Raw genomic sequence first — 55551 nt, forward strand, 5'->3', positions numbered from 1 at the left:
CCTGCTCGTCCTTCCAGTCGAGGATCGCCGCACCGAGGTCGGCGAGGTCCACGACGAGGTCGGGCGCCTGGCCGGACAGCTCGGTGGCGACGTACGTCGCGGCGTCGAGCGTGCGGCTCTGCGGCTTGGGGTTGCCGACGACCACCGCGACCTGCAGCCCGGTCACGACGCGGCCTTCGAGGAGCCGAACGGGACGGAGGCCGTCACCGAGTGCTGCGGCGTCGGGTGCTGCCAGAGCCCTCGGCGGGTCAGCTCGGGCAGCACGCCCTCGCCGAACCAGTAGGACTCCTCGAGGTGCGGGTAGCCCGAGAGCACGAACTCGGAGATGCCGACCGCCTGGTACTGCTCGATCAGGTCGGCGATCTCGGCGTGGCTGCCGACCATCGCGGTGCCGGCGCCGCCGCGGACCAGGCCGACACCGGCCCAGAGGTTGGGGTGGATCTCGAGGCCGTCCTTGGAGCCCTGGTTGAGCTGGAGCATCCGGGCCTGGCCGACGGACTCGCTCTTCCTCAGGCCGTCCTGGACCCGGGCGATCTCCTCATCGGAGATGTGGGCGAGCAGGCGGTCCGCCTCGGCCCATGCCTCGTCGGAGGTGTCACGGGCGATGGTGTGCAGCCGGATGCCGAACCGGATCTGTCCCTCGCGGCCCTCGTCGGCGGCCAGCTTGCGGATCCACTCGACCTTCTCGGCGACGGCGGCCGGCGGCTCGCCCCAGGTGAGGTAGACGTCGACGTGCTTGGCCGCGACCTTGCCGGCCGCCGGCGACGAGCCGCCGAAGTAGATCTGGGGCAACGGGTCCGGGATCTGGGTGAGCACCGCGTCCTCGACGTGCAGGTGCTTGCCCTCGAAGGTGACCGAGTCGCCGGTCCAGAGCCGCCGGACGATGGTGAGGAACTCGTCGCAGCGCTCGTAGCGACCGTCCTTGTCCAGGAAGTCGCCGAACATCCGCTGCTCCTTGCTCTCCCCGCCGGTGACGACGTTGAGGGCGACGCGGCCGCCGGTGAGGTTCTGGAAGGAGCCCGCCATCTGGGCGGCGATGAACGGCGAGGTGAGCCCGGGCCGGAACGCGACCAGGAACTTCAGCCGCTCCGAGACCTGGCTGATCATCGCGGTGGTCACCCAGGCGTCCTCGCACCAGGCACCCGTCGGGGTCAGCGCGGCCTCGAAGCCCAGCTGCTCGGCGCTCCGGGCGATCTGCCCGAGGTACGGCACGGACGCCGGGCGCCCGGCGGCGCCGGCCTCGACGCCGTGGCCGCCACCGACGACCTGCCGGCCGTCGCCGCCGTTGGTGGGCAGGAACCAGTGGAACTTGAGCTCTGACATGACGTCCTTCCGGCAGTGTGGTGACCGTGCTCGTCCATGTCTATGTCTATCAGAGTGCTTGAATTAAGGCCGGATGCAAGGCTGGCTGGGTCACCGCGCTCACAGCTCCGACGGAGGGGTGAGAGGCATGACCTGTCACCGATGCAGATCGACCAGCCGGAGTTCATCGCCGCGGGAACCGATCCTGTGGCGGCGCCGTCCGACCGGGCATGACCCAGACGCCCACTCGCCTCCTGCTCCCCGCGCTGCTCGTGACGGCGCTCGCTCTCACCGGCTGCTCCGGCGGCGGCGGTGAGGATGACTCCGGCGGTTCGAGCTCCGTCGCCGCCGACGCGCCCGCGGCCGAGCGCCAGGGCAACCAGCTCGTCGACGGCGACAACGTCGACAGCATCGCGTCGAAGCCGGACGAGGGGTCGCGCGCCGAGCCCGTGGTCGCGGAGCAGCAGGCGCTCATCCGCAAGGGCAGCATCGCGCTGCAGGCCGACGACGTGGGTCAGGCCCAGATCGACGTGCAGAAGGTCGTCGACCGCCACTCCGGGCAGGTCACCGACGAGAACAGCCAGTCCGACAAGGACGGCGAGCCGACCTACACCCGGATGGTGCTGCGGATCCCGTCCGACGAGTTCGACGAGGCCGTCGGCGAGCTCAAGGCCATCGGCAAGCTCGAGGACGCGAAGACCAAGCAGGAGGACGTCACCACCCAGGTGATCGACGTGCAGACCCGGTTGCGGGTGCAGAAGCGCAGCATCGCCCGGATCACCGTGCTCTTCCAGCAGGCGACCAGCATCCGCGACATCATGGCGATCGAGTCCGAGCTCTCGCAGCGGCAGGCCGACCTGGACGCCCTCGAGCAGCAGGCCGCCTACCTCGCGGACCAGACCTCGATGTCGACGATCGCCGTCAGCATCGACCGGACCCCGGACAAGAAGGCGGCGGCGGCCGAGGACGAGGACGACGCCGGCTTCGTCGCCGGGCTCAAGGCCGGCTGGGGCGCCCTGTCGACCTTCGCCGTCGGGCTCGCCACCGCCCTCGGCGCACTGCTGCCGTGGCTGGTCGTGGTCCTTATCGTGGGCATCCCGACGCTGCTGCTGGTCCGGGCCCTGCGACGGCGTACGCCTCAGTCGAGCGGGTAGCCCTGGACGAACTCGGTCAGCCGCTTGAGCTGGTCGGGGTCGGTGGACGGCAGGACGCCGTGGCCGAGGTTGAAGACGTGGCCACGGGCGGCCCGCCCGGCCTCGATCACCTCGGCGGCGCGCGAGGTCATCACCTCGGTGGGGGCGAAGACCAGGGTCGGGTCGAGGTTGCCCTGCACGGACCGGTCGCCGACCCGCGCGATGGCGTCGTCGAGCGGGGTGCGCCAGTCGACGCCGACCACGTCGGCGCCGGCCTCGCCCATCAGGCCGAGCAGGTTCGACGTACCGACGCCGAAGTGGATGCGCGGCACCCCGAGCGCACCGGCCCGCTGCAGCACCCAGGACGAGTGCGGCATCACGTGCTCGCGGTAGTCGCGCGGGGTGAGCGCGCCGGCCCACGAGTCGAAGAGTTGGACGGCGGAGGCACCGGCGGCGACCTGCACCTCGAGGTACGCCGCGGAGATGCCCCTGATCTTGCGCATCAGCGCGTCCCAGACGTCGGGGGCGCCGAACATCATGGCCTTGGTCTTGGCGTGGTCCTTCGACGGACCGCCCTCGACCAGGTACGACGCGACCGTGAACGGTGCGCCCGCGAACCCGATCAGCGGCGTACCGCCGAGCTCGGCGACCAGGCCGCGCACCGCCGCCGTGATGTACGGGACGTGCTCCGCGGTGAGGTCGGGGATCGCCGCGACGTCGGCCAGGCTGCGGACGGGCTTCGCGACCACCGGGCCGATGCCGGGCTTGATGTCGAGGTCGACCCCGATCGCCTTGAGCGGGAGCACGATGTCGGAGAAGAAGATGGCCGCGTCGACGCCGTACCGACGCACCGGCTGGAGCGTGATCTCGACGACCAGCTCCGGGTCCATGCAGGAGTCCAGCATGCCGACGCCCTCGCGGATGGCGAGGTACTCGGGCAGCGACCGGCCCGCCTGACGCATGAACCAGACCGGCGTGTGCGGGACGGGCTCGCCGCGGACCGCCTTGAGGAAAGCACTGTTGCGGAGGTCCTCGTGCGGGTCGGGCATGGACGAAGCCTCGCAGGTGAGTCGGCGTGTTCGCACATCGGCAGCGCACGGGCCGACTTACTGTGAGGACATGGTGGTCGGGCAGGAGACACACCCGGCAACGGGTGCGAGCACGGCTCCGGCCGAGTTCCGCGAGGCCGTGGCCACCATGCACGCTGCCCGGTTGCGGCCGGAGATCCTGTGCGAGGAGATGCCGGCGCCCCAGCGGATCGCCCCCTGGGCGTCCGCCCTCTCGGCCGACGTGACCGTCGACGGTGTCGACGTCGGGACCGGCCGGATCATCCTGCTCCACGACCCCGCAGGCAACGAGGCGTGGTCGGGCACCTTCCGCTGCGTCGCCTACGCCCGCGCCGAGGTCGACCTCGAGCTGATCACCGACCCGATGCTGGCGATGGTCGGCTGGACCTGGCTCACCGAGGCGCTCGACGAGCACGGTGCGTCGTACGTCGCCGCCTCGGGTACCGTCACCCGCGTGGCCACCGAGAGCTTTGGCGGGATGGCCGACGAGGGCGGCACCGCCCAGATCGAGATCCGGGCGTCCTGGACGCCCGTGGCTCCCGAGGACGCGCCCGACCTGGCGCCGCTCGACCTCGCCCCGCACGTCGAGGCGTGGGGCGAGCTCCTGTGCACCTCCGCCGGACTCCCGCCGGTCCCCGACGGCGTGGCCGTGATGCCCAGCCGGCGCGGCCAGCGCGGCGGCGGTCGCTGACCCGATGACCGAAGAAGAGACCACCGCGCCCGCTCCCCCTCCCCCGCCGCTGCTCACCCTGCGCGACGGCCTGCCGCCGGTCATCGAGACCCCGGAGGCCCTGGCCGAGATGTGCGAGCAGCTGGCGTCCGGCACCGGTCCGGTGGCGATCGACGCGGAGCGTGCGTCGGGCTACCGCTACTCGTCCCGCGCCTACCTGATCCAGCTGCGGCGGGAGGGCACGACGACGTTCCTCGTCGACCCGATCGCCTTCGAGTCGCTCGAGCCGCTCCAACGCACGCTCGAGGGCACCGAGTGGATCCTGCACGCGGCGACCCAGGACCTGCCGTGCCTCAACGAGGTCGGGCTCTACCCGACGGAGCTCTTCGACACCGAGCTCGCCGGCCGTCTCCTCGGCTATCCCCGGGTCGGGCTCGCGACGCTGGTCGAGACCCTGCTCGGCTTCCACCTCGCCAAGGAGCACTCCGCCGTCGACTGGTCGACCCGGCCGCTGCCGGTGCCGTGGCTGGAGTACGCCGCGCTCGACGTCGAGGTCCTCGTCGAGCTGCGCGACCTGCTCGCCGCCGAGCTCGTGGAGACGGGCAAGGACCAGTGGGCCCAGCAGGAGTTCGACTACCTGCGCAGCTTCGTCCCCGCCGTACGCGTCGACGCGTGGCGGCGTACGTCCGGCGTCCACCGGGTCCGCGGCCGACGCGCGCTCGGCGCCGTACGCGAGCTGTGGGAGACGCGCAACGAGATCGCCGAGCAGCGCGACGTGACGCCCGGCCGGATCCTGCCGGACGCCGCGATCATCGCCGCGGCGACGGCACTCCCGACCGACCGCGACGCGCTGCTGGCGACGAAGGGCTTCCACGGCCGCGGTGCCGACCGCTACGCCTCCCGCTGGGTCGCCGCCCTGACCCGCGCCGCCGAGCTCGACGAGGACGACCTGCCGACCCGCGCCCCGCGCGGCGACGGGCCCCCGCTGCCGCGCGCCTGGGCCGAGAAGGACCCCGTCGCCGCCCGCCGTCTCGTCCTGGCCCGCGAGGCGCTCGCCGAGCTCGCCCAGGAGCAGCACCTCCCCGTCGAGAACGTCCTCACGCCCGACTACCTCCGCCGCACGCTCTGGACACCGCCGTCCTCCCGCGACCCGGAGAAGCTCGCCGCCGCCGTCGCCGACCAGCTCGCCGGGTACGGCGCCCGTCCGTGGCAGATCGACCTCGCCGGCCCGGTCCTCGTCGACGCGATCCTCACCGCCGACGTCGAGCCCGAGGTCGTCGTGCCCGACTCCGACGCCGACTCCGACGCCTGACCTCGGCTGCTCTCACTGGCCGTAGGAGTACCGCAGGTCTGCGAACAGCAGCTCGCTGAGCCGGCGCCGTAGTCCGCGTGCTGTGATCTCGTCGGGCGGCTCGTCCGGCGTGAGCAAGCGGAATCGCACCCTTGTGTCCATCCCCCCGCCGTCGGCGAGGTCCAGGTGCACCTGGTCACGCGGCCTGGCTGGCCAGAGCGATGTCCACACGACCCGCACCGGATGCTCCGCCTCGACCAGCTCCGGCTCGACCTCATCGTCCAGCAGCCGCAGCCACGGCCGGGCACCCGGCTGGTGCGGTTCGGTCAGCGATCCCCAGACGATCGTGGGTGGCGGCGGCAGTCGGTTGCTCCGGGACGCGATCTCGATCACTCGAGCAGGCTAGGTCCGCAGCCGGACGCGGGCCACCGAGATATCGCGCCTCTGGACATGGCTGTGGCCCCGCCGGCGGTGCCGGCGGGGTGTGGTCAGCGGGTATGTCGGGTGTGGGTGGTGTCCCAGGCGTAGGAGTACCCGTACGGAGTGGTCCAGGTGAACGTCGTCGGGCTGGTGCGGGTGACGGTCCAGCCGCCGTGGGTCTTGTAGCGGTGATGACCCCGGCAGAGCGGGGCGAGGTTGACGGACTCGGTGTTGGTGCCGTCGAAGTTCTCGAGGTGGTCGAGGTCGGCGGGTCTTGCCGGTCGGGTGCAGTGCGGGAAGACGCAGGTCGCGTTGGTCAGCACCGCCTGCTCCCGCATCGCCTCGGTGGGCCGGTAGGCGTCCGCCGACAGGTGCTCGTTGAGGTCGATGACCGGGCGGACGATCACCTTGGTGTTGGTGCCGGCGCACCAGCCCCTGACCTGGTCGACCGAGATAGCGGACCGGGAGTTCTCGACACCGGCGACGCCTGCCTCCGACAGGTGGACGTAGATGACCAGCTCCCGCTTGCGCTGAGGCCGCGGCTCGTCGGACTGTTCGCCGGTCCCTAGGTCGAGGGTGAGCTCCCGGCGGGCGAGCGCCCCGGCGGCCATCGACCGGCGGACGTTCAACGACTCGGTGGAGCCGAGGTCGGCGAGCTCCTTGGCGCCGGCGGCGAGGGCGTCGTTGAAGTCGATCGCATCCGCCAGGTCGAGCTCCCCGTCGACGTGGACGGTGCCGTTGAAGGAGACCTGCTGAAGGTCGACGTCCAGGCAGCGTTCGTCGGCGGCCTCCCGGCGTCGCTTCTCGGCGAGCTCGGGGTCGAACCGGCGGATGGCGTCCTCGACGGCCCGGTCGATCTGCGCGAACGAGCACCGCCCGATGTGGTGCGCGAGGTGGGCGTCCACGTGACGCGCACCGTCACGGCACAGCGGCTTGGTGGCCTGGGCGATCTTGCGGGCCTTCCAGACCTGCACCCGACCCGTCGTGACGGCGGCCCAGATCTTCGGGAGCCGGTAGCGGATCTCCACCGCGTCACCCAGGTAGGTGCGGCCGGCGTCGGTCGACATCCCCAACGCGAGGGCGAGGTCACCGACGCAGAACTCCGCCACCAACGGGGCACCAGGTCCGGCGACCGCGAGCTCGCCCTGGGTGCCGTCCACGGTGGCGGCGTCGCCGATCGTGTCGGTGGGGTTCATGACCGCCCACTGCACGGCAAGGTGGAGCTTGTCGATCTCTGCTTGGTTCACCACCAGGTGGCGGTCGTGGAGCGCCGCCAGCACCTGGTCCGGCGAGTCGTACGACTCCCCGGTTCCGGTGGTGTTCTGGCCTTCGCTCATGGGTCTAGCCAAGCACTGGCCACCGACATTCAGACCCTGAAAACCGTTGTTTTGACCGGGATGTGGACACCCGCTTCAGATTTTTTTGGCAGGTCTTGCTGGGGTGGTCGAGTCTGTCGAGACCCCCGTGGGCCGACGTCGGCGGTCGGGTTGCGGGGGTCTCGACGACGCTCGCTGGCGCTCGCTGCTCGACCACCGGGGAAGCCGAAAAGCCGGGCGACGACCGCAACCCGCTGCCCGCCGCACCCGGCGTAGCTGCCTATCGGCGGCCCACCCGAACAGACCCGCAGCCAACGCACATCGCCCCGCCTACGCTGCGGAGGTCTCGACGACGCTCGCTGGCGCTCCCTGCTCGACCACCGGAAAGCCGGGCGACGACTGCAACCCGCCGCCCGCCGTACCCGGCGTAGCTGCCTATCGGCGACCGACCCGAACGCACCCGCAACCGACTGACAGTCGATCTACTCGCTGGGTGACTCCGACGGGCTGGCGGTGTCGGAGGCGGACTCGGGGTCGAGGACGGGCTTCGACTCGTCGTCGATCTGGGTGGTGAGGGCGTCGAGGTCGAGCACGCCGACGCCGTAGACCAGCTGCCGGAGGCTGGGCGCCACGGTCTCCTCGAGCTCGGGGAGGGTGTCGATCAGGGGCGGCACGGACATCGAGCGGACGCTGGAGTTGAAGAACGTGGAGTGCTCGGGGCGGCGGCCGGGCTGCAGGAAGTCGTCGGAGAGCGCGACCTCGACGTTGGCGGGCTGGAGGTAGCCGGTGCTCGCCACCAGGCCGACCCAGTCGGCGGAGACCTCGTGCACCATGAAGTCCGCCGCGAGGGAGGGGCTGGCGGTCTTCGCCGACATGCACAGCGACGTCACGTCGCCGACCGTCGACGCGCCGTCCAGCTTGGGCATCGGCATCACGTCGAAGTCGAGGTTGCTCTTCTGGCGCAGGACCGGCGTCAGCGAGCGGTCGCCGGCGATCATGCCGAGCTTGCCGCGCAGGAACCACCGGACGGCCGACGCCTCGTCGAGCTGGGTCTCGTCGAGGGTCACCTGCGGGTTGCGCAGCAACTCGAGGGTGCGTTCGAGGGCGTCCTTGCTGCTGTCGCTGGAGAAGGCGAGGGACGTGGGCTTGTCCTCGTCGTCGAAGACGGTGCCACCGCCGGACCGGATGAACGGGGCGAGCCCCTGGACCGTCGCCGCGATGTCGACGCCCTTCGAGCCCCGGGCGGGGCGGCTGGCGAACTCAGCTGCCGTCGTGAACTGGTCGAAGGACCAGCTGGTCGCGTCCTCGTCCGGTACGTCGAGGCCGCGGTTGCGCATGCGGTTGAAGTTGACCAGGCGCTTGTTGTAGTAGATGACGGTCGGCGTGACGCCGTACGGCATGCACTGCAGGTGGTCGTCGGCGCTGAGCGCCTCGAGCGCGTCGCGGGAGTAGGTGTCGCCGAACTCGACCCCCCGCTCGTCGAGCAGCTCGTCGACCGGCTGGTTGTACTGGTTCTCGAGCAGCCACGCGAGGTCCGACCGCGACGACATGAACACGTCCGGGACCGGGGTGCCCTGCTCGATGGCGGAGCGCATGGCGGCCTGCGTCGGCCAGCTCTGGATGGTCACGTCGATCGTGTCGGGGTTGAGGTTCCAGGCGTCGACGGTCGCGCGGAAGGCGCGCTGCACGTCGCGCGGACCGACGACACCGAAGGTGAGCTTGTCCGGCGGTGCCGTCGAGCTCGGGCTCGGCTCCGGCGGGGCGGGGTCCGACGAGTCGCCCGTGCACGCAGCGGTCGTCAGCACGGACGCAACCGCGACGCACGCCACGAGTCCCCGGGTAACCCTCACCAGACCTCCTCAGACCTGCGCTCGCACACAAGCCCGGGCAGGCCCGGGCCGGACCACCCTAGCGACCCAGTGGGTGGAACTGACGGGCGGCGGCGACCACCCGATCGAACGTCGCCCGGTCGAGCGCGGCACCCTCGCGACGTACGGCGGAACGCTCGAGCGTGATCAACCGGTCCAGCCGGACCTCGCTGGGCCGCCGCTGCCGGTCCCAGTCGCCGGTGCCGACGTCCATCCAGTGCCGGCCCCACCGCGCCTCCTGCTCGGCGTCGCGGTCGTGGTCCTTGCTGGTCAGCATCAGCCCGAGGAGGCTGCCGCCCTGGACCCCGATCAGGAGCACCGGCCGGTCCTTGCCCTGCTGCGGGTCCTCCTCGAACGGGACCCAGCCCCACACCACCTCACCGGGGTCGGGGCGGCCGTCGGCGCGCGGTGCGTACGAGACGGCCGCGGGCCCGGACCGAGCGGGACGGCTGAAGAGCCGCCGGAGGAGTCGCATCCTCGCACCTTAGAAGAAGGAGTACGCCGGACCGGGAGCGCCTCACGGCGCGTGGCCGCTCGTGGCGGCTAATTTTGGGACCCGGGGCTGCCGCGGTCCGGCGTACCCCTCGCAGAGTCTAACCGGGTCAGGCCAGCCCTTGTTCCAGCTCGAGGTGACCCGCCGTCTCGAGCTGCTCGGAGAGCACCAGCATCCGCTGCACCTCGGCGTCGGTGCGGTCGCTCAGCGACGCCCGGCCGGTCGCGACGACCCGGGCGAACGCGGCCGCGCGCAGCAGCACGTCGGCGAAGTCGCTGCCCGCGATCCCGCGGAGCACCTCGTCGACCATGGCCTTCAGCTGCTCCGGTCCGGGCGGGTCGGCTACGCCGGCGACGACGCGCGCGACCTGGGCGGTGCGGCCGGCCTCGAACTCGCGGGAGACGCGCACCGGCTCGGCGTACACCCACGAGCGCAGCAGGTAGAGCCGCCACAGACAGCCGGCCAGCGAGTCCGCCGGCGACCCCGACCAGACCTCGGCGATGGTCTCGATGCCCTCGGTGTCCGCCAGGTGGAGCAGCCGGTCGGCGACCTCCGCGTCGCCGACCTCGCGGGTGCCGCGCACCAGCAGCTGTGCCGCCCGGTCGGCGGCCTCGCTCACGAGCGCCGGGTCCGTGCCGCCGACGAGCGCCTCGAAGTAGTTGGCGCCGGGCGTCATGGGCCGGTGGTGGATCCTGTCAGTCACGACGAAAGGCTACGTCGGATGCGTTGGTCGCTGACCGGGTACGGCGTCCCGAGCTGCTGGGCCCACAGCGAGACCCGGTACTCCTCGAGCATCCACCGCACCTGCCGCAGGTGCGCGCCGGGCGGCCGGCCCGGAGGCAGCGCGTCGACCTGGTGCAGGTAGGCGTCCTGGAGGTCGGCGACCTGGTCCATCAGCTGCCGGTCGCGGTGGAGGTTGCCGTCGAGCCGCTCGCGGCGCTGCTCGAGCGCGGCGAGGTAGGTCGGGTAGCGGCGCAGCTGGGTCGCGCCGGCCTCGGCGACGAACCCGCCGTGCACCAGTCGCGCGAGCTGCGCCCGCATGTCGGTGAGGGCGGGCAGCATCAGCATCTCGGCGCGGCCGCTCAGCGCCTTCTCCGCCTGCCGCCATCCGGAGAGCACCCGGATCACGTCGGCCATCGTGGCGCGCAGGTGCGCCTCGTGCTCGCGCCTCGCCTCGACCAGCAGCGCGTCGTACGCCGCCCGGTCCCGCACCGTCGGACGCGCGTCGACGACCGCCTGCACGACGGCTGCCCGGCAGTCCTCGAGCAGCTCGGCGACGCTCGGGTACGGCGAGCCCGCGAGGCCGAGCTTCTCCACGTTGGTCAGGTCGCGCAGGATCGTCGGAACGGGTGACGGGATCGCCAGCAGGAGGAGCCTGCTCACGCCGAGGCGGTGCCGCGCCTCCTGCTCCTCCTCGGTGCCGAAGACCTGCAGCCCGACCGTCGCACCCTCGTCGACCAGGGCCGGGAAGACGCGCACCTGGTGGCCCGCCCGCACCTGGTCGAACGACGCCTCGATCGGGTCGAACACCCAGGACGTCTCGCCCGTGCGCGCCAGCCCGCTGTCGGTCGCGACCTCGGCGAGGGCAGCCGCGAACTGGGGCCGCAGCGGCTCCTTCAGCGCCTCCAGGTCCTTGCCCCGGGCCTGCTCCTGGCCGTTCTCGTCGACGACGCGGTACGTCGGTCGCAGGTGCTCGGGGACCTTCGACCAGTCCCATGCCTCGCGGGGGACGACGACGCCGGTCGTCGACCGGCACCAGCGCTCGAGGGCGTCGAGCAGCGGCTCCTCCCCCGGCGGCACGGCGGCCAGGAACTCCCGCGCCTTGTTGGGCGCCGGGACGAACGAGACCCGGAGGTTCTTGGGCAGGCTGCGGATCAGGCTGGTGACGAGCTCCTCGCGCAGGCCGGGGACGTTCCAGGAGAAGTCGTCGGCCTCCACCTGGTTGAGCGTGGCGACGGGCACCTCGATAGTCAGGCCGTCGTCGGCCGCACCGGGCTCGAAGTGGTAGCTGATCGGGAAGGTCAGCCCCCCGCCGTCCCAGAGCTCCGGGTAGTCGCCGGCGCTCACCTCGTCGGCGGTGTCGTGGGTCAGCATCGACAGGTCGAAGTCGAGCAGGTCCGGACGTCGACGCCGCTCCTGCTTCCACCACTGGTCGAAGTGCGCGCCGCCGACCACCTGGGGCCCGACCCGCGCGTCGTAGAAGTCGAAGAGCGTGTGCTCGTCGACGACGATGTCGCGGCGCCGGGCGCGGTGCTCGAGCTCCTCGGCCTCCTCGAGCAGGCGCCGGTTGGTCTCCATGAAGCGGTGGCGGGTGTTCCACTCGCCGTACACGAGCGCGTGGCGGATGAAGAGCTCCCGGGCGAGCGGGACGTCGACCTTGCCGTAGGAGATGAGGCGGTCGGCGACCAGAGGTACGCCGTACAGCGTGACCCGCTCGTGGGCCATCACGGCCGCGCGCTTCTTGCTCCAGTGGGGCTCGGAGTAGGTCCGCTTCGCCAGGTCACCGGCGAGCTTCTCGGCCCACTCGGGCTTGATGGCCGCGTTCTGCCGGGCCCACAGCCGGCTGGTCTCGACGAGCTCACCGGCCATCAGGAACTGCGGCTGCTTGCGGGCCAGCCCGCTGCCGGGGAAGATCGCGAACTTCGCGCCCCGGGCGCCGAGGTACTCGCGCATCGGCCGTCGGCCTCCGGACTTCTCCTTCTCCCTCTCCTCCAGCAGCCCGATGTGGGAGAGCAGGCCGGACAGGAGCGCCTGGTGGATGCCGTCCGCGTCCGGGAGATCGGCCGGCTGGCCGACCTCGATCTTCATCTCCTTGGCCACCTGGCGCAGCTGGGACTCGAAGTCCTGCCACTCGCGGACGCGCAGGTAGTTGAGGTACTCGCGCTTGCACATCCGGCGGAACGCCGAGGACGACAGCTCCCGCTGCTGCTCCTTGACGTAGCGCCACAGGTTGAGCCAGGTGAGGAAGTCGCTGCCCTCCGCCTTGAAGCGCGCGTGCAGCTGATCGGCCTGCGCCTGGAAGTCGGCCGGCCGCTCCCGCGGGTCCTGCAGGGACAGCGCCGCCGCGATCACGATCACCTCGCGGACACACCCGAGGCGCTCGGCCTCGAGGATCATCCGCGCCAGCCGCGGGTCGATCGGCAGGCGGGCGAGCCGGCGCCCGACCTGGGTCAGGCGGGCATCGCCCGTCGACAGCGCGCCGAGCTCCTCGAGCAGCTGCACCCCCGCCGAGACGTTGCGCTTGTCCGGCGGCTCGACGAACGGGAACTGCGCGATGTCACCGAGCCCGAGCGACGTCATCTGCAGGATGACGCTGGCCAGGTTGGTCCTCAGGATCTCCGGGTCGGTGAACTCCGGTCGGCCGTCGAAGTCCTCCTCCGAGTAGAGGCGTACGGCGATGCCGGCCTCGACCCGGCCGCACCGGCCCGAGCGCTGGTTGGCCGACGCCTGGCTGATCGGCTCGATCGGCAGGCGTTGCACCTTGGTGCGCACCGAGTAGCGGCTGATGCGCGCGACGCCGGTGTCCACGACGTACCGGATCCCGGGGACGGTCAGGGAGGTCTCGGCGACGTTGGTGGCGAGCACGACGCGGCGTACCGACGCCCCGTGCGAGGAGAACACCCGGTGCTGCTCGGCCGCCGAGAGCCGCGAGTAGAGCGGCACGATCTCCGTCCGCGGCAGGTCCTTCATCGCGTCGGCGGTGTCCCGGATCTCGCGCTCGCCAGGCAGGAAGACCAGGATGTCGCCAGGCCCCTCGGCCGAGAGCTCCTTGACCGCGTCGACGATCGCCTCGGTCTGGTCGCGCACGACGACCTCGCCGTCCTCGTCCTGGCCGTCGAGGTCCATGAGCGGCCGGTAGCGCACCTCGACCGGGTAGGTCCGCCCGGAGACCTCGATCACCGGGGCGTCGAAGTGCTGCGCGAAGCGGTCCACGTCGATCGTCGCCGACGTGATGATCAGCTTGAGGTCCGGCCGCCGCGGGAGCAGCCGCTTGAGGTAGCCGAGCAGGAAGTCGATGTTGAGGCTGCGCTCGTGCGCCTCGTCGATGATGATCGTGTCGTATTTCTTGAGCATCCGGTCGCGCTGGAGCTCGGCCAGCAGGATGCCGTCGGTCATCAGCTTGACCCGGCTCGCCTTCGAGGTCCGGTCGGTGAACCGGACCTGGTAGCCGACCAGGTCGCCGAGCTCGCTCCCCAGCTCGCTGGCGATCCGCTCCGCGACCGAGCGGGCCGCGATCCGCCGCGGCTGGGTGTGCCCGATCAGCCCGCCGCCGCCCTTGCCCCGGACGCCGCGGCCGAGCTCGAGGCAGATCTTCGGCAGCTGGGTCGTCTTCCCGGACCCGGTCTCGCCCGCGATGATCACGACCTGGTGGTCGCGGATCGCCTCGGCGATGTCGTCCTTGCGCTGGCTGACCGGCAGCTCCGGCGGATAGGAGATCTGGAGCTCGTCGGTCATGGCGGATCCATTGTGCCGGGGTCGTCCACGGGGTTTGCATCTAGAACGTGTTCTAGGATCCCGGCATGACCGAGGCACAGCAGTACGACGTCGTGGTGGTGGGCTCCGGAGGCGGGGCGATGACGGGGGCGTTCCTCGCCCAGAAGGCCGGTCTGTCCACCGTCGTGGTCGAGAAGACGCCGCTGATCGGCGGCACCTCTGCGTACTCCGGTGGTGCGTGCTGGCTCCCGGGCAGCCAGGTGCAGCAGCGCGCCGGGATCGGTGACTCCACCGAGGGCGCCCGCGACTACCTCGGCGCGATCCTCGAGGACCCCGACGCCGCGAAGGTGGAGGCGTTCCTCGCCCACTCCCCCGAGCTGGTCGCCGAGCTCGAGGAGGCGGGACTGCCCTTCGAGTGGCTGCCGTTCGCCGAGTACTACGACGCCCCCGGTCGCGTCACCATGGGCCGCTCCATCCAGCCCGTCAGCATCAAGCGCGGCGAGCTGCCGCCCGAGGTCGCCGAGCTGGTGCGCCCGCCGGTCGAGCGCGACCGCGCGGGCGAGGGCGGGCGCAACACCCTCAGCGGCGGCCAGGCCCTAATCGCCCGGCTGGCGGCGCTGTACGTCGCGGCCGGCGGCGAGATCCGGACCAACCTGCCCGTCACCGGGCTGGTCGTCGACGACCAACGCGTCGTCGGAGTCGCCGCCATGACCGCCGAGGGTCCGCTGGTGATCAGCGCCCGACGGGGCGTGCTGGTCGCCGCGGGCGGCTTCGAGGGCAGCGCCGCGCTGCGCGCCGAGCACGGCGTGCCCGGTGACGTGGCCTGGACGATGGCGCCCCGCGACACCAACACCGGCGAGCCGATCCAGGCCGGCATCTCGATCGGCGCGGCCACCGACTTCCGGGGCGTGGGCTGGTTCTGCCCGGGCCTGGAGCAGCCGGACGGCGGCGGCTCGTTCACGCTCGGCTTCCGGTCCGGGCTGATGGTCGACGCGACCGGCAAGCGCTACGCCAACGAGTGCCTGCCCTACGACCGGTTCGGGCGCGAGATGGCCAAGGCGCCGGAGCGGATCCCGTCCTGGTTCGTCTTCGACTCCCGCGAGGGCGGGCGACTGCCGGCGATCGCGATGCCCGAGGGCGAACCGGCCGAGCACCTCGCCGCCGGCACCTGGGTGCAGGCGGACACGCTCGCGGAGCTGGCCGAGCTGACCGGCGTACCCGCCGACGCGCTCGCCGCCAGCGTCGAGCGCTTCAACGGCTTCTGCGTAAGCGGCGTCGACGAGGACTTCGGGCGCGGCGAGGACGAGTACGACACGTTCTTCGCCGGCGGCACCGGGCCCAACAAGGCGCTGACGCCGTGCGACCAGCCGCCGTACCTCGCGGCCCGGTTCGTGCTCTCCGACCTCGGCACCAAGGGCGGCCTGGTCACCGACGCGGCCGGCCGGGTGCTCCGCGAGGACGGCTCGGCGATCGCCGGGCTCTACGCCTCGTCGAACTCGGTCGCCTCGGTCTTCGGCAGCGTCTACCCCGGCCCGGGGGCCCCGCTCGGCTCGGCGATGGTGTTCGCCTCCCTGGCCGTGCGGGACATCGCCGGCTAGCTAGCGGTTGCTGGGCGGCTGCGGCGGGTTGCCATGCTGACCCTGCTGCTGGCCGGGCCCGCCCTGCTGGAAGCGCTGGCCCGGGCCACCCTGCCGGAAGTCGGGCCGGCCGCCGTCGGAGTCGCCGTGCACGGCGTACCCGATGATGCCGCCGGCGAGGCCGCCGATCAGCAGGGTGGCGGCGGCGACGGCGCCGACCACGGGGAGGCCGAGGGTGTGGCGCACCTTCGGCGGCGCCGGCTCGGCCGGTGGAGTCTCGGGTGGAACGGTCACGGTCTGCTCGGTCATGGCCTGAGGGTGACGGGGCGACCTGTGCAGAACCTGTGGCCGAGCGGTGAGCATGTCCTGAGGTCAGCACAGGGCGCTCACAGGAAAGGCACAGGTACTGTCGGCAAGGTGTCCGGCATGGACCTGACCCGACCCGACGGCTCTCCCCTGCGCGTGCTCGTCGTCGACGACGAGGTGAACATCGCCGAGCTCGTGTCGATGGCGCTGCGCTACGAGGGCTGGGAGGTGCGCGCGGCGCACACCGGCGCGAAGGCGGTCGCCGCCGCCAAGGACCTCAAGCCCGACGCCGTGGTGCTCGACATGATGCTCCCGGACTTCGACGGCCTCGAGGTGCTGCGCCGCATGCGCGCCACCCAGCCCGACCTGCCGGTCGTCTTCCTCACCGCCCGCGACGCCGTCGAGGACCGCATCGCCGGCCTGACCGCCGGCGGCGACGACTACGTCACGAAGCCCTTCTCCCTGGAGGAGCTGGTCGCGCGGCTGCGCGCCCTGATGCGGCGGGCCGGAGCCCAGCAGGCCGTGACGTCGTCCGTCCTGACCGTCGGCGACCTCGAGCTCGACGAGGACAGCCACGAGGTACGCCGCGGCGGGCAGGACGTGACCCTGACCGCGACCGAGTTCGAGCTGCTGCGCTTCATGATGCGCAACCCGCGCCGGGTGCTCAGCAAGGCGCAGATCCTCGACCGGGTCTGGAACTACGACTTCGGCGGCCAGGCCAACGTCGTCGAGCTCTACATCTCCTACCTGCGCAAGAAGATCGACGCCGGGCACGAGCCGATGATCCACACCATGCGCGGCGCCGGGTACGTGCTCAAGCCGGCGTCATGACCAGGCTCCGCGACCGGTTCCGGTCGCTGACGTCGCGGCTGGTCGTCACGACCGTCCTGCTGGTCCTCGTCGTCTCCGTGCTCATCGGTGCATCGACGACGATCGCGATGCGCACCTATCTCTTCGACCAGCTCGACCGCCAGGTGCAGCAGGCCCTGAGCCGCACCATCGACGGGGCAGGTCGCGCTCCCGGCTTCGGGTCCGAGGTCGGCACCGTGGTCGTCGCCCTCCCGGACAGCGGCGAGCCGGCCGGCCAGATGATCAGCGACGACGGCACCGGTCCTCCTGCAAGGAAGACGCTCTCCACGTCGACGGCGCGATCGGTCGCCGACGTCCCGGTCGATGGACACACTCACAGCGTCGAGATCCCCGGGATGGGCACCTACCGCGTGGCTGCCAGCGACGCCTTCGCCGACGGCGACCTCGTGGTCGGCCTGCCGCAGGGTGAGGTCGACCAGACGCTGACCGACCTCATGTGGCTCGAGCTGGCGCTCGCCGTCCTCGCCGTCGTCGTCGCCGCCGGCGCCGCCCTGGTCGTCGTACGCCGCCAGCTGCGCCCGCTGCGCGAGGTGGCCGCGACCGCGCACTCGGTGTCCGAGCTGCCGCTCGCCGAGGGCGAGATCGACCTCACCGAGCGGGTGCCCGAGCACCTCACCGACGAGCGGACCGAGGTCGGCCAGGTCGGCTCCGCCCTCAACGCGCTGCTCGAGCACGTCGAGACGTCGCTGGCCGCCCGGCACCGCAGCGAGCAGCAGGTACGGCAGTTCGTCGCCGACGCCTCGCACGAGCTGCGGACGCCGCTGGCGACGATCGCCGGCTACACCGAGCTCGCCCGTCGACGTCCCGACGACGCCGCGATGCTCGGCACCGCCCTCGACAAGGTCGAGGAGGAGTCCGACCGGATGACCTCGCTGGTCGAGGACCTGCTGCTGCTCGCCCGCCTCGACGCCGGCCGCCCGCTCGAGCGCGAGCCCGTCGACCTGACCCGGCTCCTGGTCGAGGCGGTCTCGGACGCGCGGGTCATCGACCCCGAGCACCGCTGGCGGGTCGACATCCCCGACGACCTGATCGACTCCCCCGCGATGGTCCCCGGCGACGGGCTGCGCCTGCACCAGGTGATCACCAACCTGCTGACCAACGCCCGCAAGCACACGCCGGCCGGGACGACGGTGACCGTCGCGGTCCGCCGCGACGGGTTCGCCGTCCACGACGACGGCCCCGGCTTCCCACCGGACCTGGTCGACCACGCCTTCGAGCGGTTCGCCCGCGGCGACGTCGCGCGGACCCGCGGTCAGGAGATGGGCGTCGGCCTCGGCCTGTCCCTGGTCGACGCGATCGTGTCCGCGCACGGTGGCCGAGTCACGCTCCGGTCGACACCCGGCGACACGACGGTGGACGTCACCCTGGAGGGATGATCCCGACGACCGCGCGCAGCGAGCCCGCGACGATCGCCAGCAGCCGCTCCCGGCTGACGCCGCCGGGGTCGTCGATCCAGGCGAGCACCAGCTCCTCGGTCATGGCCGACCAGCCGCGTACGACGAGCCGGGTGGCCGGGGTGTCGGGGATGATCTCGCCGTCGACGTCCTCGCGGAAGATCCGGCTGTTGAGCGCCGACCGCGCATCGTCGTAGATCGCCCTCAGGCTCTCGTTGCCGCCGGCGGCCGCCTTCACCAACGACACGTAGCCCTCGTGGTTGGCGATCACGTAGTCGACGTACGCCGTCACCGACATCAGCAGCCGCTCCATCGGGTCGCCGTCCGTCGGCGGTGTGGTCTGGGCGATCAGGTCGTCGGCAGCGTGCCGGACCACGGCCTCGTGGAACGCCTGCTTGCTGCCGAAGTAGTGGTAGAGCAGACCCCGGGAGATCCCGGCCTCCTCGGCGAGCAGGTCGATCGACAGCTCGTCGAGCGAGCGGTGGGCCAGCAGCCGGACCCCGAGGTCGAGCAGCTGCTCGCGTCGCTGCTCGGGCGACAACCGGGTGCGGGGGGTGGTGCTCACGTGCTCACTCTATTGACGGTCGTTCAATAACGGAAGTACGGTCGGCGCATGAAGGTGCAACACGTCGACCATCTCATCGTGGGTGCCGGTTTTGCGGGACTCTGCGCCGCGATCAAGCTCCAGGAGGACGGCGAGCGCGACTTCCTCGTCGTCGAGAAGGCCTCCGACGTCGGCGGCACCTGGCGCGACAACACCTACCCGGGCGCGGCGTGCGACGTACCCAGCCAGCTCTACTCGTTCTCCTTCGCGCCCAACCCGGAGTGGAGCAGCTCCTACTCCCCCGGCCCGGAGATACAGGACTACATCCGCGGTGTCGCGGAGCGGTCCGGCACCCTCGACCGCTTCGTGTTCGACACCGCGTTCGACGACGCCTCGTGGGACGAGGCGGCCGGCCGCTGGACGGCGCAGGTCACCGGTCCCGCCGGCCCCCGCACCATCACCGCGACCACGCTGATCCTCGGCGCCGGCGGCCTGTCCGAGCCCAAGCTGCCCGACATCGAGGGCATCGAGGACTTCCAGGGCCACCTCTTCCACTCGGCGCGCTGGGACCACTCCGTCGACCTCACCGGCAAGCGCATCGCCGTGATCGGCACCGGCGCCTCCGCGATCCAGATCGTGCCCGAGATGCAGCAGGTCGCCGGCCACCTCGACGTCTACCAGCGCACCGCGCCGTGGGTGATCCCGCGCAACGACCGGACGTACGGCGCCCTCGAGCGCCGCCTGCTCCGCACCGTGCCGGCCCTGGGCCGGCTCTACCGGACCGGCATCTACTGGGCGCACGAGGGCTACGTGCCGGCGTTCACGATCGAGCCGAGGATGGCCGCGCCGGCCAAGAAGGCCGCGGCCGCCAACATCGCCAAGGGCATCAAGGACCCGGCGCTGCGCGCGAAGGTGACGCCGTACTTCGAGTTCGGCTGCAAGCGGGTGCTCCGCTCCAACACCTACTACCCGGCGCTCGCGGCCGACAACACCGAGCTGGTCACCGACCGGATCGCCAAGGTGACCGGCGACGCGATCGTCACCTCGGACGGCGTCGAGCGGCCGGTCGACGTGCTGGTCGTGGCCACCGGCTTCTACACGACCGAGCTGCCGGTGACCGAGCAGATCACGGGCACGAGCGGCCGGACGCTGGCCGACACCTGGCGCGAGAGCGGGATGGCGGCCTACAAGGGCACCACGATCCCCGGCTTCCCCAACCTCTTCATGCTGGTCGGCCCCAACACCGGCCAGGGACACACCAGCATGGTCTTCATCATCGAGTCGCAGGTCGCCTACGTCCGCGACGCGATCCGCACCATGCGCGCGCGGGGCTGGTCCTCGATCGAGCCGCGGCCCCGGGCCACGAAGCGGTGGAACACCGACCTCCAGCGCCGGATGAGGCGCACCGTGTGGACCCGCGGCGGCTGCTCCAGCTGGTACCTCGACGAGCACGGGCGCAACACGACCCTGTGGCCGAAGTCCACGATCACCTTCCGGCGCCAGCTCGCGCGCTTCGACGCCGACGCCTACGACGTACGACGAACGACCACCTCGACCCGACAGGACGTCCCCGCATGAAGAGCTTCAACGGCAAGGTCGCGGTGATCACGGGCGCGGGCTCCGGCATCGGCCGCGCGCTCGCGGTCGACCTCGCCGGCAGGGGCGCCCGGCTGGCGCTCTCCGACGTCAACGACGACGGGCTCGCCGAAACCGTCGACCTGGTCAAGAACGTGGGAGCCCGCGAGGTGCGCTCCGACCACCTCGACGTGGCCGACCGCGCCGCGTTCGCGGCGTACGCGGCCGTGGTCGTCGAGCACTTCGGCGGCGTCAACCTCGTCATCAACAACGCCGGGGTGGCGCTCGCCGGCGACCTGGTCGACCTCGAGTACCCCGACATGGACTGGATCATGGGGATCAACTTCTGGGGCGTCGTGCACGGCACCAAGGAGTTCCTGCCGCACCTGATCGCCTCCGGCGACGGTCACCTGGTGAACATCTCGTCGCTCTTCGGGCTGATCTCGATGCCCGGCCAGAGCATGTATAACGCCGCGAAGTACGCCGTGCGCGGGCTGTCCGAGGCAGTCCGTGAGGAGATGCTGGTCGCGGGCCACCCGGTGGGCGTGACCGTCGTGCACCCCGGCGGCATCAAGACCGCGATCGCCCGCAACGCCCGCTACTCCGACAAGGAGGACGGCGTCGAGAGCGCGAAGTTCTTCGACAAGAGCCTCGCCCGGATGGCGCCCGAGCGCGCCGCCGAGATCATCCTCAAGGGCGTGGAGACCGACAAGGCGCGGGTGCTGGTGGGCATCGACGCCCACGCCGTGCACCAGCTGGCGAAGCTGCTCGGCTCTCGCTACCAGGACGTGGTCGCCAACCGCGCCAAGAAGCTCGCGCCCACCAAGGTCGTCTAGGGCTCGTCCTGCCGCTTGCGGCGCTCGCGCCGGTTGGCGCGTGACGGCCGCGCGCGGAGCGGGCCCACCAGACGGGGGCCGGCCAGGCGGTTCTCCAGCCGCTGCGCCTCGCGGTGCACCGGCTGCGCGACGTACTCGCCGAGGATCACGCCCGCCGACAGGGCGATCGCGACCGAGGCTGCGGTGATCAGCGCGAGCAGCCCCTCCGACGTCTGCGTGCCGCCCTCCGCGAGCAGGCTGAGGCCGCGGTAGATCGACAGGCCCGGCAGCAGCGGCACGACCGCGGACACGACGATCACCAGCGGCGGGATCCGCAGCCGGGCGGCGATGCCGTAGCTGATGAACCCGACGAACGTGGCGGCGAACGCCGTCGGCCAGGTGCGTCCGAACCCGCCGATGGTGATCGACTGCGAGATCGCCATCGCCGCGGCGGCGATCAGCCCGATCGGCACGAAGCTGCGGCGCGGCGCGTACGACGCGAACGCGAAGCCCGCGGCGCAGATGGCGGCCCCGAGTGCCATCACCGGCACTCCCTTGAGGTCGGCCCCGACGCCGGGCTCGATCTGGCCGACGTCGACCCCGATCACCTCACCGAAGGTCAGGCCGCCGCTGACGCCGGCGATGATGCCGGCGGTGGCGAGCAGCGCCTCCGTGAGCCGCGCACCCGCGGTGACGTAGAAGCCGGACAGGGCGTCCTGCAGGGCGCCCATGAAGCCGATGCCGGCGAGCAGCATGATGATGTTGGCGGTCACGACCAGCGACGGGTCGAGGTCGAGGGGCCGGATGGCCGCCGCGAGCACCGCGATCACCGTCGCGATCCCGCCGCCGGCGACCTGTCGGTAGAACGCCGGCAGTCGGCGCCGCGACATCACCAGCTGGAGCCGGTCGATGCTGACGGCGGCGAAGAAGGCGATCACGACGACCGCCAGGTCACCTCCGAGCTGCAGGCCGACACCCGCGCACATCACGCCCCACCCGAGGCTGACCGCCCAGCGCGGCAGCGCGTGGCCGGACGACACGATCCGGCCCAGGCGCGTGCGGGCCTCCTTGAGGTCGCAGTCGCCGTTGAGCACGTCGCGCGTGAGGTGGTCGACGAGCGTCAGGTCCTCGTAGTCGATGTCGCGGTGCTTGACCTGCCGGATCAGGACGTACGCCGGTTCCTCGGGGTCGGACTGGTAGCTCATCGACAACGACGTGAACGTCACGTCCACCTCGGGGTTGCGGGCGCCGAGCTGCCACGACAGCGACTGCATCGCGGCGGTGACGTCCGCCGCGCCGGCGCCGGACGAGAGCAGCAGCTCACCGACCCGGAGACAGAAGTCCAGGGTCAGGTTGAGCTCGCGTGCTTCGGGCATGGCCGCCATGGTGGCAGTCCCCTGGTGATCGTGCATCGTGTAGACAACGGACGTGGCACACAACCCCGGCGACCCTCTCCGCGTGGTGATGACCAAGTGGGGTGGGCGGCCGCACTGGGAGTTCGACTGCGCCTTCCTCGGCAGCGACGCGCACGGCGACTGGCTGGGCATCGCAGCCGGTACCCGGATGACGCGGCCCGGTGCGTCGTACGTCGCGGAGACCAACCAGCTCGGCCTGGTGCCGGCCTCCGGAGCGGACGACGGTCGTGGCTGGCTCGCGACGTTCCACGACGTCGGCGGACCGCTGCGCGTGTACGTCGACATCACCACGCCACCGGTGTGGGACGGATCCGTCGTGCGCGCCGTCGACCTCGACCTGGACGTCATCTGCGGGCCGACCGGGCGGGTCTGGATCGACGACGAGGACGAGTTCGCGGACCACCGGGTCCGGTTCGGCTACCCCGACGAGGTCGCCCGGGCCGCGGTCGCGTCGTGCGAGAGCGTGCACGCGCAGGTGCTGGCGGGGCGGGCGCCGTACGACGGGGACACCGCGGCGGCGTGGCTCGCCCGCCTGGGAGACGCCCTCCCGCGCTGAGCTGTGGAACGCTGTGCTGCGTGCGCATCGACTTCCACGGATCCCCCGAGCCGACGCTGGGCGTCGAGTGGGAGCTCGCGCTGGTCGACCGGCGCACCCGCGACCTGCGCAACGACGCCACGCACCTCTTCGCGCGGAGCAAGCCGCGGCTGGCCGACCCGGGCAAGCTGCACAAGGAGCTGCTGCGCAACACCGTCGAGGTCGTGAGCGGGGTGTGCCACACGGTCGGCGAGGCGATGGACGACGTGCGCGGCACCCTCGCGGCAGTGATCCCGGCCGGGGACGAGCTCGACATCGATCTCTTCGGGGCGGGCACCCACCCGTTCGCGTCGTGGACCGTGCAGCAGCTCTCGGAGGGCCACCGCTACGAGGAGCTGATCAACCGGACCCAGTGGTGGGGCCGGCAGATGCTGATCTGGGGCGTGCACGTGCACGTCGGGCTGCCGTCGCAGGAGCGGGTGATGCCGGTGCTGTCCGCGCTGCTCAACTACCACCCGCACCTGCAGGCCCTCTCGGCGTCGTCGCCGGTCTGGGCCGGGGTCGACACCGGCTACGCCTCCAACCGGGCACTGATGTTCCAGCAGCTGCCGACCGCGGGGCTGCCCTTCCAGTTCACGAGCTGGTCGGAGTACGAGTCGTTCGTGCAGGACCAGATGACCACCGGCGTCATCGACGAGCTCAACGAGATCCGCTGGGACGTCCGGCCCGCGGCCCACCTCGGGACCCTGGAGAACCGGATCTGCGACGGCGTCTCGACGATCACCGAGCTCGCCGCCCTGACCGCGCTGACGCACTGCCTGGTCGTCGACCTCGACACCCGGCTCGCCGGCGGCGAGGAGCTGCCGGTGCTGCCGCCCTGGCACGTGCAGGAGAACAAGTGGCGCGCGGCCCGCTACGGGCTGGACGCGATCATCATCACCGACGCCGCGTCTCAGGAACGCCTGGTCACCGACGACCTGGCCGACCTCGTCGAGCGCCTCGCCCCGGTGGCCGACCGGCTGGGGTGCTCGGCCGAGCTCGCCTCCGTCCTCGACGTGCCGCGGCGGGGCGCGTCGTACCAACGCCAACGGATCGTGGCGGCCGAGCACGAGGGGGACCTCGTCGCCGTCGTCGACTCGGTGGTCCGCGAGCTGCGCGACAGCCTCTAGCCGTAGCCCTCGGGCGGCGCCACCATCTCGAGGCGTACGCCGAGCAGCCGGACCGCCCGGTCGTGCTCGACCCGGTCGAGCAGGGACACCGCCGCCTCAGCGAGGGCGTCGGGGTCGTTGGTCGGCTCGGGCAGGGTGAGGCTGCGGGTCAGCGTGATGAAGGGCTTGAGCCGGATCTTCAGGCCCACCCGCGCCGCCGGCCTGCCCTCGGCGTCGATGTCGTCGACGACGCGGCGCGCGATGCGGCGTACGGCGTCGGCGACCTCGTCCCAGTCCTCGATGTCGGTCTGGAACGTCTCCTCGCGTCCGTGCGCCCGGGGCACCCACGGCGTCGCGTCGACCGGGCTCGGATCCTCGCCTCGGCCGAGGCGGTGCAGCCAGGGGCCGGTGGACGGCCCGATCTCGGCCGCCAGCACCCGCGCGTCGGAGTGGGCGAGCTGGTCGACCGTGTCGATCCCGAGCCCGGCCAGGCGCTTGCCCGTCTTGGCGCCGATCCCCCACAGCGCCGTGGTCGGGCGCTCGCCCATCACCTCGTCCCAGTTGTCGGCCGTCAGCTGCCAGACGCCACGCGGCTTGCCGAAGTCGGTCGCGATCTTGGCCCGGAGCTTGTTGTCCCCGATGCCGACCGAGCAGTGCAGGTCGGTGGCCTCCAGCACCGCCGCCCGGACGTGGTCGGCGAACGCCCGCGGGTCGCCGAGGTCGCCGTGCCCCGGCCCGGCGCCCAGGAAGGCCTCGTCCCACCCGAGCACCTGGACGACCACCGGCACGCCACCCCACTCCAGCGACCTCAACGTGGCCATCACCTCGTCGGAGGCGACGGTGTAGGCCTCCTTGTCGACCGGCAGGAACACCGCCTCGGGGCACTTGCGAGCGGCCACGCGCAGCGGCATCCCGGAGCCGACACCGAAGGCGCGCGCGGCGTACGACGCCGTCGACACCACGCCCCGCTCCGTCGGGTCACCCCGGCCTCCGACCACCACGGGGAGGCCGGCGAGCTCGGGGTGGCGCAGCACCTCGACGGCTGCCAGGAACTCGTCCAGGTCGACGTGGAGCACCCACCGCTGGCTCATCGCGGTGGCGGCGGCAGCGCGTCCGTGGACTCGAGCTGGCCGAGCCCGGAGACCATCAGCAGGTCGACGACCACCGAGCGCAGCTGCGCGAGGATTGCCTCCGCGGCGAGCACGTCGGTGCGCTCCACGCGGCCGCTGGCCTCACCGACCGCGAGCAGCGGCACCCGCGCGGCCACCGCCATCCGGTCGGCGGCGAGCTCCGCCGACGCCAGGTCCGCGGCGTCGGCGAGGTCGTGCGCCAGGTGGGCGTACGAGCTCGGGACCGGCCGTCGGTGGTAGGCCGCCACGGCGGTCTGTCGGACCAGCACCCGGGTGCTGCGCAGCGCGCGGTCGAGCGGGTCGACCAGCTCGGACATCTTCATCAGGTCACCGCGGTGGCGCACCCGGAACGGGGAGGACGCCACCACCGACAGCCCCTCGTCGGCGGCCGCCTGGAGCTCGCGGATCAGGTAGTCGGTCGAGCGCGCGTCGGCCAGCAGGTCCATCGCCTGCTCGACCTCGCCGTCCTCCATCACCTCCCCCGCGGCACGCAGCAGCGCCGCGATCTTGCGCATCACGACCGCCGCCTGCTCGCGCGGTCGCCGCAGCGGCGCCGCCGGCACCGCCGTCGCCGCCAGCAGCGCGACACCACCGCCGATCACCGCGTCGGTCCACCGGGTGAAGGCCGCGCCCGGGTCGGGCACCAGCGCGGCGACGACGATCGACTGCACGGCCGCCTGGGTGACCAGGAGCTGCCCGCTGTCGAGCAGGAACGCGGCCGTCATCGACAGCGCCACGATCAGGCCGATCTGCCACCACCCGGAGCCGAGCCACGCGACCAGCAGGTCGGCCAGGAACACCCCGACCGCGACGCCGATGGTCACCTCGACGACGCGACGAAGGCGCTGCCCGTAGGAGGTGCCGAGCGCGACGACGGCGGCGACCGGGGCGAAGAACGGCGTCGTGTGCCCGAAGAGGTCGGCCGCGATGAGCCAGGCCACGCCCGCCGCCAGGGCGCACTGGCCGATCTGCCACCACTTGGAGCGCCAGCGCGCGACCCTGGACCTGGCCGACGTGCGGCCGCGATCCCACATCCGGTCGAGCGGACCCGCCTCCATGGCCGCGATCCTGTCATGACCGGACCTACGGGGCGTGCGCCCAGTCCAGCGCCTGCTGGAGGTCGGCGAGGTCGCGGTACCAGGTGCGGACCTCGACCCGGCAGCGCACCCGGTCGATGCGCTTGTCGTACTCACCGCACTCGGCCCGCGCCTCCGAGTCGGTCGGCGGGTAGAGCGAGGTCCCGTCGTAGTGCTGGATCTCGAAGCCGTTGGCCGCGTCACCGGTCACCGCGACGATCGTGTCGCCCGGCGGCCCGCCGTCGTCGCCGGAGCCGGCCGCGATCGCGGTCACCCCGAACCCGCAGCCGAGGGTGGCCGCGACGACGGCGACGGTCAGGACGATCAGATGACGCATGGATGCTCCCGAGGTTGACGCACCGGCCCATCCGGTGCGCCGACGACGCTAGGAGCGGACGGGGACGTCCGCCGGGCCGACGCAGGCCCCCTGTGGGGACCGGTGTCGGAAGCCGCTCTGTGGACGAGACCCGGCCCGCGCCGGGCTCAGCCGGCGAGCTCCACCGAGATCGTCGTGTCGTCGCACCCGGCGGCGAGGGAGGTCAGCGCGCTCTTCTCGGCGCTGTCGACGCTGAGCGCCCAGCGGTGCTTCACGGCCACCCACTCGCGCACGTAGCGGCACCGCTGCTGGGCGGGCAGCCACTCGGCCGGGTCCTGGTCGCTCTTCGTCTGGTTCACGGAGTCGGTGACGGCCACCAGGGTCCGGTAGTCGCCCAGGTCGTTGGCGTAGGACTCCCGCTTCGCGCTCGACCAGCTCCGCGCCCCGGAGTCCCAGGCCTCGGCGAGGGGCACCATGTGGTCGATGTCGAGATCCGCCGGAGCGGTCTGGGAGACCCCGTCGTAGTAGGAGTACCAGCGCCCACCGCTCAGCGCGCATCCCGACCCGACCGACGGCGCCTCCTCGGCCTCCGCGATCAGCACCTCGTAGCGGGTGTTGCAGCCGTCCCCGTCGGCGTCGACCCAGAGGGTGAACAGGTCCCGGTCGTACCCCGTGCGCACCTCGCCCGCGACCGGCAGGTCCGCAACGGCCTGGCTCAGTGGGGCGGAGTAGGTCGCGGCCTGGGCCGCGGTGGGGACGGCGACAAGACCGGTGACGACCAGGACGACGAGCAACAGGCGACGCAGCATGAGACCTCCCGAGAGGGGCTGGAGCGGGCGCTTCGACCTCATCGCGGACGGCCGCCCCGCCGCAACGGTGAAACCCCTTGCATCCCGGGTTCTCGGAGGTGCCGGCTGGGTACAGACCGCTCGTGGACACACGCGCGCCCGGGGACCTGCTCGACAGCAGGTACGAGCTGATCGAACGGATCGGCTCCGGCGGCATGGGGACGGTCTTCCGCGCGCGGGACACCCGGTTGGACCGGATCGTCGCGGTCAAGCTGCTCCACCACGGACGCGAGGTCGACGACGTCACGCGGTCCCGGCTCCAGGCCGAGGCCAGGTTCGCCGGCGGGCTGCAGCACCCAGGGATCGTCCAGGTCTACGACTACGGCGAGGCGCCCGGCGAGGGCGGGCCGACGCCGTACGTCGTGATGCAGCACGTCGAGGGGACGCCCGTGTCGGAGGTGCTCCGTCAGCGGGGACCTCTGGACCCCGCGACCGTCGCCACCCTGCTCGACGAGCTCGCCCAGGCGCTGGCCGTCGCGCACGCCTCCGGGATCGTGCACCGCGACCTGAAGCCCTCCAACATCCTCGTGACCGGCACCGGCCGCGCCGTCCTCGTCGACTTCGGCGTGGCCCGCTCCGACACGACCGAGCCGCTGACCGAGACCGGCCAGATCATCGGCTCGGCCGACTACCTCAGCCCCGAGCAGGTGCGGGGCCAGCGCGCCACGGCGGCGTCCGACATCTACGCCCTCGGCATCGTGGCCCACCAGTGCCTGAGCGGCACGTCGCCCTTCCGCCGGGAGACCCAGGCGGCGACCCTGCTCGCCCGCCTGAACGACGACGCCCCGGAGCTGGGGACCGACGTGCCCGCCCCGATGCGGACGCTGGTCGGCACGATGCTGTCGCCGGAGCCGGGCGACCGGCCGACGGCCGCCGAGGTGGCCCAGCGGGTGGCGATGCTCGACCAGCAGCCGACCGTCGTGCTGCCCCCGATGCCCGCCGCGGTCGCCACTCCTCACCGGTTCTTCGACCGTCGTCGGCTGGTCGCCATCGCCGCGGCGGCCGTGCTGCTGCTCGGGGTGGGCACCACGCTCGTCGTCCTCAACGGCGACGACGCGACCCCGCCCGCCGGGGCCGCGGAGGAGCTCGTGGTGCCGAGCGTCCGGGGCGACCAGGTCGCCGCCGCGGCCAAGGAGCTCCGCGCGGCCGGCTTCGACGTCGTACGGCGTCCGGTCGACGGATCGGCCGCGCGCGGCGTCGTGCTCCGCCAGTCCCCGGGACCGGGCGTGTACGACGGCGGCGAGCCCGCGACCGTCGTGCTGCGGGTGTCCACGGGCCCCGCCGCGACCGCTGTCACGGCGTCGGCCTCCTCGTCCGCGTCGGCGGCCGCGAAGTCAGCTCCGCCGGCGACGCCGGTCACCCACCCCCACGGCAAGAAGCCGAAGAAGCCCAAGGGCCCGAAGGGTCCGGCGCACCCGAAGGGTCCCAAGCCCGGCAAGCACAAGCCCTGACGCGGATCAGGGGCTGGTGAGCCGGTTGACCTCGCTCGCCTTCTGGATGTGGTCCGCGAGGAGCACGCCGTCGACCAGCACCGGCTTGCCCCGGGAGACGACCGTGATCGTGAGCGTCCGTGCCTTGAGGTCGCCGGAAGCAAGCAGCTTCTTGGCAAGGTACGCCGTGCGGCGGCGCACCGGCCCCGAGGTGTCGATCGTGCCGATGCTGTGACCGTTGAGGCGGACGACGACGGTGCCGCCGTTCGGGACCCGCTTGACCAGGAGCAGCATCCGCTGGAGCGAGTAGCGCTCGAAGGTCAAGGTGGCACCCGCCTTCCGTGTCCGCAGCAGCGTGTGGTTGTGGCTGTCGCGGTCCCAGACCTTCGTCCACCCCTTCGACCGCTCCAGTTCACGCTCGTCGAGCGGTGCCGTCACGCACGAGCCGTTGCCGGCAAACAGGCGCCCGGCGCTCTCGTGGTTGCCCACGGCATCGACTCCCTGGACCCCGAGGCACCGAGTGTGCCCCGGCTCCACCGTGAGCTTGCTGGTGGTAGCCGTCGTCGGCTTGACCGGCGTGTCCCAGTCCTCCAGGCCGCTGAACGAGCGCGGGCCCCTGTCGCTGATCCGGAAGCGGTAGGACGGTACGGCGCTCCAGTTGTCGAGCGGGGCGGACCAGCGCGCGATCGCCGTACCGGAGAACGCGGCAGCCGGGACGACCGAGTACATGGACCGCGGCGCCTCGGCGTCGAGAGCCGCGATACGCACACCCGGGGTGCCGTCCAACCAGGCGAACGCGTCGCTCGGCGCAACGATCGATGCGGCGGCGGCGTCCTCGACCGTCCCCAGGGTCGCGACCGGGCCGAGCGTGGGACCGGTGGTCCTGGCCTGCATCGTGCAGCCGGCGGCCGCCGGCCGGCACCAGATCGCGACGGCGTCGTCACGAGCGGCGAACTGCCGTGCCGCGAGCACGCCCGGACCGGACGCGACCGTGACGGGAGCGGACCACGGGCCGTTGCGCTCGCTCTCCGTGGCCCTCAGCACGACCCAGGTGTCGCCGCGCTGCTCGCGCCAGGTCACGAACCGGTTCGCGGCTCCGGGTTCGTGGGCCCAGCCGACGACGGGCTGCGCGGCGTCACCGGTGCCGGTGGACACGGTGCGCACGTGCCACTTCCCCGTGTCGGCATCGGCATCGCCGACGCGGACCACCGCCGGGCCGTCGGTCCCTTCCTCGGTCCACGTCACCAGCCCGTCCTCGTTGGTCCCGAGCGACGAGGCCGTCGCGCCCGCGGCGCTGAGGGCGACCGGCGCCTCGCCTGTCCTGCCCCTCGACGCCCACGCCCGCGGGGTGCCACCGGGCGCCCGGGAGATCCACACGAAGAACTGCGTGACGCCCCCTTCGCGGAGCTCGGACTCCGTAGCCACGAGGTCCAGGTAGGTCACGTCAGCCGTCGGCACGACGACTCGGTGCGCCGATGGGTCCTCGGAGGAGACGAGACGCTGACCGCCTTCGACCGGCTCTGCCCAGACGACGCCCTGCCCGGAGCCGTGGGCCACCCCCGGGACCGCGTCGCCCAGGGGGCGCGGGCCGTCTGCGTCCAGGACGAACAGCTGGTCGCCGACGGTGTAGGCGTCGGGCCCGTACCTGCCCGTGTCGTCGATCACCGCATCACTCGCGGGATCGGCCCGGACCGTGGGCTCGGTCCACGTCCCGTCCGCCGATCGCGCGGCCGACAGGATGTCCCCGGACGCCGCATCCACCCACAGCAGCGAGGCGCCCCTGACGTGCAGCTGGGTGACTCCCTCGACGTCCGGGAGGTCGGCCGGGTCGACCCAGGTCGGCGCTCCACTGGCGGACCCCGTGGGCAACACCACCACCAGCGACAGGACGAGCCCGGCGGCAACGGTCACGGCGGTGCGCTTCACTGAGGTCACGTTACGGACAGCGCGCGACGGGCCGAGAGCGTTACATCCTTGTGGCGGCCGTCACGAGGATGCACACTCGGACGCCACACCTATGTGAGGGGCGATGTGGGCTCGCTGATCGATCCGACGGGGACGGCTTTCCTCCTCGTCGAGAACCGCTCCATGCCGATGCACGTCGGCGGCCTCCAGCTCTTCGAGAAGCCGGAGGGTGCGGGCCGCAGCTACGGCCGTGAGATGTACGAGTCGATGCGTGACGTCGAGGAGATCGCGCCGCTCTTCCTCAAGCGGCCCCATCGCTCGATCTCGACGGCCGGTCAGCTGACCTGGGTCGAGGACGAGCAGTTCGACATCGACCACCACGTCCGGCACAGCGCGCTGCCGAAGCCGGGCCGGATCCGCGAGCTGCTCGACCTCAGCAGCCGGCTGCACAGCACCCGGCTCGCCTGGGAGCGGCCGCTGTGGGAGGCACACGTCATCGAGGGCCTGCGCGACGGGCGGGTGGCGCTCTACACGAAGGTCCACCACTCGCTGGTCGACGGCATCTCGGCGATGCGGCTGGTGCAGAGCACGCTCAGCCCCGACCCCGACCTGCGCGACATGCCGCCGCCGTGGGACGCCCGGACCCGCCGCGGCCGCACCAAGGCACCGCGCGAGCAGACCGAGCTCTCCGAGATCCCGACCATGGCCCTGCGTTCGGCGCTGGGCATCACCGCCGAGGCCGCGGGCCTGCCGGGCGCGCTGATCAAGACCATCAGCAAGGGCGTGCGCAACGAGACCTCGTCGCTCTCGCTCTACGCACCGCGCACGATCTTCAACGAGAAGATCACCGGCTCACGACGGTTCGCCGCGCAGGACTGGCCGATCGAGCGGCTGCAGGCGATCGGCCAGGCGACCGGGACGACGCTCAACGACATCGTGCTCGCGATGTGCGGCGGCGCCGTACGCCGCTACCTGCTCGAGCTCGGCGCGCTCCCCGACACGCCCCTCGTCGCGATGGTGCCGATCGGGCTCAAGGCCAAGGAGTCCCACATCGCCTCCACCGAGGGCGGCAACGCCGTCGGCTCGGTGATGTGCCAGCTCGGCACCGACCTGGAGGACCCGATCGACCGCCTCATGGTGATCCACACCGCCATGCAGGACGGCAAGGAGGCGCTGTCGACCATGACGCCCCTCCAGATCATGGCGATGAGCGCGCTCGGCCAGGCGCCGGCGATCGCCGCACCGATGCTGCGGATGTCGGGCCTGGTGCGGCCGCCGTACAACCTGATCATCAGCAACGTCCCCGGGCCGCGCGAGACGCAGTACTGGAACGGCGCCAAGCTGGTCGGCCACTACCCGCTGTCGATCCCGATCAACGGGATGGCCCTCAACATCACGTGCATCTCGTACGACGGCAACCTGGGCTTCGGCCTGATCGGCTGCCGCCGGACGGTGCCGCACCTGCAGCGGCTACTGACCTACCTCGACGGCGAGCTGGTCGCGCTGGAGAAGGCCGCCGGCGTCTGACGGCGCGTCCGCGCGCGCACCGCTGCGCTCGGCACCGACCCCCGCCGCAACCACGAACCCGACACCGACGACGCCGAGCAGGTTCGGCACCTGGTGCAGCGCGGCGAACCCGATGACCAACGCAAACGCCGGCTCCAGCGCCATCAGCGTGCCGAACGCGCCGGCGGTGAGGCGACGGAGGGCCAGCAGCTCGAGCGTGAACGGTACGACGGGCAGCAGGATCGCCAGCCCCAGACCGATGAGCACCAGCTCCGGCGTCAGCTGCCCGATGACGCCCGGTCCGGCGACGACGGTCGCGACCAGTGCCGCGACCGGCATGGAGATCGACAGCCCGGCGATCCCGCTGACGTGGTCGCCGACCCGCTGGGTGAGCAGGATGTACGCCGCCCAGCAGGCGGCCGCGCCGAGTGCGTAGGCGACCCCCACCGGGTCGGCGGCACCGGCCCAGGGTTGGGTCAGGCACAGCACCCCGACGGCGGCGAGCAGTGCCCACAGGCGCCCGGTCCCCCGGCTGCGGACCACCGCGACACCGAGCGGCCCGAGGAACTCCAGCGCGCTCGCCGTACCCAAGGGCAGGCGGGCGACCGCCGCCATGAACAGCATGGTGAGCCCGGCGGTGACGACGCCGAGGGCGATGCCGGCGCGCAGCGCCTCGCGGCTGAACGCCGATGCGCGCGGCCGGACGATGGCCAGCATGAGCAGGCCGGCCCAGGTCAGCCGGAGCCAGGCCGCACCCTCGGCGCCCACGTGGTCGATCAGGCCGACGGAGGCGGCCAGGCCGAGCTGGACGCAGAGCATGGAGACCATCGCCATCGAGGCACCGGTCCGGGACTGGGACTTCATGTCCCTCAGTAGAGACCCGGAGATCCGTACACGTCCACGTGTCTTTGCTGGACATATCGTTCAGCAGATCTGAACAATGGTGACATGGACGTACGTCGGCTCCGGCTGCTCCTCGAGCTCTCCCGGCTGGGGTCGATGCACGAGGTCGCCGCCGAGCTCGGCACCACGACGTCCGCGGTGTCCCAAGGCATCGCCGCCCTGGCCCGCGAGGTGCACACCCCGCTGGTCGAGCCGGACGGCCGCCGGGTGCGGCTGACCCCCGCCGGCCACCGGCTGGCCGAGCACGCGGTCACCATCCTCGCCGCCGTGGAGGCCGCGCGCCTCGACCTCGACCCGGCCGCCGAACCTGTCGGGGTGCTGCGGGTCGCCGGCTTCGCGACCGCCATCCGGCGTTCGCTCCTGCCCGCGATGGACGACCTCGCGCAGACCCACCCCGGCATCGAGGTGCGGGTGCACGAGTACGAGCCGCTCGAGGCGTTCGACCTGCTCGCCCGCGACGACGTCGACCTCGCGCTCACCTACGACTACAACCTCGCACCTCTCTCCTGGCGCAGCGACCACGAGGTCGCCGAGCTGTGGAGCGTGGACTGGGGCCTCGGCGTGCCGGCCCGGGAGAGGCGCGCGCCGTTCGCGTCCTACGCCGACCGCGACTGGATCGTGAACTCTCGCAACACCGCCGACGAGGAGGTGCTCCGCACGCTCGCCTCGATGGCCGGCTTCACGCCGCGGATCGTGCACCGGATCGACGCGCTGGAGCTGGTCGACGACCTGATCGTGGCCGGGCGCGGGATCGGGCTGCTGCCACGCGGCCCGGCGTCCCGGCGCGGCGTGCGCGTGCTGCCGCTGACCGACCCGCGGGTCACCATGCGGGCGTACGCCGTGACGCGGCGCGGCCGCGACCGGTGGCCGCCCCTGCGCGCGGTGCTGGACCGGCTGGCCGTGCCGACCTAAGGGGCGAGCTCCTCGTAGCCGCCGCCGACGGTGTCTGCGACGGCCTGCAGGCGGGCCCGCGTGATGTCGGCGACCGTCAGCAGGCCGGCGTTGCGGGCGTTGGAGCCGGGGCGGGTGGGCTCGGCGGAGTTCACGCTGACGCAGCGGCGTGAGCCACCGTCGGCGGCGTTCTGGAGGGCGACCGCGTGCCCCGTCGTACCGCTGCCCGCGAAGAAGTCGACCACCAGCGCGTCGTCGGGCATCGTCCCGAGGATCCGGCGGACCAGCCCGGTCGGCTTCGGCGACTCGAAGACGTGGCCGACCAGCTCCTTGAGCTCGGCGACGGCGGTGTCCGTCGAGCCGACCTCCTCGGCGAGCCAGATGGTGCGCAGCTTCTTGCGTCGACCACCGGGGACGTCGCGGTGCAGCCAGTCGCGCTGGTAGACGTCGACCCGGTCGCCGTTCTTGCCCTTGACCACGCGGCAGACCACGTCCTCGGGGCGCTCGTCGATGAGCGGTCGGCTCCACCGCCAGACCGCCGGCCGGCCGTCACCGAAGACGGGCTCGATCTCGACCGCCCCGTCGAACGGCGTCGTGCTCACCCGCCCGCTCCCGGGATCGCCCCAGACGGCGAAGTGCAGGGTGCGCGCCGTGACCGGGTTGAACTTCTTGTTGGTGTTGCGCAGCGGCAGCAGCCGGTGGCGCCGCCCGTCCGGCGCCGTCAGCGGGAAGTCGCGCTCGTCGACGCCGTCGGCGCTGCTCGCGTCGAGGACCGTACGCCGGGCGTCGCGCGCGTAGACCAGGACGTACTCGTGGTTGGTCGCGAAGCCCTTGCCGAGCTGGCGGCCCTTCGGGTTGAGGTTGACCACCACCTGGGCGAGCAGGTTGTCCTCGCCGTACACCTCGTCCATCAGCAGCCGCAGGTGCGCGACCTCGTTGTCGTCGATGCTGACGAAGATCGCGCCTGTCTCGGCCAGCACCTCGCGCGCGGCCTCCAGCCGCGGCCGCATCATCGCGACCCAGGCCTGGTGGCGGCTGCGCCGCGAGCCGTCCTCCCGGAAGTCGTCGTGGTAGGCGAAGTCGTTGCCGGTGTTGTACGGCGGGTCGATGTAGACCAGGTCGACGGCGCGGCCGAGGCGAGCAGGCAGCGTCGGCAGCACGTCGAGGTTGTCGCCCTCGACGAACGCGTTCCACGGCTCGCCCATGCCGCTGAGGGTAGGACGACACGCGGAGCTCCTGCCTGATCCGCGCCGAGGGCGACCTACCCTGGGGCGGGTGCGGACTCGGGTGTCGGTGGTCGTGGGCGTGCTCGCGTGCGCCCTCGTCACCGGCTCGCCGGCCATCGCCGAGAGGTCCGAGCACGCCGACCGGCGGGTGCTGCACCCCCGGCACACCTCGGGCGACGAGCCCGGCTGGATCGCACCCGACGTGGTCGGCCGGCTCGGCGCCTCGCAGCGCTCGAGCGTCATCACCCGCGCGGTCGTCCCGGGCGTGACCTACACACGCTGGACGCAGACCGACGCCCGCGGCCCCATCCAGGCGCACCTGCTCACCCTCGATCCCCGGACTCCCGGGCTGCGGCTCGACTACGCCGACTCGGGCACCGTGCGCGGCGTCGCGACCGTGCCCGACATCCTCGCGCGCGGCGGTGCGGTGGCCGGCGTCAACGGGGACTTCTACGACATCGGGCGGACGGGCGCCCCGCTCGGCCTCGGCAAGGACCGCGCCCACGGTGTGCTGCACGGCCGCACGAGCGGCTGGAACTCCGCCTTCTACCTCGACCACCGCGGCCGGCCGCGGATCGGCGAGCTGCCGCTGGACCTGCGGGTGCGGCACCACCCCGAGATCACGCTGACCACCCTGAACTCGCCGTACGTGCCGGCCGACAGCGTCGGCTACTACACGCCGCGCTGGGGACCGACGGCCGGCTACGCCGTGACCCAGGGCCAGCGCACGAAGGTCCGGGCGGTGTGGATCAAGCACCACCGGGTCGTCCGGGTGGCCACGAGGCTCAAGGCCGGCAAGGTGATCCCGGGTGGCGTGCTGATCGGCCGGGGTGCCGGGGTGCGCCAGCTCCGCGGCCTCAAGAAGGGCATGCGGGTCGTGGTGCGCGCCGCCCTCCGGGGCCACCCGCGGATGGCCATCACCGGCAACCAGCTGCTGGTCACCGATGGCGTCGTGAGCGTCATCGACAACCGGGTGATGCACCCGCGGACGGCGATCGGCGTCGACAACGACACCGGCGAGATCCTGCTGCTGGTCATCGACGGCCGGCGTGCGGGCAGTCGCGGCTACACGATGCTCGAGCTGGCCAACCTGATGGTCGACCTGGGCGCCGACCAGGCGCTCAACCTCGACGGCGGCGGGTCGTCGACGATGGTGGCGCGCGGCCTCGAGGGCCGCAACCGCGTCGTGAACACGCCGTCCGACGGCTTCCTACGCCGGGTCGCCAACGCGCTCGAGGTGACCTACCGCAAGCCGAAGGGCTAGGCGGGCAGCAGCACCAGCGCGACCGTCGTGATCGGCGCGAAGCACTCCTTGGTCGGCGAGGGCAGGACGGCGCGGAGCGTGACGGCGTCGGCCGTGCCCGTGCCCACCACCTTCGTCGGCACCTCGCAACCGATCGCCACCACCGCCAGCGCCAGCTGCTTGCCCGCCGGCACGTCCGCGCCGGCGACCGCGTCCACGATCTCGCCCTGCAGGCGGTCGTTGCGGAAGCCCGCGCCGTACTCCCGCGCCGCGGCCTCGTCGGCGACCGGTGTCGGCCGCGTGGTGACGACCCCGCCCGCCGACGTACCCGTCAGCATCGCGACCGTGGTGACCTGCGGCGCACCGTCACTCCCACCGGAGCCGGCGCTCGACCCCGGGTCGGAGTCCGAGCCGCAGCCGACCAGCGCGAGGAGGAGCAGGACGGTCCCGAGAGTGCGGCGCATGATGATGGGACGGTAGCCGCTGCCGTACGGTTCCGGAGTGCCCCGCTTCACCCGAGCCGAGCTCGAGTCCTACCGCGACGCGGAGGTGCCCGACCTGCTCCCCGGTCCCGGCGACCCCCGGCTGAGGCTGCTGTTCGTCGGCATCAACCCGGGGCTGTGGACCGCGGCCGTGCAGACCCACTTCGCTCGGCCGGGCAACCGCTTCTACCCCGCGCTGCTGGCCGCCGGCATCATCGACCGGCCGGTCGACGCGGGCGCGGGGATGACCGACGACGACCGGGACTACTTCCGGGCGCGCGGCCTCGGCATCACCAACGTCGTACGCCGGGCGACCGCCCGCGCCGACGAGCTCACCGCCGAGGAGCTGCGCGAGGGCGGTCGGCAGCTGGTCGAGCGGATCGAGCGGACGACTCCGACGGTCGTCGCCATCCTCGGGGTCACCGCCTACCGCGCGGCGTTCTCGGTGCCCCGCGCAACCGTGGGCCGCCAGGCCGAGCCGCTGGCCGGGGCCGAGCTGTGGGTGGTGCCCAACCCCAGCGGGCTCAACGCCCACGACACGGTGCAGTCGCTCGCGTCGGCGTACGGCGAGGCGGCGCGGGCCGCGGGAGTCCTCTAGGCACCGCGTGCCACGCTGGGCGCCATGAGCGACACACTCTCCGGTCCCATCGTCGTCACCGGCGCGAACGGCTTCGTCGACGCCCGGGTCTGCCAGGCGCTCGCGGAGCGCGGCGTCCCGGTGCGGGCGGTGGTCCGTCGCGCCGGGGCAGCGCCGGTGCTGCCGGGCGTCGAGGAGCACGTCGGCGACTTCGGCGACGCCGACTTCGCGGCCTCGGTCCTGGCCGGCGCGAGCGCCGCCGTCACCACCGTCCACCCGATGGCGAGCGACGCCGCGACCCAGCGGCAGGTCGGCGTCGAGGCGACGAGCACGTTCGCGCGGGAGGCGGTCCGGGCAGGCGTCGACCGGCTGGTGCACGTCTCGACCGCCGCCGTCTACGACCGCTCGCCCGGCGTCGGCGACGTGGACGAGTCGTCCGACCTGGTCGGCGACGACGCCAACGCCTACTCGGTCACCAAGCGCGACACCGACGCCGCCCTGGCCGCGGTCGACGGACTGACCCGCGTGCTGGTGCGACCGCCCGCCATCCTCGGCGCCGGCGAGACCTCGGTGTGGAACACGCTGCGGCCCGCCGAGGTCCGCGACGACGCGTCCGAGCGGCGTACGACGCCCGACGCGACGTTCTCGTGGGTGCACGTCGACGACCTCGCGGCGTTCCTCGCCGACGTCGCCACCGGTGGGATCGGCACCGCCGACGACCCGGCGGCCGGTCCGGTCGCGGGCGGCTGCACCGCCGTCAACCTCGCCGCTCCCCCGGCCACCCAGCGCGACTACCTCGGGACGGTCACGGCCGCGCTGGGCGTCGAGCCGGAGTGGCAGGACGGTCCCGCGTGGACGGGTCGGATCGTCGCCGATCGGGCCCGGGCGTGGGGCTGGGCGCCGGGTGTCGGGCTCGACCAGGCGCTGGCCGAGATCACCGCAGGGCTGCGCTGACCTCAGGCAGGGAAGACCTGGTCCTTGCCGAGCACGGTCAACCCGTCCTCGACCAGGAACCCGCGGGCCCGGTCGGCCTCGAGGTCGACGCCGATGGTGGCGCCGGGCGGGATCACGACGTTCTTGTCGAGGATGGCGTTGTGGACCACCGCGCCGTCGCCGATGCGCACGCCGTTCATCAGCACCGAGCCGACGACCTCCGCGCCGGCACCGACCCGGACCGCCGGTGACAGCACCGAGCTCTGGACCCGTCCGCCGGTCACCACCACACCGGGCGACAGCACCGCCTCGTCGACGAACGGCGCCTGCCCCGCGGCGCCCTTCACCAGCTTGGCCGGCGGCTGCGGGCCGTACGACGTGTAGATCGGCCAGTCGAAGTTGTAGAGGTTGAAGACCGGCAGCGGCGACACGACGTCCATGTGCGCGTCGTAGTACGACGACATCGTCCCGACGTCGCGCCAGTAGCCGCGGTCGCGGTCGGTCGAGCCGGCGACGTCGTTGTTCTTGTAGTCGTAGACGGCCGCCTGCTGACGGCGTACGAACGACGGCACGATGTCGCCGCCCATGTCGTGCTTGGAGCCGATCTCGGTGGCGTCGCGGGTCACCGCCTCGACGAGCGCGTCGGCGTCGAAGACGTAGTTGCCCATCGACGCGAGCACCTCGCCGGGGCTGTCCGGCAGGCCGACCGGGTTGGTCGGCTTCTCGAGGAAGTCGCGGATCTTGGCGGGCTCGTCGGGGTGCACGTCGATGACGCCGAACTGGTCGGCCAGCTCGATCGGCTGCCGGATCGCGGCCACGGTGCAGGCCGCGCCGCTGGCGACGTGCGCCTTCACCATCTGGTGGAAGTCCATCCGGTAGACGTGGTCGGCGCCCACCACGATCACGATGTCCGGCTTCTCGTCCTTGATCAGGTTGAGGGACTGGTAGATCGCGTCGGCGCTGCCGAGGTACCAGTTCTTGCCGACCCGCTGCTGCGCCGGCACCGGGGTCACGTAGTTGCCGAGCATCGTCGACATCCGCCAGGTCTGGGTGACGTGCCGGTCGAGGCTGTGCGACTTGTACTGCGTCAGCACGACCACCTGGAGGTAGCCGCTGTTGACGACGTTGGACAGCGCGAAGTCGATCAGGCGGTAGATGCCGGCGAACGGCACCGCCGGCTTGGCGCGGTCCGCGGTCAGCGGCATCAGCCGTTTGCCCTCGCCTCCCGCCAGCACGATCGCGAGGACCTTCTTCCGGGAACCGATAGCCATGGACTCAACGTAGTCCGACCCGAGTAGGTTCGACATCGTGCGAGTCGACGTGTTGTCCCGTGAGTACCCACCCGAGGTGTACGGCGGCGCCGGCGTGCACGTCGCCGAGCTGGTCCGCGCGCTGCGGGCGCGGTCGGACGTCGAGGCCCACGTCCACGCCTTCGGGGCCATCCGCGACGAGCCGCTGACCTCGTCGTACGCCGACCTCGCCGAGCTGTCCGGCGCCAACGCGGCGCTGCGGACGCTCGGGGTCGACCTGGCCATCGCCGACGGCTGCGCGGGCACCGAGCTGGTGCACTCGCACACCTGGTACGCCAACTTCGCCGGGCACCTCGCCTCGCTGCTGCACGGCGTGCCGCACGTCGTCTCGGCGCACTCGCTCGAGCCGCTGCGGCCGTGGAAGGCCGAGCAGCTCGGGGGTGGCTACGCCGTCTCGTCGTACGTCGAGAGGACGTCGTACGAGGCAGCGGCGGCCGTGATCGCGGTGTCGGCGGCGATGCGCGACGACGTGCTGGCGTCGTACCCCGCGATCGACCCGGCGCGCGTGCACGTCGTGCACAACGGCATCGACACGGCCGGCTGGTCACCCCGCGTCGCTCCCGACCGGGTGCGGGAGCTGGGCGTCGACCCGGACCGGCCGTCGGTGGTGTTCGTCGGCCGGATCACCCGGCAGAAGGGGCTGCCGCTCTTCCTGCGCGCGTGCGCCCAGCTGCCGCCGGAGGTGCAGGTCGTGCTGTGCGCCGGCGCACCCGACACGGCGGAGATCATGGCCGAGGTCGAGGGGCTGGTGGCCGGGCTGCGCGCCTCGCGCTCCGGCGTGGTCTGGATCCCGGAGATGCTGCCGCGTCCCGACGTGGTCGCGCTGCTCACGGCCGCCACCGTCTTCGCCTGCCCGTCGATCTACGAGCCGCTCGGCATCGTCAACCTCGAGGCGATGGCCTGCGAGACCGCCGTCGTCGCCACCGCCACCGGCGGCATCCCGGAAGTGGTCGTCCAGGGCGAGACCGGCCGTCTGGTGCCGATCCTGCAGGCCACCGACGGCACCGGCACGCCGCTCGACCCGGAACAGTACGTCGCCGACTTCGCCGAGGCGCTGATCGCCGTGGTGTCCGACCCGACCCGTGCCGCCGAGATGGGCCGGGCCGGCCGGGTGCGGGCGATCGAGTCCTTCAGCTGGGACGCGATCGCCGAGCGGACCGTCGAGGTCTACCGCTCGGTGCTCTGAGCGGGCGACCGGCGTGCTCCTGGGGCACTTCATGAACTTCTGGGGCTCTGCAGAGCCCCAGAAGTTCAGCGATACCCGGTTAACCGGGTATCCCTGGGACGACCTCAGGCCGCCCGAGGCAACCCCCGCACCCCCGGCACGGCGACCACGCAGAGAGCGGCGCCGACGCCGAGGACCGTCATCCAGACGAGCGTCACCTGCAGGCCGAGGGACGCGCTGACGGCGCCGGCGAGGACGTTGCCGAGCGGGATCATGCCGGCGCTGGTGAGGTAGTCGTACGACGACACCCGCGACAGCGAGGCCGACGGGATGTGCTCGCCCAGCGACGTCTCCCACAGCGTGAACGCGCCGGTCACGCACACCCCGGCGAGCAGCTCGAGCCCCGCGATCCCCCACGTGCCGAGCCCCGACCCGATGAACGCCGCCTGGCCCGACGCCCCGACCAGCAGCACCGCCGCCACCCGCAGCGCGTGGGCCGGGCGCCACCGCAGCAGCAGGAGGTCGCCGAGCACGCAGCCGATGCCGAAGGCCGCGACGATGATCGCCCACGACCGCGCACCGTCGAGCTCCTCCTCCATGAGCACCGGACCGATCACGAAGATCGCCGGCAGCACGACCACGTGGTACGCCGCGAAGCCGCCCAGGAACGCCAGCACCCACGACCGGGACCGCACCTCGCCCCAGCCCTGCCGGAGCGAGGTCCAGAAGTGGTCGGTCGTCGCCGCGGGGTCCTCCGCCGACACGACGGCGTCGACCACCCCCGCCCGCATCGGCAGCAGCAGCGCGATCGACACGGCGAAGGTGGCGGCGTCGAAGAGGAGCGCACCGCCCGGCCCGCCTGCGAACGCGATCAGCACGCCCGCGATCACCGGGCCCACGATGGAGCCGACCGAGTAGGACAGCCCCCGCAGCGCGTTGGCCGGCTGGATGTTGGTGGGCGCGACCGTGGTCGGCAGTAGTCCGCTGAAGGCCGGGGCGAAGAACGCGTCGGCGGCGCCGTACGCCGCCGCGATCACGGCCAGGTGTACGACGTGCGCCATGTCGGTCAGCAGCAGCACCGCCGCGAGCACCTGGCAGGCCAGCCGCACGGCGTCCGACACGACCAGGATCCGCTTGCGGTCCCAGCGGTCGGCCCAGACGCCGGCCGGCAGCGCGAGCACCACGAAGGGCAGGAACTGCGCCGCGGACACCAGCGCCACCTCTGCCACGCCACCGCCGGTGGCGAGCACGGCGAAGGGCAGGGCCACCATCGTGACGCGGTCGCCGAGGACCGAGAGCACCTGGCTGCCGAAGAGCAGACGGTACTGCGGCTCGTCGCGCAGCACCGCCGGCAGCCGGATCCCCCTCGTCACCGCCGCAGGATGCCCTACCGTGTGGCCCCGTGACCAAGGTTATTTTCGCGCTCTGGGGTGACGGCCTCGCCACGGCCCTGCACGACCCCGCCCTGCACGAGCGGCTCGCCACGGCCGGCGTACGACGGCTCCAGCTCAACGTCGACGACGAGCCGGTCGCCGCGGCGATGCGGATCCCGGAGTTCGAGCAGCCGATCGGCGCGCTCGTCAGCGTCTGGGACGTCGAGGCGGGACCCGTCGCGGAGGTGCTGGGCACGGTGGTCACCACCGTGCACGGGTACGCCGTCGAGGAGCGCCGCCGCCTCGACCCGCCGGAGGCGTGGGACGGATCCCGCGCCGACGCGCTGGCCAACGTCGCCGTGCTGCGCCGGCCCGCCGACCTCCCGCGCGAGGAGTGGCTGCAGATCTGGATGGTGGACCACACGCCGATCGCGGTGCGCACCCAGGCGACCTTCGGCTACGTGCAGAACATCGTGCTGGAGGCGGTCACCCCGGACGCGCCCCGGCTCGACGCGTTCGTCGAGGAGCTCTTCCCGAGCGCGGGCATCACTGACATGCACGCCTTCTACGGCAGCCGCGGCGACGACGCCGAGCTCAACCGCCGGCTCACCGAGCTGATGACCAGCGTGGCGCGCTTCGGCGCCGACCGCGACCTCGACCTGGTGCCGAGCAGCCGCTACCTCTACGAGCTGGGGTAGGTCCGCACGTCGACCACGTTGGGGTAGAACGCGACGTGGCCGGCGATCGGGGCGACCGCGTCGTACGGCGTCTCGTAGGTCCATACGACGTTGTCGTGGGTGTCCCCATCGACGACGAGGCTGTAGTAGGAGGCGTCGCCCTTGTAGGGGCAGTACGTCGCGTGGTCGGTGCGCTCCAGCACGGCCGCGTCGACGTCCGCCAGCGGCACGTACTGCACCGCCGGGTAGCTCGCCTCCTGCAGCGTCAGGGCCGACGTCGTGTCGGCGAGCGTCCGGTCTCCCAGCGTGACGACGACGCGGTCCGGGTTCGGCGTGACGGTGATCGGGTGGCTGGCGTCGGGCACCAGCACAGGCTTCTCGCTCATACCTGTGCAACACCGCGGGGCTCGCGCGGATTCCGCTCAGGGCCTGTCGTCAGTGCTGGGTGGAGTCGTAGGTGATCGTGCCGTCGGCCGCGGCCCCGAGGTACGCCGTCTCGTCGTACTCGTTGCTGGCGTAGGCCCACATCGTCGCCCCGTCGGGGTCGGAGGTGCGCACGATGGCGTACCAGGACGTCGGGTCCTCGACGAGGTCGCGCACCCGGTCCACCAGGTCGACCACGACCGCACCGTCCACGCTCGCCAGGTCGAACCGGTCGAACGACGCGGTGCTCTTGCTGTTGTTGGACCGCAGGTCCGTGCCGTCCCAGTACCAGGACTCCTGACGCTTGGTCGTCGCGTCGACCGGCACCGAGACCACGGCGTACGCCGGGTAGAGCACCGCGTCGAAGACCGTGGTGCCTCCGGTCTCCTCCTCGACGGCGGCCACCAGCTCGTCGTACCCCTCCGCGGTGAGCACCTGGGCGTCGGCGGGTCCCGCGGCACCCGCGTCCACCTCGTCGTCACCGCTGCCGACCCCGAGGACCGCGGCCACCACGCCGACGACCACCACGAGGACCGCGACCACCGGGATCAGGAAGAGCGTCCTCGGCAGCCTGCCGACCCGGGCGACGGCGCCGGGGGCGACCGAGAAGTCGGCCAGGCCGGTCGGTGCCGGGCCGTACGGCACAAGCGCCGGCACCTCCGGCTCCACCGGCACGGGATCGGTCCGGTAGGTCGGCGGGGTGTCGTCCGACGGATCCTCCGGCGTGCCCACCCTCCGCACGCTAGCGGCAGAAGAACCCGGCTAGATGAAGATCCCCAGGATCAGCACCACGAAGAGGCCGGTCACCGACAGCACCGTCTCCATCAGCGACCAGGTCTTGATCGTCTGGCCGACGGTCATGCCGAAGTACTCCTTCACCAGCCAGAAGCCGGCGTCGTTGACGTGAGAGAAGAACAGCGACCCGGCGCCGACGGCGAGCACGACCAGCGAGACCTCGCCGGTGGACAGGCCGTCCACCAGCGACACCATGAGCGAGCTGGCGGTGATGGTGGCGATCGTCGCCGAGCCCGTGGCGAGCCGGATCAGGACCGCCAGGACCCAGGCGAGCAGCAGGACCGAGACGTTGGCGCCGTCGGCCCAGTCCGCGAGCCGGGTGCCGATGCCGGTGTCGACCAGCACCTGCTTGAAGCCGCCGCCGGCCGACACGATCACGAGGATGCCGGCGATCGGCGGGAGGGCCGCGGTGACCGTGTCCGAGATCTTCTGCAGCCCCATCCCGGAGCCACGGCCGAAGGTCACCATCGCGACCAGCACGGCGATGAGCAGCGCGACGAACGGGTTGCCGATCACGTCGAACACCTGCTGCACCGTGCGGTCGGGGTCGTCGACGACGATGTCGGCCACCGCCTTGCTCAGCATGAGGACCACCGGCAGCAGGACGGTCGCGAGCGTGACGCCGAAGGAGGGTCGCTCCGAGACCTCTCGCTCCTCGCTCTCCCAGGTGTCGGGGGCGTCCAGGACCACCCACCGGCCGGCGAGCATCCCGAAGAGCGGTCCGGCCACGATGATCGTGGGGATCGCGACCACCAGACCGAGGGCCAGGGTGACGCCGAGGTTGGCGTCGAGGTAGCCGATGGCGGTGACCGGGCCCGGGTGCGGCGGCACGAAGCCGTGCATCGCCGAGAGGCCGGCCAGGGCCGGGATGCCGACGGTCACCAGCGAGACCTGAGCGCGCTTGGACACCAGGTAGATGACCGGCATCAGCAGCACGAGACCGATCTCGAAGAACATCGGCAGGCCGATGATCGCGCCCACCAGCGCCATCGCCCAGGGCAGCATCCGCCCCGACGCCCTGCCGACGATCGTGTCGACGATCTGGTCGGCGCCGCCCGAGTCAGCGAGCAGCTTGGCGAACATCGCACCGAGGGCGATCAGCGAGCCGACGCCGGCCGCGGTCGTGCCGAACCCGGTGGTGAAGGACGTGAGCACGTCGTTGACGTTCTCGCCCGCCACGATGCCGACCGTCAGGCCGCCGAGGATCAGGGCGAGGAAGGGGTGCAGCTTGAGGACGGTGATCAGCAGGACGATCAGGCCGATGCCGATCAGTGCGGCGGCGACCAGCTGTCCACCGCCGGCGACCGGCTCGACCAGATCGGTGCCGGCGAGCGGCAGGGCGAGCAGGGCGGACATCAACGATCCTCACGGTTCATGTGGTCCACGTACCCCTGCACGATGTCGTCGACACTCTGGTCGACCTCCAGGACGAGGCCGTCCTCGTCCGGCGAGAGCGGTTCGAGGGTCGCGAACTGCGAGGTCAACAGCGACGCGGGCATGAAGTGGCCGGGGCGGCCCGCCTGCCGGACCGCGATCACCTCGGGGGACCCCTCGAGGAGCAGGAAATGCACGTGGGGCGCGTGGTGGCGGATCTGGTCGCGGTACTTGCGCTTCAGTGCGGAGCAGCTCATCACGCCGCCGCCGTCCTCGTGGACGCCGAGCCACTCGCCGACGATCTCCAACCAGGGGAACCGGTCCTCGTCGCTCAGGGACTCACCCCGGCTCATCTTGGCGATGTTGGCGGACGGGTGCAGGTCGTCGGCGTCCGCGAAGGGCACCCGCATCCGCTGCGCGATGGCCGCGCCGACGGTGGACTTGCCCGAGCCCGAGACACCCATCACCACGAGGGGTCGCATGGCCCCACGCTATCCGGCCGCGTCCTCCGAGGCACCGGCGGCCGCCGGCTCCGACGTCGTGGCGGCCGGCTGCTCGCTCGCCGGCTCCGACTCCGGGGGGTCGGCGGGCGGGGTCGGCTCCACCGAGGGCGTCTCGGCGGGCTCGACCGGCGCGTCCGAGGACGCAGGTGCCGAGGGCTGCTCCGTCGGCTCGCCCGTCGGGGGCGACGGCTCGTCGCCGGGGTCGGTCGGGCCGTCGGTGGGAGTCGCCGGATCCGTGGGCTCGGCGGGGTCGGCGACCGTCACCGTGAACGGGTCGGACGTGCTCCCCTCCGTCATCGGGGTGCTGAAGACCTTCCAGCGGTACGTCGTCGTCTGGCGCACCCGGACGGTCGCCCGGACGTGGGCGCCCTGGTCGACCTGGACGGTGTCCCAGGTCCCGTCGGGCTGCTTCGCCTGCAGCACGGCCCGGGCACCCGCGATCGGCGTACCCCGGTCGTCCGCGACCGTGCCGGTCAACGTCACGCGATCACCCGCGGTCACCGGCGCGGACGGCCCGTCGATGGTGGTCGTCGACCGGTAGCCCTCGAAGTCGTACGTCGTCGACGCGCCCGGCCGCCCGATCTGCCAGCCGTCCAGGCTGACCGGGTTGCCGTCGCAGCCGAAGGCGACGGAGTAGAAGCCGTAGCCGTCGCCGCCCATCGCCCGGACGAACGCCGGCACCCCGGAGGAGCCGACGGTGGCGACCTGCTCCCGCGTGGACATGTCGTACTTGGTCCAGACGTAGCCGAGCCCGGTCACCGGGACGGTCGTCCAGCCGGTGCTCGCAGGGGCGGAGACCTCGGCCCGGCCGATCCACATCAGGTCGGTGCCGGTGTCGGCCGGCGCCTGGAAGCCGGCGTACGCGACCCCGGTCGTCCCGGACTCGGCGCGCACGGCCATCGACGCCACGGACGTGGTAGCCATCGACTCGACGTAGCCCACGACGCCGACGGCGTTGCCGCCGGCCGGGTCGAAGGCGAGGCTGCGCTTCCCGAGGCCGCCGGTGCCCTGGTTGACGCCGATCATCGGCTGCAGGGACTCGGCGGCGCGGTCGAAGACGGCGTCGCAGCCGACCATGGTCAGCTGGGCCCGGTTGCCGGCGGGGAGGTCGGTGCCGCGGACGACGACGACGGCGTCACCGGACGCGGAGGCGCCCACGAGCGCGCCTGACGCGACGGCGGCCAGCGCCGTCGCCACGACCACAACTCCCCGACGCACTGCGCTCCCCAGTTCCATTCCCATGTAGCTCCCGAGATCTCTCCCCAGGCTACGTCCGATCCTCCCGGGGCTGCCCCAGGTTCCCGAAAATGGATGAACGACCCCTCCCGGACCCGCGGAAAAACGGATGCTACTGAGCGGTCGCTTCGTGGACGCGGCATGATGTGGGGTGTTCACCAGAGCCACCCAGGAGGTGCACCGATGCAGCTGGCGCTGTCGGCCGAGGACGCCGAGTTCCGCGACCAGATGCGGGAGTTCTTCACCACGAAGATCCCGCAGGAGATCCGCGACGCCGTACGAGACCGACGCGAGCTCGGCAAGGACGCGTTCGTCCAGAGCATGCAGATCCTCAACGAGGCCGGCCTCGCGGTGCCGAACTGGCCCGTCGAGTGGGGCGGCCAGGACTGGTCCCCGCTGCGTCGCCACATCTGGCACGAGGAGATGCAGCGGGCGTTCGTCCCGACTCCCCTCGCCTTCAACGCCTCGATGATCGGCCCGGTGATCGCGCAGTTCGCCTCCCAGGAGATGAAGGAGCGGTTCCTGCCGAAGACCGCCAACCTCGACATCTGGTGGTCGCAGGGCTTCTCCGAGCCCGACGCCGGCTCCGACCTCGCGTCGCTGCGCACCAGCGCCGTGCGCGACGGTGACGAGTACGTCGTCAACGGGCAGAAGACCTGGACCACGCTGGGCCAGTACGGCGACTGGATCTTCACGCTGGTCCGCACCAACCCCGACGTGAAGAAGCAGGCCGGCATCTCGCTGCTGCTGATCGACATGACCTCCGAGGGCGTCGACGTACGCCCGATCGAGCTCATCGACGGCGGCCACGAGGTCAACGAGGTGTGGTTCGACAACGTGCGCGTGCCGGTCGACAACCTCGTCGGCGAGGAGAACCGCGCCTGGGACTACGCCAAGTTCCTGCTCGGCAACGAGCGCGTCGGCGTCGCCCCCGTCGGAGCCACCAAGAGCTCCCTGGCCCAGGCCAAGGAGTGGGCGGCCAGCATCTCGGTCGGCGACGACCGGACGCTGCTCGACGACCCGCTGGTCTCGACCCGGATCGCCGAGCTCGAGAACGAGCTGCTCGCCCTCGAGCTGACCGCGCTGCGCGTCGTGGCCAACTCCGCCGACGGCAAGCCTCACCCGGCCTCGTCCGTGCTGAAGCTCAAGGGCACCGAGCTCCAGCAGGCGGTCACCGAGCTCATCGTCGACCTCGCCGGGCCGGCCTCGGTCGCCAGCGGTGCGACCGACGGGACCGACCTGCCCTGGTGGGCCACGCACTCCGTGCCGGTCTACCTCAACTTCCGCAAGGCCTCGATCTACGGCGGCTCCAACGAGGTGCAGCGCCAGATCATCGCCCGCACGATCCTGGGACTCTGAGGAGGAGACATGGACTTCACCTATGACGAGGAGCAGCAGGCGCTGCGCGAGGCCGTCCGCGGCCTGGTCGGCAAGGCCTACTCCGACTTCGAGAACCGTCGCCGTGCCGCGGCCGACGACCCCGGCTTCAGCGAGAAGGTCTGGACCCAGCTCGCCGAGATGGGCATCCTCGGGCTGCCCTTCGACGAGCAGTACGGCGGCATGGGCGCCGGTGCGATCGAGGTGGGCATCGTCGCCCAGGAGCTCGGTCGGGTTGTCGCCCCCGAGCCCTTCCTGACCGCGGTGGTGCTGGCCGGCGGGCTGATCGCCGCGGCCGGCTCCGAGGAGCAGAAGACCGAGCTGCTCGGTGCCCTGTCGGGCGGCGAGAGCGTCCCGACCTTCGCGCACGCCGAGCCCGGCTCGCGCTGGCAGCCGACCGCGTCGGCGGTCACGGCGACCGGTGAGGGTGACTCGTGGACGCTGAGCGGCGTCAAGGAGCCGGTCCCCCACGGCGTACGCGCCGACGTGCTCGTGGTCTCGGCCGCCCTTCCCGACGGTGGGACCGGGCTGTTCGTGGTCACCTCGGACGCGACGGGGCTGACCCGCGACGGCTACACGACCCACGACGGCGGGCGCGCCGCGAAGGTGACCTTCACCGACACCCCGGCTGTGCCGCTGGGTGCCGCCGGCGACCGCGCCGGGCTCATCGCGCGGGTGCTCGACATCGCGCGGATCACCGCGTGCAACGAGGCGATCGGGCTGATGGAGGTCGCGCTCGCGAACACCACGGCGTACCTCAAGAGCCGCAAGCAGTTCGGCGTCACGCTCAACACGTTCCAGGCGCTGAACTTCCGCTCGGCCGACATGTACGTCTCGCTCGAGCTGGCCACCAGCCTCGCGACGTGGGCGTCGATGGTCCTGGCGGAGGGCTCCGGGGAGGAGGCGGCCACGGCGGCCGCTCGCGCCTCGCTCGGCGTCAGCCGCGCCGGCCGGCACATCGGCCAGGAGGCGATCCAGCTGCACGGCGGCATCGGCATGACGGCGGAGTACAGCATCGGCACCTACACCAGCCGGCTCACCGCCCTCGACCACCTGCTGGGCGACGGCAACCACCACCTGGGGCTGCTGGCCGCGGGCGTGGGCGGGTACGACGAGGTCGACCCGCTGCCGTAGGAGTTGTCCACAGATCGACGAACGGTGGTGTCCCCGGGCCCTCGGCCCGGGGATGCTGCTGTTCATGGACCTGATCGCTGACCACCCGGCCTTCCGCGCCGCGGTCGCCGACGTGGCCGCAGCCGCGGACCGGCTCCGCGCCGACCGCGACCGGGTCGCCCACCAGGTCGACACGCTCCTCGACGGGGGCTGGCGCGGCACCGCTGCCGCGTCGTACGCCGAGGGCTGGTCGCAGTGGTGCACCGGCGCCGAGCGGGTGCTCGACGGGCTCGTGACGATGGGCCGGCTCCTCGACGCCGTCCACCTCGACCTCACGGAGCGCGACCTCGGCGCGCAGGCCGGCCTGGACCGTCTCGCCGGGAGGTTGGGCTGATGGCTGGGTTCTCGAGCTTCGAGGTCGACCTCGACCTGCTGGACGAGACGGTCGCGGAGATGGCGCGCTGCCGCGCCTCTCTGGACGATCTGCTCGACGAGGTCGCCCGCCGGGTGTCGGCCCTCCAGGTGACCTGGGGCGGGCTGGCCGCCGTCGCCCAGCAGGGCTCGCAGGCCGAGTGGGAGGCGGGCTGCCGGCAGATGGGCGAGGCGCTCGCGTCGATGCGCACCGCCGGCCGGGTGGCGCATGGCAGCTACGGCGACGCGGCCGCGACCAACCTGAGGATGTGGGAGCAGGTCTCATGAGGCTGCTCGTCAGCGAGCAAGGCTACGCGTCGGCGGTCGAGGCGCTCGTCAGCGGCAACGAGCTCGCTGCCCAGGCCGCGACCCGGCTGGCCGGACGGCTCCGAGGGTACGCCGGAATGGCCGGCGACGACTCCACGGCGACCGACTTCGCGGCGTCGTACGACGAGGCCGCGGCCGCCACCGTCGCCGCCCTGGAGTCGACCGTCGGGGCGTTCGGGACGCTGGGCCGGATGGTCGAGGCGTCGCTCGGCAACCACGCGCACGCCGAGGCCCGCTCGACGCTGCCCGGCTGGGCGCGCGCCGTCACCGGTCCGCGGACCGTCGCCGACCGCGCCGTCGGTGTGCTCCTCGCGACCCCGCCGTCCTCCCTCGGCGCCGACTCCGGCGGACCCGGAGGTCCCGCGGGATTCGTGCTCGACCTGCTGCAGGACGTCTTCTGGCCCAACGCCGACACCGGCCGGGTGCGCGCGGCCGCCGCTGCGTGGACCGTCGCCGGCGAGACCGTCGGACTGCTGTCGGCCCACTGCGACTCGGCCCTGGCCGCCCTCGACGGCGAACGCTCCCCCGAGATCCCCCTCGCCGTCGCCGTGATCCGCGACGTCCGCGACCGGGTCGACGACCTGTCCACCCGGCTCGGCGCCCTCGGCGCCGCGTGCTCCGACTACGCCGACCACGTCGACGCCAAGCGCGGCGAGCTGCGCGACCTGCTCGAGGACCTGGTCGAGGAGCTCGCCATCGGCGCGATCATCGCCGGCGGCCTCACCTTCCTCTCCGGCGGTGCCGCCGCCGGAGCCGCCGGCACCGCCGGCGCCGCCCGCATCGCCGCTGCCAGCAGCAAGGCGCGGGGGATCCTCGACGGCCTGCGGGTGCTGACCTCCGGACCGGCGCTCAGCAGCCGGTCCGCCGCCGCCACCGCCGGCGAGATCAGCGCGACCACCGAGCGGATCCATGCAGCACGGGTGATCTTGACGGAAGGCAAGTCGACGACTCGAGTGATGCAGCAGCGACCCGGATGGCTGACCCGCCACGAACACTCGGGGAGTCACACCATGGGCGAACACGTTGCTCAGTCCCGCTCCGACCTGCTATTTCAACTCGAGGTTCGCGGGAAGAAGAGCGCGTCAACATTTCCGGATGTCGACTCGGCAGAAGGCACGCTCTCTAACCTGATCGAGGCACATCAGGGCCGCGTTCAGGCTTGGTTAGAAGGATCCGGGACTCGATTGAGGCTGGATGGAGACATGGGCTACATCACGGGCCAGACGATGGACAGGACCGGTGCGATGTCGAACGTGACAGGGGTGAGGGCGGTGCTCCAACGAGACGCGACCATGCCGAGCGGCTGGCGACTCCTGACTGGGTTCCCTCAACCATGAGGGTCGCGACCGAGGAAGAATGGCCAGCCCTGTGGCAACTCATGGGCGCCTATCTGCATCAGGACTTCGATGCGTTCGGAACGATCGACGACAACATCGACCTGTTCGTGCTCGAGTCACCCGACCTAGCCCCCGCCCTCCCCGCCGAGGTGCAGCGAGCACTCGATCAGTTCTCCACGGAGCCTGAGCTGGAGGCGTTCGTCGACGACCTCGGCTGTCAGGTCCTCCCTCCGGGGGATCTCACCTACCGCGAGTGGCTCACCCAAATCGCCGACCGAGTGCGGGCCGCCGCCGCCTGAGCAGCCAGGCCCGGGACGTCGTACCAACGGTGGTCCGGAGACCACGATTCGTAGGACGTCCCGGGCCTGACGTGATGGGGCAGCTCATCGCAGGTTCAGGCGCAGCATCTCGAACTCGACCTGGCGCTGCTGGCGCTCGCGCATCGCCTGGAGCCGCTGCTGCTTGTCCTGGCTCGACGCGGCGCGCCAGGACTGGCGGTGCTCGTTCTTCATGACCTTCATGGCGGGTTCCTCTCGGTGGGATGCCCGCCACCCTGGCGAGCACGCCCATCGTGCGCGCGCCCGCTTGGAGATCACTGTGAGTTGGCTTGGGACTTCTCCAGCCGCTCGTGGAGCCGGTCGCGGACCTGCTCGGGCGACAGCTGCGCCCGTTGCCGCTGGTCACGCGCGATGATGGCTCCCGACGCGGCGACGCCCGCCAGCCCGGCCAGTCCGAGCACCTTCCACAGCTTCACGAGGATCCTCCTATGACTCTGACGCTCGACCAGGCGGTCGACCTGACCCGCACCGGGGACCTGTGGCTCTTCCGCGGCAGCTCGGCCGCGGACCACGCTATCCGGGTCGTCACCAACGCGCCCGTCAACCACGTGGGGATGGCCGTCGTCCTGGACGACCTCCCGCCCCTCATGTGGCACGCCGAGCTCGGCAAGGGCCTGCGCGACGTGTGGACCGACAGCCACCACCGCGGCGTGCAGCTGCACGACCTGCGCGAGGCGGTGGTCCAGTGGACCGGGCGCTACGAGCAGCAGGCGTGGCTGCGGCAGCTCGACGCCGAGGTCACCCCCGCGATGGAGGACGCGGTGCTGAAGACGATCGCCCGCCTCGACGGCACGCCCTTCCCCTCCACGGCCAAGCTGGTGGGCCGCTGGGCGCGAGGGCGGGTACGGCGAGCCGCGTCCGCGGAGCTCACCTACTGCGCCGAGGTCGTCGCCGCGACGTACGGCGCGATGGGGCTGCTCGGGGCCGACCGGCCCACGAACTACTACGACCCCGGGATGTTCTGGTCCGGCGACGACCTCGAGCTGCAGGCGGGAGCCCGCCTGGGGGTCGAGGTCGCCGTCCGGACCTGAGTGGGGCCGGTCAGCCCTCGGCGCCCTGCGACTTCCAGTACTCGTTCAGCGCACCGTTGGTCTTCACGAACCACACGATCGCGCCGATGAAGAACAGCCAGCCGAGCAGCAGGTACCAGAGACCGGTCATCGCGGTCACCGGCTTCTCCCTGCCCTTGCGCTCGTACAGGCCACCGACCTCGTTGGAGGTCAGGAAGGGCATCACGATGCCGACGAGGATCGCGATCAGGAGGGCGATCGGGCCGCCGATGCCGTTGCCGGTGTGCTGCTTCATCTCGTCGTGCGTCTTGTAGTACCAGTACCAGGTGTAGAAGCCGAGCGTGACGATCGTCAGCAGGACGCAGGTGCCGGTGCTCCGGACCTTTCCGATCGGGCCGTCGGCCGGTCCGGCCATCGGCGCCAGCGGCCCGCCGGCCATGGCAGGGGCGGGGACGCCGCCGGCGGGAGGGGCGGGCGTGGAGTACGGCGGCGGTACGGCCGTCGGGTCGTTGGTCTCCGTCATGACACTGTCCTTCAGGTTGGGTGGACCGAACACCTGAGGCTAGGACGGCCACACCGGCCAGGCGAGCATTTCGGACAAAAGCCGCGACTGGTCAGGACAGGGTCAGCAGGCTCATCGCCGGCATCGGCAGCACGAGGTCGATGCTCACGGTGCCGGCGGCGTCGGCCATCACCGTCGCCGGGGGCGCCGCCTCCTCGAGCCGGTCGGCCGCCCTCAGCTGTGCCCACTGCTCGTCGTCGGGCCAGTCCTGGCCGTCCTCCTTCAGCCGGCCCCAGGCGGCCGCGACGTTGGAGTGGTGCTGGTCCACGCGCTCGTGCACGAGCTGGTACGTCGTCCCGGGGGCGAGCCCGGTGACCTCCACCCGGACGTCGCGGGCCAGCTCGTCGGAGCCGCCCGCCTTGGTCTGGTCGAGGGTGAGGTTCCAGAGCAGCACGGTGGTCCCGGTCGGCCCGGACGCCGCCAGCACCTCGACCAGCGACCCGGCGCCGTCACCCGTGGACGACACCGACAACCGGCGCGGCCCGAGCCGCTCGAGCATGGCGAGCGCCCACCAGCGCGGCTTGCGCAGCTCGCCGACGGTGCGCAGCCCGAACCCGCCGTGCAGCAGGCCCGGCGGCCGGCCCAGCTCCTCGAAGTGGTCCGAGACGACCCAGTAGGACAGCGCCTCGATCCGGCCCATCGCCGAGGCCATCCCGCGCAGCAGGAAGGTGCCGGCGAAGACCGCGTCACTGACCTCGTTGAAGTGCGTCGGCGTGACGCCCCACTCCGTCCACCAGATCGGCGTGCCCTCGCGGCCGTAGCGCGCGAGCGTCGGCCGGAAGTCCAGCGGCGGCGAGCCGTAGGTGTGGGTGGAGACGAAGTCGACGGGTACGTCGGCCTCCTCGGCGTGCGCGAGCAGCTCCTCGACCCAGCCGGCGGCCGCGGACGACGGGCCGCCCACGACCAGGCGGGAGTCGACGGAGCGGACCGCGGCGACGGTGACGTCGTACAGCTCGAGGTACTGCTCGGGCGTGCCCGACCAGAAGACCTCGAGGTTGGCCTCGTTCCACACCTCGAACGACCAGTGCTCGACGACCTCGTCGCCGTACCGCTCGACCAGGTGCGCGGTCAGGTCGCGCACCAGGTCGTGCCACCGGCCCCAGTCCTTGGGGGGCGAGACGATGGCGTCGTAGTCGAAGACCGTCGTGGAGGGGTCGCTCGCCAGGTCGTGCGGCATGAACGAGACCTCGACGACCGGGTAGAGGCCGAGCGAGCGGATGTGGTCGTAGACCCGGTCCACACCCGAGAAGTCGTGGACCGGGACACCGTCGTCCTCCCGGTAGACCCCGAGGTCGTCGCAGAGGATGCCGTGCGCCCGCACGTGGGTGACGCCGAGCTCCTCGTGCGCGGCGCGCAGCGCCGACGAGAGCTCCTCGCCGACCACGCGGCCGCCGGTGGTGTCGGTCGAGAGCGCGTGCGACAGGTGCTCCGAGCCGATCATCGGTCGCCACGGGCGGTCCAGCTCGCCCAGGTCGGAGCCGGTGTCGACGGACACCGTGACCGAGCCGGCCGCGGCCAGCGGCACCGCCGACACCGAGGACGAGAGCCGGCCCTCGACGTGGACGTCGGAGAGCGACGCGA

56 protein-coding genes (2 of these 56 only partly in view) are annotated in these 55551 nt (G+C 72.1%); 25 read left to right on the forward strand and 31 right to left on the reverse strand.

Going from position 1 to position 55551, the window contains the following annotated elements; all coding sequences use genetic code 11:
* Together ABEA34_RS06345 and ABEA34_RS06350 are read right to left on the reverse strand one after the other, a co-directional pair.
* A protein-coding gene (locus ABEA34_RS06345) for an NADPH-dependent FMN reductase (RefSeq protein ID WP_345520384.1) crosses the window boundary here: on the reverse strand, window positions 1–166 show its 5' portion. 350 nt of this gene lie to the left of the window's left edge; only the first 166 of its 516 coding nucleotides appear in the window; the start codon lies at window positions 164–166; its stop codon lies beyond the left edge, outside the window.
* A complete protein-coding gene (locus ABEA34_RS06350; protein ID WP_345520386.1) occupies window positions 163–1323 on the reverse strand; it encodes an LLM class flavin-dependent oxidoreductase in 1161 nt (386 codons plus the stop codon). Before ABEA34_RS06350 ends, ABEA34_RS06345 begins: the two co-directional genes overlap by 4 nt.
* 209 nt (window positions 1324–1532) lie before the next feature.
* Between ABEA34_RS06350 and ABEA34_RS06355 the strand changes: the two genes are divergently transcribed.
* Window positions 1533–2456, forward strand: a complete 924-nt coding sequence (locus ABEA34_RS06355) for a DUF4349 domain-containing protein (RefSeq protein WP_345520388.1) — start codon at window positions 1533–1535, stop codon at window positions 2454–2456.
* Here the strand turns inward: ABEA34_RS06355 and hemE are convergent.
* On the reverse strand, window positions 2441–3484 hold the full coding sequence (hemE, locus tag ABEA34_RS06360) for a uroporphyrinogen decarboxylase (RefSeq protein ID WP_345520390.1): 1044 nt from the start codon (window positions 3482–3484) through the stop codon (window positions 2441–2443). The genes ABEA34_RS06355 and hemE overlap by 16 nt on opposite strands.
* A 70-nt stretch (window positions 3485–3554) precedes the next feature.
* On the opposite strand from hemE, the gene ABEA34_RS06365 reads away from it, so the two are divergent.
* Both ABEA34_RS06365 and ABEA34_RS06370 read left to right on the forward strand, forming a co-directional pair.
* Window positions 3555–4193 (forward strand): DUF3000 domain-containing protein, encoded by a 639-nt coding sequence (locus tag ABEA34_RS06365; protein ID WP_345520392.1) that lies wholly within the window; start codon window positions 3555–3557, stop codon window positions 4191–4193.
* Window positions 4194–4197: 4 nt separating this feature from the next.
* Window positions 4198–5484 (forward strand): ribonuclease D, encoded by a 1287-nt coding sequence (locus ABEA34_RS06370; RefSeq protein ID WP_345520394.1) that lies wholly within the window; start codon window positions 4198–4200, stop codon window positions 5482–5484.
* A gap of 12 nt (window positions 5485–5496) precedes the next feature.
* Here ABEA34_RS06370 and ABEA34_RS06375 read toward each other — a convergent pair whose 3' ends face one another.
* The 6 genes from ABEA34_RS06375 to hrpA form a co-directional block, all read right to left on the reverse strand.
* Window positions 5497–5856: a hypothetical protein gene (locus tag ABEA34_RS06375; protein WP_345520396.1), complete on the reverse strand. Its 360-nt coding sequence runs from the start codon at window positions 5854–5856 to the stop codon at window positions 5497–5499.
* A gap of 95 nt (window positions 5857–5951) precedes the next feature.
* Window positions 5952–7220, reverse strand: a complete 1269-nt coding sequence (locus ABEA34_RS06380) for an HNH endonuclease signature motif containing protein (protein WP_345520399.1) — start codon at window positions 7218–7220, stop codon at window positions 5952–5954.
* Window positions 7221–7681: 461 nt separating this feature from the next.
* Complete coding sequence (locus tag ABEA34_RS06385; RefSeq protein WP_345520401.1) at window positions 7682–9004, reverse strand: ABC transporter substrate-binding protein; 1323 nt, start codon at window positions 9002–9004, stop codon at window positions 7682–7684.
* Between the two features lie 103 nt (window positions 9005–9107).
* Window positions 9108–9542 carry a type II toxin-antitoxin system PemK/MazF family toxin gene (locus tag ABEA34_RS06390; protein WP_345520403.1) on the reverse strand — a complete coding sequence of 145 codons (435 nt, stop codon included), beginning with the start codon at window positions 9540–9542 and terminating at the stop codon, window positions 9108–9110.
* Window positions 9543–9669: 127 nt separating this feature from the next.
* A complete protein-coding gene (locus tag ABEA34_RS06395) occupies window positions 9670–10263 on the reverse strand; it encodes a hypothetical protein (protein WP_345520404.1) in 594 nt (197 codons plus the stop codon).
* Window positions 10260–14015 carry an ATP-dependent RNA helicase HrpA gene (gene hrpA / locus ABEA34_RS06400; protein ID WP_345520405.1) on the reverse strand — a complete coding sequence of 1252 codons (3756 nt, stop codon included), beginning with the start codon at window positions 14013–14015 and terminating at the stop codon, window positions 10260–10262. Before hrpA ends, ABEA34_RS06395 begins: the two co-directional genes overlap by 4 nt.
* Window positions 14016–14080: 65 nt before the next feature.
* Here hrpA and ABEA34_RS06405 point away from each other — a divergent pair, with 65 nt between their 5' ends.
* Window positions 14081–15592, forward strand: a complete 1512-nt coding sequence (locus ABEA34_RS06405; protein ID WP_345520406.1) for an FAD-dependent oxidoreductase — start codon at window positions 14081–14083, stop codon at window positions 15590–15592.
* Here ABEA34_RS06405 and ABEA34_RS06410 read toward each other — a convergent pair whose 3' ends face one another.
* Window positions 15593–15880, reverse strand: a complete 288-nt coding sequence (locus ABEA34_RS06410; RefSeq protein ID WP_345520407.1) for a hypothetical protein — start codon at window positions 15878–15880, stop codon at window positions 15593–15595.
* A gap of 117 nt (window positions 15881–15997) precedes the next feature.
* On the opposite strand from ABEA34_RS06410, the gene ABEA34_RS06415 reads away from it, so the two are divergent.
* Together ABEA34_RS06415 and ABEA34_RS06420 are read left to right on the forward strand one after the other, a co-directional pair.
* Window positions 15998–16708: a response regulator transcription factor gene (locus ABEA34_RS06415; RefSeq protein ID WP_345520408.1), complete on the forward strand. Its 711-nt coding sequence runs from the start codon at window positions 15998–16000 to the stop codon at window positions 16706–16708.
* Complete coding sequence (locus tag ABEA34_RS06420; protein ID WP_345520409.1) at window positions 16705–18123, forward strand: sensor histidine kinase; 1419 nt, start codon at window positions 16705–16707, stop codon at window positions 18121–18123. The genes ABEA34_RS06415 and ABEA34_RS06420 overlap by 4 nt, the downstream gene beginning before the upstream one ends.
* On the opposite strand, the gene ABEA34_RS06425 is transcribed toward ABEA34_RS06420, so the two are convergent.
* Window positions 18107–18706 carry a TetR/AcrR family transcriptional regulator gene (locus ABEA34_RS06425; protein ID WP_345520410.1) on the reverse strand — a complete coding sequence of 200 codons (600 nt, stop codon included), beginning with the start codon at window positions 18704–18706 and terminating at the stop codon, window positions 18107–18109. The genes ABEA34_RS06420 and ABEA34_RS06425 overlap by 17 nt on opposite strands.
* Window positions 18707–18754: 48 nt before the next feature.
* Here ABEA34_RS06425 and ABEA34_RS06430 point away from each other — a divergent pair, with 48 nt between their 5' ends.
* Together ABEA34_RS06430 and ABEA34_RS06435 are read left to right on the forward strand one after the other, a co-directional pair.
* A complete protein-coding gene (locus tag ABEA34_RS06430) occupies window positions 18755–20263 on the forward strand; it encodes a flavin-containing monooxygenase (protein WP_345520411.1) in 1509 nt (502 codons plus the stop codon).
* The gene (locus tag ABEA34_RS06435) at window positions 20260–21096 is read left to right on the forward strand and encodes an SDR family NAD(P)-dependent oxidoreductase (protein WP_345520412.1); all 837 of its coding nucleotides are present in this window, start codon (window positions 20260–20262) and stop codon (window positions 21094–21096) included. Before ABEA34_RS06430 ends, ABEA34_RS06435 begins: the two co-directional genes overlap by 4 nt.
* Here ABEA34_RS06435 and ABEA34_RS06440 read toward each other — a convergent pair.
* Entirely contained in the window at window positions 21093–22451 is a 1359-nt protein-coding gene (locus ABEA34_RS06440; RefSeq protein ID WP_345520413.1) for a threonine/serine exporter family protein, read from the reverse strand. The two genes, ABEA34_RS06435 and ABEA34_RS06440, sit on opposite strands and share 4 nt — an antisense overlap.
* A gap of 52 nt (window positions 22452–22503) precedes the next feature.
* Between ABEA34_RS06440 and ABEA34_RS06445 the strand changes: the two genes are divergently transcribed.
* Window positions 22504–23046, forward strand: coding sequence for a DUF402 domain-containing protein (locus tag ABEA34_RS06445; protein WP_345520414.1), 543 nt, complete (start codon window positions 22504–22506; stop codon window positions 23044–23046).
* Between the two features lie 20 nt (window positions 23047–23066).
* Window positions 23067–24194, forward strand: a complete 1128-nt coding sequence (locus tag ABEA34_RS06450; protein WP_345520415.1) for a glutamate--cysteine ligase — start codon at window positions 23067–23069, stop codon at window positions 24192–24194.
* Here the strand turns inward: ABEA34_RS06450 and ABEA34_RS06455 are convergent.
* The 4 genes from ABEA34_RS06455 to ABEA34_RS06470 all read right to left on the reverse strand — a co-directional run bounded on the left by ABEA34_RS06455 (window position 24191) and on the right by ABEA34_RS06470 (window position 27504).
* Window positions 24191–25264 carry a DNA polymerase IV gene (locus tag ABEA34_RS06455; protein WP_345520416.1) on the reverse strand — a complete coding sequence of 358 codons (1074 nt, stop codon included), beginning with the start codon at window positions 25262–25264 and terminating at the stop codon, window positions 24191–24193. The two genes, ABEA34_RS06450 and ABEA34_RS06455, sit on opposite strands and share 4 nt — an antisense overlap.
* A complete protein-coding gene (locus tag ABEA34_RS06460) occupies window positions 25261–26361 on the reverse strand; it encodes an FUSC family protein (protein WP_345520417.1) in 1101 nt (366 codons plus the stop codon). The genes ABEA34_RS06455 and ABEA34_RS06460 overlap by 4 nt, the downstream gene beginning before the upstream one ends.
* A 25-nt stretch (window positions 26362–26386) precedes the next feature.
* Complete coding sequence (locus tag ABEA34_RS06465; protein WP_345520418.1) at window positions 26387–26716, reverse strand: hypothetical protein; 330 nt, start codon at window positions 26714–26716, stop codon at window positions 26387–26389.
* A gap of 146 nt (window positions 26717–26862) precedes the next feature.
* A complete protein-coding gene (locus ABEA34_RS06470; RefSeq protein WP_345520419.1) occupies window positions 26863–27504 on the reverse strand; it encodes an HNH endonuclease family protein in 642 nt (213 codons plus the stop codon).
* 122 nt (window positions 27505–27626) lie between these two features.
* Here ABEA34_RS06470 and ABEA34_RS06475 point away from each other — a divergent pair, with 122 nt between their 5' ends.
* Window positions 27627–28994, forward strand: coding sequence for a serine/threonine-protein kinase (locus ABEA34_RS06475; protein WP_345520420.1), 1368 nt, complete (start codon window positions 27627–27629; stop codon window positions 28992–28994).
* Between the two features lie 6 nt (window positions 28995–29000).
* Here the strand turns inward: ABEA34_RS06475 and ABEA34_RS06480 are convergent, their stop codons facing one another.
* Window positions 29001–30899, reverse strand: a complete 1899-nt coding sequence (locus tag ABEA34_RS06480; RefSeq protein ID WP_345520421.1) for a hypothetical protein — start codon at window positions 30897–30899, stop codon at window positions 29001–29003.
* A gap of 162 nt (window positions 30900–31061) precedes the next feature.
* Here ABEA34_RS06480 and ABEA34_RS06485 point away from each other — a divergent pair, with 162 nt between their 5' ends.
* A complete protein-coding gene (locus ABEA34_RS06485; RefSeq protein WP_425576861.1) occupies window positions 31062–32405 on the forward strand; it encodes a WS/DGAT/MGAT family O-acyltransferase in 1344 nt (447 codons plus the stop codon).
* Here the strand turns inward: ABEA34_RS06485 and ABEA34_RS06490 are convergent.
* Entirely contained in the window at window positions 32349–33248 is a 900-nt protein-coding gene (locus ABEA34_RS06490) for an EamA family transporter (protein WP_345520423.1), read from the reverse strand. The genes ABEA34_RS06485 and ABEA34_RS06490 overlap by 57 nt on opposite strands.
* A gap of 84 nt (window positions 33249–33332) precedes the next feature.
* Here ABEA34_RS06490 and ABEA34_RS06495 point away from each other — a divergent pair, with 84 nt between their 5' ends.
* On the forward strand, window positions 33333–34199 hold the full coding sequence (locus ABEA34_RS06495) for a LysR family transcriptional regulator (RefSeq protein WP_345520424.1): 867 nt from the start codon (window positions 33333–33335) through the stop codon (window positions 34197–34199).
* On the opposite strand, the gene ABEA34_RS06500 is transcribed toward ABEA34_RS06495, so the two are convergent.
* Window positions 34196–35383 carry a site-specific DNA-methyltransferase gene (locus ABEA34_RS06500; RefSeq protein ID WP_345520425.1) on the reverse strand — a complete coding sequence of 396 codons (1188 nt, stop codon included), beginning with the start codon at window positions 35381–35383 and terminating at the stop codon, window positions 34196–34198. The two genes, ABEA34_RS06495 and ABEA34_RS06500, sit on opposite strands and share 4 nt — an antisense overlap.
* A 70-nt stretch (window positions 35384–35453) precedes the next feature.
* Between ABEA34_RS06500 and ABEA34_RS06505 the strand changes: the two genes are divergently transcribed.
* Window positions 35454–36668 carry a phosphodiester glycosidase family protein gene (locus ABEA34_RS06505; RefSeq protein ID WP_345520426.1) on the forward strand — a complete coding sequence of 405 codons (1215 nt, stop codon included), beginning with the start codon at window positions 35454–35456 and terminating at the stop codon, window positions 36666–36668.
* Here the strand turns inward: ABEA34_RS06505 and ABEA34_RS06510 are convergent.
* Window positions 36665–37111 (reverse strand): hypothetical protein, encoded by a 447-nt coding sequence (locus ABEA34_RS06510; protein ID WP_345520427.1) that lies wholly within the window; start codon window positions 37109–37111, stop codon window positions 36665–36667. The two genes, ABEA34_RS06505 and ABEA34_RS06510, sit on opposite strands and share 4 nt — an antisense overlap.
* 37 nt (window positions 37112–37148) lie before the next feature.
* On the opposite strand from ABEA34_RS06510, the gene ABEA34_RS06515 reads away from it, so the two are divergent.
* Window positions 37149–37727, forward strand: coding sequence for a mismatch-specific DNA-glycosylase (locus ABEA34_RS06515; protein WP_345520428.1), 579 nt, complete (start codon window positions 37149–37151; stop codon window positions 37725–37727).
* A 24-nt stretch (window positions 37728–37751) separates the two neighbouring features.
* Window positions 37752–38660 (forward strand): NAD-dependent epimerase/dehydratase family protein, encoded by a 909-nt coding sequence (locus tag ABEA34_RS06520; RefSeq protein ID WP_345520429.1) that lies wholly within the window; start codon window positions 37752–37754, stop codon window positions 38658–38660.
* Between the two features lie 2 nt (window positions 38661–38662).
* Here ABEA34_RS06520 and glgC read toward each other — a convergent pair whose 3' ends face one another.
* On the reverse strand, window positions 38663–39910 hold the full coding sequence (gene glgC / locus ABEA34_RS06525) for a glucose-1-phosphate adenylyltransferase (protein WP_345520430.1): 1248 nt from the start codon (window positions 39908–39910) through the stop codon (window positions 38663–38665).
* A 37-nt stretch (window positions 39911–39947) separates the two neighbouring features.
* Here glgC and glgA point away from each other — a divergent pair, with 37 nt between their 5' ends.
* The gene (gene glgA, locus ABEA34_RS06530) at window positions 39948–41135 is read left to right on the forward strand and encodes a glycogen synthase (RefSeq protein ID WP_345520431.1); all 1188 of its coding nucleotides are present in this window, start codon (window positions 39948–39950) and stop codon (window positions 41133–41135) included.
* 104 nt (window positions 41136–41239) lie between these two features.
* On the opposite strand, the gene ABEA34_RS06535 is transcribed toward glgA, so the two are convergent.
* On the reverse strand, window positions 41240–42487 hold the full coding sequence (locus ABEA34_RS06535) for an MFS transporter (protein ID WP_345520432.1): 1248 nt from the start codon (window positions 42485–42487) through the stop codon (window positions 41240–41242).
* Between the two features lie 29 nt (window positions 42488–42516).
* Here ABEA34_RS06535 and ABEA34_RS06540 point away from each other — a divergent pair, with 29 nt between their 5' ends.
* Window positions 42517–43185 carry a hypothetical protein gene (locus ABEA34_RS06540; RefSeq protein ID WP_345520433.1) on the forward strand — a complete coding sequence of 223 codons (669 nt, stop codon included), beginning with the start codon at window positions 42517–42519 and terminating at the stop codon, window positions 43183–43185.
* On the opposite strand, the gene ABEA34_RS06545 is transcribed toward ABEA34_RS06540, so the two are convergent.
* From ABEA34_RS06545 to ABEA34_RS06565, 5 genes are read right to left on the reverse strand one after another with little or no spacing between them, the layout of a single operon-like run.
* Complete coding sequence (locus ABEA34_RS06545; protein ID WP_345520434.1) at window positions 43170–43550, reverse strand: DUF427 domain-containing protein; 381 nt, start codon at window positions 43548–43550, stop codon at window positions 43170–43172. The two genes, ABEA34_RS06540 and ABEA34_RS06545, sit on opposite strands and share 16 nt — an antisense overlap.
* Before the next feature lie 49 nt (window positions 43551–43599).
* Window positions 43600–44319, reverse strand: a complete 720-nt coding sequence (locus ABEA34_RS06550) for a hypothetical protein (protein WP_345520435.1) — start codon at window positions 44317–44319, stop codon at window positions 43600–43602.
* A gap of 30 nt (window positions 44320–44349) precedes the next feature.
* Complete coding sequence (locus ABEA34_RS06555; RefSeq protein ID WP_345520436.1) at window positions 44350–45738, reverse strand: GntP family permease; 1389 nt, start codon at window positions 45736–45738, stop codon at window positions 44350–44352.
* Entirely contained in the window at window positions 45738–46238 is a 501-nt protein-coding gene (locus ABEA34_RS06560; RefSeq protein WP_345520437.1) for a gluconokinase, read from the reverse strand. The genes ABEA34_RS06555 and ABEA34_RS06560 overlap by 1 nt, the downstream gene beginning before the upstream one ends.
* A gap of 9 nt (window positions 46239–46247) precedes the next feature.
* Entirely contained in the window at window positions 46248–47456 is a 1209-nt protein-coding gene (locus tag ABEA34_RS06565; RefSeq protein ID WP_345520438.1) for a hypothetical protein, read from the reverse strand.
* A 222-nt stretch (window positions 47457–47678) separates the two neighbouring features.
* On the opposite strand from ABEA34_RS06565, the gene ABEA34_RS06570 reads away from it, so the two are divergent.
* The 6 genes from ABEA34_RS06570 to ABEA34_RS06595 all read left to right on the forward strand — a co-directional run bounded on the left by ABEA34_RS06570 (window position 47679) and on the right by ABEA34_RS06595 (window position 52359).
* Window positions 47679–48854 carry an acyl-CoA dehydrogenase family protein gene (locus ABEA34_RS06570; protein ID WP_345520439.1) on the forward strand — a complete coding sequence of 392 codons (1176 nt, stop codon included), beginning with the start codon at window positions 47679–47681 and terminating at the stop codon, window positions 48852–48854.
* Window positions 48855–48863: 9 nt separating this feature from the next.
* Entirely contained in the window at window positions 48864–50006 is a 1143-nt protein-coding gene (locus tag ABEA34_RS06575; RefSeq protein ID WP_345520440.1) for an acyl-CoA dehydrogenase family protein, read from the forward strand.
* Between the two features lie 64 nt (window positions 50007–50070).
* Window positions 50071–50379: a WXG100 family type VII secretion target gene (locus tag ABEA34_RS06580; protein WP_345520441.1), complete on the forward strand. Its 309-nt coding sequence runs from the start codon at window positions 50071–50073 to the stop codon at window positions 50377–50379.
* Window positions 50379–50684, forward strand: coding sequence for a WXG100 family type VII secretion target (locus ABEA34_RS06585; RefSeq protein WP_345520442.1), 306 nt, complete (start codon window positions 50379–50381; stop codon window positions 50682–50684). Before ABEA34_RS06580 ends, ABEA34_RS06585 begins: the two co-directional genes overlap by 1 nt.
* Window positions 50681–52060 carry an RNase A-like domain-containing protein gene (locus tag ABEA34_RS06590; RefSeq protein WP_345520443.1) on the forward strand — a complete coding sequence of 460 codons (1380 nt, stop codon included), beginning with the start codon at window positions 50681–50683 and terminating at the stop codon, window positions 52058–52060. The genes ABEA34_RS06585 and ABEA34_RS06590 overlap by 4 nt, the downstream gene beginning before the upstream one ends.
* The gene (locus ABEA34_RS06595) at window positions 52057–52359 is read left to right on the forward strand and encodes a contact-dependent growth inhibition system immunity protein (RefSeq protein ID WP_345520444.1); all 303 of its coding nucleotides are present in this window, start codon (window positions 52057–52059) and stop codon (window positions 52357–52359) included. Before ABEA34_RS06590 ends, ABEA34_RS06595 begins: the two co-directional genes overlap by 4 nt.
* Before the next feature lie 84 nt (window positions 52360–52443).
* Here the strand turns inward: ABEA34_RS06595 and ABEA34_RS06600 are convergent, their stop codons facing one another.
* Together ABEA34_RS06600 and ABEA34_RS06605 are read right to left on the reverse strand one after the other, a co-directional pair.
* Entirely contained in the window at window positions 52444–52581 is a 138-nt protein-coding gene (locus tag ABEA34_RS06600; protein WP_345520445.1) for a hypothetical protein, read from the reverse strand.
* A gap of 71 nt (window positions 52582–52652) precedes the next feature.
* Entirely contained in the window at window positions 52653–52814 is a 162-nt protein-coding gene (locus ABEA34_RS06605) for a hypothetical protein (RefSeq protein ID WP_345520446.1), read from the reverse strand.
* A gap of 12 nt (window positions 52815–52826) precedes the next feature.
* Here ABEA34_RS06605 and ABEA34_RS06610 point away from each other — a divergent pair, with 12 nt between their 5' ends.
* Window positions 52827–53429, forward strand: a complete 603-nt coding sequence (locus tag ABEA34_RS06610) for a hypothetical protein (RefSeq protein WP_345520447.1) — start codon at window positions 52827–52829, stop codon at window positions 53427–53429.
* Between the two features lie 10 nt (window positions 53430–53439).
* Here the strand turns inward: ABEA34_RS06610 and ABEA34_RS06615 are convergent, their stop codons facing one another.
* Together ABEA34_RS06615 and ABEA34_RS06620 are read right to left on the reverse strand one after the other, a co-directional pair.
* A complete protein-coding gene (locus tag ABEA34_RS06615) occupies window positions 53440–53931 on the reverse strand; it encodes a DUF4234 domain-containing protein (protein ID WP_345520448.1) in 492 nt (163 codons plus the stop codon).
* A gap of 91 nt (window positions 53932–54022) precedes the next feature.
* Window positions 54023–55551: the 3' portion of a GH39 family glycosyl hydrolase gene (locus ABEA34_RS06620; RefSeq protein WP_345520449.1), read on the reverse strand. The gene runs 298 nt beyond the window's last position; the window shows 1529 of its 1827 coding nt (coding positions 299–1827); its start codon lies beyond the right edge, outside the window; it ends in the stop codon at window positions 54023–54025.

This window comes from Nocardioides conyzicola (assembly GCF_039543825.1).
Taxonomy (GTDB): Bacteria; Actinomycetota; Actinomycetes; order Propionibacteriales; family Nocardioidaceae; genus Nocardioides; species Nocardioides conyzicola.

Bases quoted from the DNA above. Each gene is read 5' to 3' on its own strand.
- ABEA34_RS06350 (WP_345520386.1), bottom strand. From the start codon at position 1,323: ATGTCAGAGCTCAAGTTCCACTGGTTCCTGCCCACCAACGGCGGCGAC.
- ABEA34_RS06355 (WP_345520388.1), top strand. From the start codon at position 1,533: ATGACCCAGACGCCCACTCGCCTCCTGCTCCCCGCGCTGCTCGTGACG.
- hemE (WP_345520390.1), bottom strand. From the start codon at position 3,484: ATGCCCGACCCGCACGAGGACCTCCGCAACAGTGCTTTCCTCAAGGCG.
- ABEA34_RS06365 (WP_345520392.1), top strand. From the start codon at position 3,555: ATGGTGGTCGGGCAGGAGACACACCCGGCAACGGGTGCGAGCACGGCT.
- ABEA34_RS06370 (WP_345520394.1), top strand. From the start codon at position 4,198: ATGACCGAAGAAGAGACCACCGCGCCCGCTCCCCCTCCCCCGCCGCTG.
- ABEA34_RS06380 (WP_345520399.1), bottom strand. From the start codon at position 7,220: ATGAGCGAAGGCCAGAACACCACCGGAACCGGGGAGTCGTACGACTCG.
- ABEA34_RS06390 (WP_345520403.1), bottom strand. From the start codon at position 9,542: ATGCGACTCCTCCGGCGGCTCTTCAGCCGTCCCGCTCGGTCCGGGCCC.
- hrpA (WP_345520405.1), bottom strand. From the start codon at position 14,015: ATGACCGACGAGCTCCAGATCTCCTATCCGCCGGAGCTGCCGGTCAGC.
- ABEA34_RS06405 (WP_345520406.1), top strand. From the start codon at position 14,081: ATGACCGAGGCACAGCAGTACGACGTCGTGGTGGTGGGCTCCGGAGGC.
- ABEA34_RS06410 (WP_345520407.1), bottom strand. From the start codon at position 15,880: ATGACCGAGCAGACCGTGACCGTTCCACCCGAGACTCCACCGGCCGAG.
- ABEA34_RS06415 (WP_345520408.1), top strand. From the start codon at position 15,998: ATGGACCTGACCCGACCCGACGGCTCTCCCCTGCGCGTGCTCGTCGTC.
- ABEA34_RS06420 (WP_345520409.1), top strand. From the start codon at position 16,705: ATGACCAGGCTCCGCGACCGGTTCCGGTCGCTGACGTCGCGGCTGGTC.
- ABEA34_RS06430 (WP_345520411.1), top strand. From the start codon at position 18,755: ATGAAGGTGCAACACGTCGACCATCTCATCGTGGGTGCCGGTTTTGCG.
- ABEA34_RS06435 (WP_345520412.1), top strand. From the start codon at position 20,260: ATGAAGAGCTTCAACGGCAAGGTCGCGGTGATCACGGGCGCGGGCTCC.
- ABEA34_RS06440 (WP_345520413.1), bottom strand. From the start codon at position 22,451: ATGCCCGAAGCACGCGAGCTCAACCTGACCCTGGACTTCTGTCTCCGG.
- ABEA34_RS06455 (WP_345520416.1), bottom strand. From the start codon at position 25,264: ATGAGCCAGCGGTGGGTGCTCCACGTCGACCTGGACGAGTTCCTGGCA.
- ABEA34_RS06460 (WP_345520417.1), bottom strand. From the start codon at position 26,361: ATGGAGGCGGGTCCGCTCGACCGGATGTGGGATCGCGGCCGCACGTCG.
- ABEA34_RS06465 (WP_345520418.1), bottom strand. From the start codon at position 26,716: ATGCGTCATCTGATCGTCCTGACCGTCGCCGTCGTCGCGGCCACCCTC.
- ABEA34_RS06470 (WP_345520419.1), bottom strand. From the start codon at position 27,504: ATGCTGCGTCGCCTGTTGCTCGTCGTCCTGGTCGTCACCGGTCTTGTC.
- ABEA34_RS06485 (WP_425576861.1), top strand. From the start codon at position 31,062: ATGCCGATGCACGTCGGCGGCCTCCAGCTCTTCGAGAAGCCGGAGGGT.
- ABEA34_RS06490 (WP_345520423.1), bottom strand. From the start codon at position 33,248: ATGAAGTCCCAGTCCCGGACCGGTGCCTCGATGGCGATGGTCTCCATG.
- ABEA34_RS06495 (WP_345520424.1), top strand. From the start codon at position 33,333: ATGGACGTACGTCGGCTCCGGCTGCTCCTCGAGCTCTCCCGGCTGGGG.
- ABEA34_RS06500 (WP_345520425.1), bottom strand. From the start codon at position 35,383: ATGGGCGAGCCGTGGAACGCGTTCGTCGAGGGCGACAACCTCGACGTG.
- ABEA34_RS06510 (WP_345520427.1), bottom strand. From the start codon at position 37,111: ATGCGCCGCACTCTCGGGACCGTCCTGCTCCTCCTCGCGCTGGTCGGC.
- ABEA34_RS06520 (WP_345520429.1), top strand. From the start codon at position 37,752: ATGAGCGACACACTCTCCGGTCCCATCGTCGTCACCGGCGCGAACGGC.
- glgC (WP_345520430.1), bottom strand. From the start codon at position 39,910: ATGGCTATCGGTTCCCGGAAGAAGGTCCTCGCGATCGTGCTGGCGGGA.
- ABEA34_RS06545 (WP_345520434.1), bottom strand. From the start codon at position 43,550: ATGAGCGAGAAGCCTGTGCTGGTGCCCGACGCCAGCCACCCGATCACC.
- ABEA34_RS06555 (WP_345520436.1), bottom strand. From the start codon at position 45,738: ATGTCCGCCCTGCTCGCCCTGCCGCTCGCCGGCACCGATCTGGTCGAG.
- ABEA34_RS06560 (WP_345520437.1), bottom strand. From the start codon at position 46,238: ATGCGACCCCTCGTGGTGATGGGTGTCTCGGGCTCGGGCAAGTCCACC.
- ABEA34_RS06570 (WP_345520439.1), top strand. From the start codon at position 47,679: ATGCAGCTGGCGCTGTCGGCCGAGGACGCCGAGTTCCGCGACCAGATG.
- ABEA34_RS06575 (WP_345520440.1), top strand. From the start codon at position 48,864: ATGGACTTCACCTATGACGAGGAGCAGCAGGCGCTGCGCGAGGCCGTC.
- ABEA34_RS06580 (WP_345520441.1), top strand. From the start codon at position 50,071: ATGGACCTGATCGCTGACCACCCGGCCTTCCGCGCCGCGGTCGCCGAC.
- ABEA34_RS06585 (WP_345520442.1), top strand. From the start codon at position 50,379: ATGGCTGGGTTCTCGAGCTTCGAGGTCGACCTCGACCTGCTGGACGAG.
- ABEA34_RS06590 (WP_345520443.1), top strand. From the start codon at position 50,681: ATGAGGCTGCTCGTCAGCGAGCAAGGCTACGCGTCGGCGGTCGAGGCG.
- ABEA34_RS06595 (WP_345520444.1), top strand. From the start codon at position 52,057: ATGAGGGTCGCGACCGAGGAAGAATGGCCAGCCCTGTGGCAACTCATG.
- ABEA34_RS06600 (WP_345520445.1), bottom strand. From the start codon at position 52,581: ATGAAGGTCATGAAGAACGAGCACCGCCAGTCCTGGCGCGCCGCGTCG.
- ABEA34_RS06610 (WP_345520447.1), top strand. From the start codon at position 52,827: ATGACTCTGACGCTCGACCAGGCGGTCGACCTGACCCGCACCGGGGAC.
- ABEA34_RS06615 (WP_345520448.1), bottom strand. From the start codon at position 53,931: ATGACGGAGACCAACGACCCGACGGCCGTACCGCCGCCGTACTCCACG.